This is a genomic window from Aequorivita todarodis (assembly GCF_028561335.1).
GTDB classification, from domain to species: Bacteria; Bacteroidota; Bacteroidia; order Flavobacteriales; family Flavobacteriaceae; genus Aequorivita; species Aequorivita todarodis.
Map to the genome: position 1 here is coordinate 57,672 of NZ_JAQQTG010000007.1, position 57,671 is coordinate 115,342.

Annotated in this window: 49 protein-coding genes (2 of these 49 cut by a window edge); 21 read left to right on the forward strand and 28 right to left on the reverse strand. The window is 38.7% G+C overall.

Going from position 1 to position 57,671, the window contains the following annotated elements; translation table 11 throughout:
- Positions 1 to 403, forward strand: partial view of a DUF3995 domain-containing protein gene (locus tag POV26_RS03360; protein WP_272855076.1) — the 3' portion only. It extends 17 nt beyond the left edge of the window; the window shows 403 of its 420 coding nt (coding positions 18-420); its start codon lies beyond the left edge, outside the window; it ends in the stop codon at positions 401 to 403.
- Positions 404 to 515: 112 nt separating this feature from the next.
- Here POV26_RS03360 and POV26_RS03365 read toward each other — a convergent pair whose 3' ends face one another.
- Together POV26_RS03365 and POV26_RS03370 are read right to left on the reverse strand one after the other, a co-directional pair.
- Positions 516 to 1,301, reverse strand: a complete 786-nt coding sequence (locus tag POV26_RS03365; protein WP_272855077.1) for a glycosyltransferase family 2 protein — start codon at positions 1,299 to 1,301, stop codon at positions 516 to 518.
- Positions 1,298 to 2,164, reverse strand: coding sequence for a hypothetical protein (locus POV26_RS03370; protein WP_272855078.1), 867 nt, complete (start codon positions 2,162 to 2,164; stop codon positions 1,298 to 1,300). Before POV26_RS03370 ends, POV26_RS03365 begins: the two co-directional genes overlap by 4 nt.
- Before the next feature lie 179 nt (positions 2,165 to 2,343).
- Between POV26_RS03370 and POV26_RS03375 the strand changes: the two genes are divergently transcribed.
- The 9 genes from POV26_RS03375 to POV26_RS03415 all read left to right on the forward strand — a co-directional run bounded on the left by POV26_RS03375 (position 2,344) and on the right by POV26_RS03415 (position 11,204).
- Positions 2,344 to 3,339 (forward strand): glycosyltransferase family 2 protein, encoded by a 996-nt coding sequence (locus POV26_RS03375; protein ID WP_272855079.1) that lies wholly within the window; start codon positions 2,344 to 2,346, stop codon positions 3,337 to 3,339.
- Between the two features lie 4 nt (positions 3,340 to 3,343).
- On the forward strand, positions 3,344 to 4,417 hold the full coding sequence (locus POV26_RS03380; protein ID WP_272855080.1) for a glycosyltransferase: 1,074 nt from the start codon (positions 3,344 to 3,346) through the stop codon (positions 4,415 to 4,417).
- 32 nt (positions 4,418 to 4,449) lie between these two features.
- The gene (locus POV26_RS03385; protein WP_272855081.1) at positions 4,450 to 5,436 is read left to right on the forward strand and encodes a glycosyltransferase; all 987 of its coding nucleotides are present in this window, start codon (positions 4,450 to 4,452) and stop codon (positions 5,434 to 5,436) included.
- Complete coding sequence (locus POV26_RS03390) at positions 5,436 to 5,996, forward strand: L-threonylcarbamoyladenylate synthase (RefSeq protein ID WP_272855135.1); 561 nt, start codon at positions 5,436 to 5,438, stop codon at positions 5,994 to 5,996. Before POV26_RS03385 ends, POV26_RS03390 begins: the two co-directional genes overlap by 1 nt.
- Before the next feature lie 142 nt (positions 5,997 to 6,138).
- Positions 6,139 to 6,513: a GxxExxY protein gene (locus POV26_RS03395; protein WP_272855082.1), complete on the forward strand. Its 375-nt coding sequence runs from the start codon at positions 6,139 to 6,141 to the stop codon at positions 6,511 to 6,513.
- 235 nt (positions 6,514 to 6,748) lie between these two features.
- Entirely contained in the window at positions 6,749 to 8,197 is a 1,449-nt protein-coding gene (locus POV26_RS03400) for a CCA tRNA nucleotidyltransferase (protein ID WP_272855083.1), read from the forward strand.
- 194 nt (positions 8,198 to 8,391) lie between these two features.
- Positions 8,392 to 9,411 (forward strand): COX15/CtaA family protein, encoded by a 1,020-nt coding sequence (locus POV26_RS03405; protein WP_272855084.1) that lies wholly within the window; start codon positions 8,392 to 8,394, stop codon positions 9,409 to 9,411.
- Positions 9,412 to 9,489: 78 nt separating this feature from the next.
- Positions 9,490 to 10,005, forward strand: a complete 516-nt coding sequence (locus POV26_RS03410) for an IS1096 element passenger TnpR family protein (RefSeq protein ID WP_272855085.1) — start codon at positions 9,490 to 9,492, stop codon at positions 10,003 to 10,005.
- Positions 10,006 to 10,145: 140 nt separating this feature from the next.
- Positions 10,146 to 11,204, forward strand: a complete 1,059-nt coding sequence (locus tag POV26_RS03415; RefSeq protein WP_272855086.1) for a nucleoid-associated protein — start codon at positions 10,146 to 10,148, stop codon at positions 11,202 to 11,204.
- A 141-nt stretch (positions 11,205 to 11,345) separates the two neighbouring features.
- Here the strand turns inward: POV26_RS03415 and POV26_RS03420 are convergent, their stop codons facing one another.
- On the reverse strand, positions 11,346 to 13,538 hold the full coding sequence (locus POV26_RS03420) for an ATP-dependent DNA helicase RecQ (protein ID WP_272855087.1): 2,193 nt from the start codon (positions 13,536 to 13,538) through the stop codon (positions 11,346 to 11,348).
- Positions 13,539 to 13,741: 203 nt separating this feature from the next.
- Between POV26_RS03420 and POV26_RS03425 the strand changes: the two genes are divergently transcribed.
- The 4 genes from POV26_RS03425 to lptB all read left to right on the forward strand — a co-directional run bounded on the left by POV26_RS03425 (position 13,742) and on the right by lptB (position 16,979).
- On the forward strand, positions 13,742 to 14,707 hold the full coding sequence (locus POV26_RS03425) for a KpsF/GutQ family sugar-phosphate isomerase (RefSeq protein WP_272855088.1): 966 nt from the start codon (positions 13,742 to 13,744) through the stop codon (positions 14,705 to 14,707).
- Entirely contained in the window at positions 14,707 to 15,546 is an 840-nt protein-coding gene (tatC, locus tag POV26_RS03430; RefSeq protein ID WP_272855136.1) for a twin-arginine translocase subunit TatC, read from the forward strand. The genes POV26_RS03425 and tatC overlap by 1 nt, the downstream gene beginning before the upstream one ends.
- A gap of 153 nt (positions 15,547 to 15,699) precedes the next feature.
- Entirely contained in the window at positions 15,700 to 16,053 is a 354-nt protein-coding gene (locus POV26_RS03435) for a carboxymuconolactone decarboxylase family protein (protein WP_272855089.1), read from the forward strand.
- 185 nt (positions 16,054 to 16,238) lie between these two features.
- Entirely contained in the window at positions 16,239 to 16,979 is a 741-nt protein-coding gene (lptB, locus tag POV26_RS03440; RefSeq protein WP_272855090.1) for an LPS export ABC transporter ATP-binding protein, read from the forward strand.
- Between the two features lie 333 nt (positions 16,980 to 17,312).
- On the opposite strand, the gene POV26_RS03445 is transcribed toward lptB, so the two are convergent.
- Positions 17,313 to 18,056, reverse strand: a complete 744-nt coding sequence (locus POV26_RS03445; RefSeq protein WP_272855137.1) for a CDP-alcohol phosphatidyltransferase family protein — start codon at positions 18,054 to 18,056, stop codon at positions 17,313 to 17,315.
- A 263-nt stretch (positions 18,057 to 18,319) separates the two neighbouring features.
- Between POV26_RS03445 and POV26_RS03450 the strand changes: the two genes are divergently transcribed.
- A complete protein-coding gene (locus POV26_RS03450; RefSeq protein ID WP_272855091.1) occupies positions 18,320 to 19,387 on the forward strand; it encodes a putative type IX sorting system protein PorV2 in 1,068 nt (355 codons plus the stop codon).
- A 211-nt stretch (positions 19,388 to 19,598) separates the two neighbouring features.
- Positions 19,599 to 20,780 carry a lipoprotein N-acyltransferase Lnb domain-containing protein gene (locus tag POV26_RS03455; RefSeq protein ID WP_272855092.1) on the forward strand — a complete coding sequence of 394 codons (1,182 nt, stop codon included), beginning with the start codon at positions 19,599 to 19,601 and terminating at the stop codon, positions 20,778 to 20,780.
- A 696-nt stretch (positions 20,781 to 21,476) separates the two neighbouring features.
- On the opposite strand, the gene POV26_RS03460 is transcribed toward POV26_RS03455, so the two are convergent.
- The 22 genes from POV26_RS03460 to POV26_RS03565 form a co-directional block, all read right to left on the reverse strand.
- Entirely contained in the window at positions 21,477 to 22,868 is a 1,392-nt protein-coding gene (locus tag POV26_RS03460; RefSeq protein ID WP_272855093.1) for a sugar transferase, read from the reverse strand.
- Between the two features lie 235 nt (positions 22,869 to 23,103).
- Positions 23,104 to 24,126, reverse strand: a complete 1,023-nt coding sequence (locus tag POV26_RS03465; protein ID WP_272855094.1) for a glycosyltransferase family 4 protein — start codon at positions 24,124 to 24,126, stop codon at positions 23,104 to 23,106.
- Positions 24,089 to 25,390, reverse strand: coding sequence for an O-antigen ligase family protein (locus tag POV26_RS03470; RefSeq protein ID WP_272855095.1), 1,302 nt, complete (start codon positions 25,388 to 25,390; stop codon positions 24,089 to 24,091). The genes POV26_RS03465 and POV26_RS03470 overlap by 38 nt, the downstream gene beginning before the upstream one ends.
- 71 nt (positions 25,391 to 25,461) lie before the next feature.
- Positions 25,462 to 26,580: a glycosyltransferase family 4 protein gene (locus POV26_RS03475; protein ID WP_272855096.1), complete on the reverse strand. Its 1,119-nt coding sequence runs from the start codon at positions 26,578 to 26,580 to the stop codon at positions 25,462 to 25,464.
- A gap of 338 nt (positions 26,581 to 26,918) precedes the next feature.
- The gene (locus POV26_RS03480; RefSeq protein ID WP_272855097.1) at positions 26,919 to 28,010 is read right to left on the reverse strand and encodes a glycosyltransferase family 4 protein; all 1,092 of its coding nucleotides are present in this window, start codon (positions 28,008 to 28,010) and stop codon (positions 26,919 to 26,921) included.
- Positions 28,011 to 28,282: 272 nt separating this feature from the next.
- On the reverse strand, positions 28,283 to 29,611 hold the full coding sequence (locus tag POV26_RS03485) for a glycosyltransferase family 2 protein (RefSeq protein ID WP_272855098.1): 1,329 nt from the start codon (positions 29,609 to 29,611) through the stop codon (positions 28,283 to 28,285).
- 3 nt (positions 29,612 to 29,614) lie between these two features.
- Positions 29,615 to 30,286: an FkbM family methyltransferase gene (locus POV26_RS03490; protein ID WP_272855099.1), complete on the reverse strand. Its 672-nt coding sequence runs from the start codon at positions 30,284 to 30,286 to the stop codon at positions 29,615 to 29,617.
- Between the two features lie 154 nt (positions 30,287 to 30,440).
- Positions 30,441 to 31,496, reverse strand: a complete 1,056-nt coding sequence (locus POV26_RS03495; protein WP_272855100.1) for an exostosin domain-containing protein — start codon at positions 31,494 to 31,496, stop codon at positions 30,441 to 30,443.
- A gap of 104 nt (positions 31,497 to 31,600) precedes the next feature.
- Entirely contained in the window at positions 31,601 to 32,776 is a 1,176-nt protein-coding gene (locus POV26_RS03500) for a glycosyltransferase family 4 protein (protein WP_272855101.1), read from the reverse strand.
- Positions 32,773 to 33,891 (reverse strand): glycosyltransferase, encoded by a 1,119-nt coding sequence (locus tag POV26_RS03505; protein ID WP_272855102.1) that lies wholly within the window; start codon positions 33,889 to 33,891, stop codon positions 32,773 to 32,775. The genes POV26_RS03500 and POV26_RS03505 overlap by 4 nt, the downstream gene beginning before the upstream one ends.
- Positions 33,888 to 35,723, reverse strand: a complete 1,836-nt coding sequence (asnB, locus tag POV26_RS03510) for an asparagine synthase (glutamine-hydrolyzing) (RefSeq protein ID WP_272855103.1) — start codon at positions 35,721 to 35,723, stop codon at positions 33,888 to 33,890. The genes POV26_RS03505 and asnB overlap by 4 nt, the downstream gene beginning before the upstream one ends.
- A gap of 80 nt (positions 35,724 to 35,803) precedes the next feature.
- Complete coding sequence (locus POV26_RS03515) at positions 35,804 to 37,189, reverse strand: asparagine synthase-related protein (protein ID WP_272855104.1); 1,386 nt, start codon at positions 37,187 to 37,189, stop codon at positions 35,804 to 35,806.
- Between the two features lie 368 nt (positions 37,190 to 37,557).
- Positions 37,558 to 38,754, reverse strand: coding sequence for a glycosyltransferase family 4 protein (locus tag POV26_RS03520; protein ID WP_272855105.1), 1,197 nt, complete (start codon positions 38,752 to 38,754; stop codon positions 37,558 to 37,560).
- Positions 38,745 to 39,860, reverse strand: a complete 1,116-nt coding sequence (locus tag POV26_RS03525) for a glycosyltransferase family 4 protein (protein ID WP_272855106.1) — start codon at positions 39,858 to 39,860, stop codon at positions 38,745 to 38,747. The genes POV26_RS03520 and POV26_RS03525 overlap by 10 nt, the downstream gene beginning before the upstream one ends.
- Positions 39,853 to 40,788, reverse strand: coding sequence for a hypothetical protein (locus tag POV26_RS03530; RefSeq protein ID WP_272855107.1), 936 nt, complete (start codon positions 40,786 to 40,788; stop codon positions 39,853 to 39,855). Before POV26_RS03530 ends, POV26_RS03525 begins: the two co-directional genes overlap by 8 nt.
- A gap of 1 nt (position 40,789) precedes the next feature.
- Complete coding sequence (locus POV26_RS03535) at positions 40,790 to 41,731, reverse strand: glycosyltransferase family 2 protein (RefSeq protein WP_272855108.1); 942 nt, start codon at positions 41,729 to 41,731, stop codon at positions 40,790 to 40,792.
- 58 nt (positions 41,732 to 41,789) lie between these two features.
- A complete protein-coding gene (locus POV26_RS03540; protein WP_272855109.1) occupies positions 41,790 to 42,581 on the reverse strand; it encodes a hypothetical protein in 792 nt (263 codons plus the stop codon).
- Between the two features lie 137 nt (positions 42,582 to 42,718).
- On the reverse strand, positions 42,719 to 44,170 hold the full coding sequence (locus POV26_RS03545) for an MBOAT family O-acyltransferase (RefSeq protein WP_272855110.1): 1,452 nt from the start codon (positions 44,168 to 44,170) through the stop codon (positions 42,719 to 42,721).
- Positions 44,171 to 44,368: 198 nt separating this feature from the next.
- Positions 44,369 to 45,304, reverse strand: coding sequence for a glycosyltransferase family 2 protein (locus POV26_RS03550; RefSeq protein ID WP_272855111.1), 936 nt, complete (start codon positions 45,302 to 45,304; stop codon positions 44,369 to 44,371).
- Between the two features lie 394 nt (positions 45,305 to 45,698).
- Positions 45,699 to 45,941 carry a hypothetical protein gene (locus tag POV26_RS03555; protein ID WP_272855112.1) on the reverse strand — a complete coding sequence of 81 codons (243 nt, stop codon included), beginning with the start codon at positions 45,939 to 45,941 and terminating at the stop codon, positions 45,699 to 45,701.
- A gap of 369 nt (positions 45,942 to 46,310) precedes the next feature.
- On the reverse strand, positions 46,311 to 46,928 hold the full coding sequence (locus tag POV26_RS03560) for a hypothetical protein (protein ID WP_272855113.1): 618 nt from the start codon (positions 46,926 to 46,928) through the stop codon (positions 46,311 to 46,313).
- Positions 46,929 to 47,172: 244 nt separating this feature from the next.
- Positions 47,173 to 49,590 (reverse strand): aminotransferase class I/II-fold pyridoxal phosphate-dependent enzyme, encoded by a 2,418-nt coding sequence (locus POV26_RS03565; protein ID WP_272855114.1) that lies wholly within the window; start codon positions 49,588 to 49,590, stop codon positions 47,173 to 47,175.
- A gap of 396 nt (positions 49,591 to 49,986) precedes the next feature.
- Here POV26_RS03565 and POV26_RS03570 point away from each other — a divergent pair, with 396 nt between their 5' ends.
- The 5 genes from POV26_RS03570 to POV26_RS03590 all read left to right on the forward strand — a co-directional run bounded on the left by POV26_RS03570 (position 49,987) and on the right by POV26_RS03590 (position 54,325).
- The gene (locus POV26_RS03570) at positions 49,987 to 50,367 is read left to right on the forward strand and encodes a DUF7793 family protein (protein ID WP_272855115.1); all 381 of its coding nucleotides are present in this window, start codon (positions 49,987 to 49,989) and stop codon (positions 50,365 to 50,367) included.
- Between the two features lie 23 nt (positions 50,368 to 50,390).
- On the forward strand, positions 50,391 to 51,320 hold the full coding sequence (locus POV26_RS03575; protein WP_272855116.1) for a helix-turn-helix domain-containing protein: 930 nt from the start codon (positions 50,391 to 50,393) through the stop codon (positions 51,318 to 51,320).
- 380 nt (positions 51,321 to 51,700) lie between these two features.
- Entirely contained in the window at positions 51,701 to 52,381 is a 681-nt protein-coding gene (locus POV26_RS03580) for a response regulator (protein ID WP_272855117.1), read from the forward strand.
- A gap of 103 nt (positions 52,382 to 52,484) precedes the next feature.
- Positions 52,485 to 54,014, forward strand: coding sequence for a MauE/DoxX family redox-associated membrane protein (locus POV26_RS03585; RefSeq protein ID WP_272855118.1), 1,530 nt, complete (start codon positions 52,485 to 52,487; stop codon positions 54,012 to 54,014).
- Positions 54,015 to 54,067: 53 nt separating this feature from the next.
- Positions 54,068 to 54,325 (forward strand): DUF6520 family protein, encoded by a 258-nt coding sequence (locus POV26_RS03590; protein WP_272855119.1) that lies wholly within the window; start codon positions 54,068 to 54,070, stop codon positions 54,323 to 54,325.
- Positions 54,326 to 54,373: 48 nt separating this feature from the next.
- Here the strand turns inward: POV26_RS03590 and POV26_RS03595 are convergent, their stop codons facing one another.
- A complete protein-coding gene (locus POV26_RS03595; protein WP_272855120.1) occupies positions 54,374 to 56,923 on the reverse strand; it encodes an alpha/beta hydrolase family protein in 2,550 nt (849 codons plus the stop codon).
- A gap of 18 nt (positions 56,924 to 56,941) precedes the next feature.
- Positions 56,942 to 57,671: the 3' portion of a RagB/SusD family nutrient uptake outer membrane protein gene (locus tag POV26_RS03600; RefSeq protein ID WP_272855121.1), read on the reverse strand. It continues 680 nt past the right edge of the window; only the last 730 of its 1,410 coding nucleotides appear in the window; its start codon lies off the right edge, out of view; it ends in the stop codon at positions 56,942 to 56,944.

The following is a 57,671-nucleotide window of genomic DNA, read 5'->3' on the forward strand; positions in this document are numbered from 1 at the left end:
ATTAAGCCTCATCCTAATTGCACTTGGAATAATTCATTTTAACTGGGCTATTGGAGGAAAATTCGGGTTTGCTGAATCGTTACCTACCAACGAAAATGGGGAAAGAGTATTAAACCCCAGGAAAATAGACAGTGCCATAGTTGGCATTGGACTAACAACTTTCGGGATTTTCTATAGTATGAAATCTGGCTTGATAGACTACCATCCACCAGAATGGATTATAAATTTTGGAGGTTGGTTAATTCCAGCAATTTTCATACTAAGAGCAATCGGTGAGTTTAACTACGTCGGGTTTTTTAAAACCGTAAAAAATACAGCTTTTGGAAAGCTCGACACCAGATTATTCTCGCCTTTATGTCTGTTAATTGGAATACTTGGGATAATAATTCAGCTTAAGTATTAAAGGACAGTATTTACGTCATTAATGCCAAATTATGCGACCCCCGACGGGGTCGTACCCACGTAATGAAAATCCTTTCTATAAATAACTTAGAACCCTTCGGGTTCTTTTTTTGCTACAAATATTTATCAATGCCCTTTTCGCACCATTTGCTTTTTTCGGCAAGTGCCTTTTCCTGCAATGTATCGTTAATTTCAAACCGACTTTGGTCTTTTACCTTGTGCCAAATGTGATAAACAATCCCGCGGTAACGAAGCCTTCTGCCCAAAACGCCATTGTGCATCATTCGAATAATCAATTCCGAATCCTCTCTGCCCCAGCCTTCAAATTCTTCATTATACCCGTTTACGGCAATCACATCTTTTTTCCAAAAGGAAACGTTGCACCCGCGCATTTTGTCCGAAACTTGGTCGGTGGTCTTGTAAAGACTGCTTAAAGCAGGAACGCGAAGGCTCCGGGTGCGCTTTTTGATGCCTTTATCAAAAAAGTTGAATTTTATTTTTTGTGAAGCGAATAACTTTGGAAGGAATTTTTCCTGAATATTCACCCGGCTCCCAAAAAGATACACATTGGGTTGCGCCAAGGCTTTATGGTCCCTTACAAAATCCTTGTGCATAATGCAATCGCCATCTACTTGAATAATGTAGTCGCTCTTTGCGGCAGCGATGGCTTTATTCAGAATAATTGCTTTTCGAAAACCTTTGTCCTCGTGCCAAAAATGGTGAATCGGCACTATTAATTTCTTTTTAAAATCTTCAATTAAGGTTTTTGTATCTTCGGAAGAACCGTCATCAGCAATGAGAACTTCGTCTGGTTTTTCAGTTTGGTTTTTCAAACTCAAAAGCACCAATTCCAATGCTTCGGGCCAATTATATGTTGAAATTAATAAGGAAGTCTTCATTTAAAAAGGTGTTTAAAATACTGCCCAATGTTCTTTTTAAAAAGAAAAAATGACGACGGATGCAACTCCGGTTTCGCGTTCAGTTGTCTCTTTATTTCATCCATGTCTTTTGAACCAATATAATCCAGGGTCTTCCAACCTTCGGGCTGCAAGTAGAAAAAGTCCTGCATTTCCTTGTAATTATCCTTGTTCACCGAACGCCATTTTTCAACGTACTTTTCAATATCAAAATCCTTGGAATGGCCCCAATTGGTAAGCTTGGTCATCAAATCCTTTTCACTGCGCGAGATGCATTCGTGCATCAAAAGATTGTCCGTATAAATAATGCGTTTTCTATTTTGGCGCGCAAAAGTGTATTTAGGATAATTGGTTGCCAGCAAAACCTTGGTCGGATTGTCAACATACAGCAGCCCATCATCGGTGTATTTATACATATTTATCAGAAAACCTGCAATCTGAACTGGCGTTTTCTGAGGGTTTTTCAAAAAGCGGTCGTACTTGCGCAGCGTTTTTACAAACCCTTTAAAATCTATAAAATATTCGTCGGCATCTACTTGCACTAACCAGTTGCCAAGACCCATTTTCTCCGAAAGCAGGGTACGTTCCCGGGTTTCGTTTTCACTGGGGGAAAGTTCCGGAACATAAAAATCCTCTTTATATATCTGTATTTTATTATCGGTATCAAATTCTTTCAACCATTCGTAAAAAGATGGTAAAACCTCAAACCGTTCGCCAGACCAAGTTCGGTATTCCTTATCCTCTGCGATAAAGATGGCATCGGCATCGTCATAAACCGGGGGAATGGCCTTTTTAAGGTTTTCATAGTCATAGGAAAGCAAAAACCCAACGTGTATTCTTTTCATCTGTTCAAAATATTTGAGGAGGCGGAATGCTTCAACTGCGCTCTGCACAGGAATGGAAGGCCCAGTTTGTTCATCATCGATTGGTTTTCAAAATTGTTCGTGCGCATTCCATAGATTAATTTTTACAAATATAGTTTAAGTCATATTAATACCTATTTTTGTACATACAATCCCGTAAAATGCCCGAATTAACCGTAATTATGCCCGTTTATAACGGAGAACTTTTTTTAGAGGAAGCTATAGAAAGTATCTTAGGCCAAACGTTCTCCAATTTCTCGTTAATTATTGTTAATGATAACTCTACTGATACTACCCAGAAGATTATTGATAAGTATATCAGTCTTGACAAGAGGGTTCAAAGTATAACCAATAACACCAATTTTGGACCCGCCAAATCCCGTAATCTTGCAATAGATGCTGCAGATACAGAGTTTATAGCCTTGATGGATGCTGATGACAGGGCAGTGGCCACGCGGTTGGAAAAACAATTGGACTATTTAAAAACCCATTTAGAGGTAGGGGTTTGTGGCTCTTGGTTCACATTTTTTGGAAAAGAAAATAAAGTGGTAAAGCACGATACGGACCACGATAGGATTAAAGTGGGTTTTTTAAGAAGCTGTACCATTGGCAATCCTACCGTAATGTTGCGGAAATCGAGCTTGGGCAATTTACGGTTTGACGAAAGCATGAAAATCGCAGAGGATTATTCCTTATGGAGCCAATTGATCGCAAATACAAAATTCCACAACATTCCAGAGTCCTTATTGTTTTATAGATGGCATTCGGATAATATGAGCCAGACCAAGATTGAGAATTTAGAAACCTCTGAATTTTCAATTAAGGCCAAACAATTGGAAAATCTCGGAATTCACCCCAATAATCCCGATTTGGAATATTATGTCCATGCGGTTTCATTAAAAAGAAATCAGCCAACAGAATCAATCATAAAAACCATAAAAGCTGCCAATAAACTCAAAGAAAGCAACAAAGAGATTCAATATTACAACCAAACCATTTTTGAGAACCATATAGATAAGACCATAGTTAGAACTATTAGGAATGCCAAAAACAATAACAGAGACTTTTACAAATACGTAAAAAAGGAATCTGGCTTTTTTTCTAAAATCCCAAAATTGGATGCCGCAATTTTCTTTTTAAAATCCTTTTTCAATTAAAGCTATGAAAACGCCACTTATAAGCATTATCGTGCCCTGTTATAATGTTGAAAAATATATTGACAAATCATTTGAAAGCATAAAAAACCAATCCTATGGAAATTGGGAATGTATCGCGGTCAATGACGGAAGTACGGATAATACTGAACGGAAAATAAAGCAATGGACACAGCGAGAGCCGAGATTTAGATTAATTTCCCAAGAAAACACCGGGCCGTCCGGGGCAAGAAACGCGGGTTTGAAGGATGCTTCGGGCGACTGCATATTTTTTTTCGATTCAGATGATTTATTGGATGCGGACTGCTTAAACAGTCTTGTAAGTCTATATCAGCCATCAATTGATATCGTTATTGGAAAAAATGCCGAAGTTCTAAATCAAACCACGGACATCATAAAAACCTTGGAGCACTACCCAATTACCGATAAAGTATTAAGCGATCAGGATTTTTTGGAACTGTCGTTAAGATCTCCAATTAGTGTTGTGGCCTGGAACAAATTATACAGCAGAGAATTTATTGATTCGAACAGCTTGACTTTTAAGGATGGAATAATCCACGAAGATGAACTATGGTTTTTTGAAATAATGCATTTAGCCAAAAAGATTATTTTCAATTCAAAAGTGACCTACTACTATAATATTGGCAATCAAAATTCAATAACCAAAACATACAATTTAAATAATCTGGATAATTATCTACAAGTTGTCGCGCATATTTTCACCGACCATTATGCCACCGAAAGGAATGATAAAAAGAAATTAATGGTAGGAACCTATATCCTTAACCAGCAGATTATGATAATATCCGGCTTTTTCAGGTTTTTGAAAAAAAACAAGGTCCCTTATAAAGCTGAAGGGGTTTCTCTGATAAAAAAGCACCTCCAGAGGTATCCGATCAATGATTTTTTCCATCTTAGCGATAAAAAATCAAAACTATACCAGATCTTTATAAAATATGGTAAGGTAAATCCCGAAACTGCTTTTAAACTAATGAGAAATACGGACAAAAGAAATATATTAAAGTTTTTTGAAAATATTTTTTTAAAATATCAATCAAGAAACGCGATAAAAAATCTTTAAAATTGAAGAGGACAACCCCTTAAATACGTAGTATGCACATTTTAATAGTAGATTGGTCGGGCCCAATTCCCGCGCTAAAATACGGCGGGACGGAACGCGTTATTTGGGGGCTAGGCAAATGTCTCCACGAACTTGGCCACAAAGTTACTTTTTTGGTGCCCGATGGCTTTACGGGCGATTTTGCCGAAAGTATCCCGCTGGACCAAACCAAGGATCTAAATGACCAAATTCCCGAAGATGTGGACGTGGTCCATCTCAACTATCCTCCCCATCAACCCATCCATAAGCCTTATATTATAACGATGCACGGCAATCCATGGCCAGACGAGCACATAGACCCTAACACCGTTTTTATTTCAAGAAACCAAGCGGAGCGCCATAATTCTGATGTGTTTGTACACAACGGTTTGTATTGGGACGACTATGGCACTCCCAATTTAGACAAGCCCCGCACCTATTTTCATTTCTTGGGAAAGGCTTCCCGAAGGGTGAAAAACGTATTCGGCGCCGCAAAAATCGTTTTAAAAGCCAAAGGAAAGCTGATGGTTATGGGCGGGGAACGATGGAACTCCAGAAATTTCACACGGGGGTTCAAGTATATTTTCAATCCAAATATTACCTTTTTGGGAATGCTGGACGATGCCGAAAAAATGAAGGTTATGGAAAAATCGAAAGCGTTGGTCTTTCCGGTGGAATGGCACGAGCCCTTTGGTTTGGTAATTATTGAAAGCCTTTATGCGGGTTGCGCCGTGTTTTGCACCACAAACGGTTCGCTGCCTGAACTTTTAAGTCCCGAAGTTGGCATGGCCTCCAATGATTCCGATGCATTGGCGGAAGCCCTGCGCAATTTCAAATATGACCCGCAACGCTGTAATAGCTATGCAAAGGAACATTTCAATGCAAAAAAAATGACTTTGGAATATTTAAAATTGTATAAAAAAGTAGCCAATGGCGAGAATTTGCACGCTGAAAATCCGCTTTACATACCAGAAAAGAACCAAGTAACCCCTTTGCTATGATGAAAGAAGAAATTGAAAATGCACTGCTCGTTCTAAAAAAAGGCGGCCTCATCCTCTACCCTACGGACACGGTTTGGGGAATAGGCTGTGATGCCACCAACCCAGATGCCGTTGATAAAGTTTTTCAACTGAAAAAAAGAAGCGACGAAAAATCGCTGATCTGCTTGGTGAGCGATTTTAAAATGCTGAACGAATACGTTGAAAATGTACCGGAAGTGGCGTATGATATTTTAAAATACGCAAGAAAACCCACGACCATCATTTACGATGACCCCATCCGGGTAGCAGAAAATATCATTGCCGCAGACAATTCACTGGCCATTCGCGTAACCAAGGACGAGTTCTGCAAAAAACTGATACAGCGGTTCCGCAGGCCATTGGTTTCCACATCCGCAAATATTTCGGGGGAAAAAACCCCGCAAAGCTATGCCGAAATAGACCCTTTAATTTTGGAGGGCGTGGACTATGTTGTAAATTTGCACCACGAAAAAAAATCAGGAAAACCTTCGGCGATTATTAAGTTGAAGAATGATGGAAGCGTGAAGGTGATCCGGAAGTAACTTTTGCCACGAATACACGAATGATTTTGTAGTATGTGAAATTTAGAATGTGCACTAATGTTCAAGGATTATTTTATAAACGGTGGGGATAAACGTGGAAATATTAATAGACACGAATTTTCTGTAGTAAAATTCAATAATTGTGGAAAACATAATTTATAAAGAAGAAAGTTATGCTATCGTAGGATGTTTGTTTGATGTGCATAATAATCTTGGAGGTGGATTTTCTGAAATAGTTTATAAAGATGCGCTAGAATATGAATTCAAATTAAAAAGCATTGATTACGAAAGAGAAAAAATGTATTCCGTGAAATATAAGGATATAATTTTACCTCATAAATTCTATGCTGATTTTGTGGTTATGGACAAAATTATTCTCGAAATAAAGTCTATTAAAACCTTCCACGAGAAACATTTTGCCCAATGCATAAATTATTTAAAAGTATCGGAATGTAAACTTGCATTTTTGATCAATTTTCATCGAGATTTTTTAAACTATAAAAGAATCGTACTCTAAATTTTAATAGTATTAAAAGCCACTTCAATAATTAATATTAATGCACTTTATTCAAAATAAACCTATCGAAAGTTAAAAGAGTCATACATCTATTCTGGCGTAAAAGAGATTCGTGAAAATTCTCCCTTAAGCGGAAAATTAAAAAATATTTGTGTATTTGTGGCGAAAATTATATTAGAGACAATTATTCTTTAACTACACAATTAAAGGTATTCGTGTATTTGTGGCGAAAATTATGACAAAACAAACCTACATATCCGCTTTAGAAAACCCAATCTTTAGAACCATTTCCAAAGCCGCTTCAAACTTAAATCTGGAAAGCTATGTAATTGGCGGCTACGTGCGTGATTTTCTTTTGAAACGTGGCGAAGCCAAAGACATTGATATAGTTGCAGTGGGAAGCGGAATCGAACTAGCTGAGGAGGTTTCAAAGCTCTTACCTGGAAACCCGAAAGTTTCCGTTTTTAAGACTTATGGCACTGCAATGCTAAAAAGTGGTGGCATTGAACTTGAATTTGTGGGAGCCCGAAAGGAATCCTATTCCGAGGAAAGCCGAAATCCCGCCGTTGAAAACGGTACTTTGGAAGACGACCAAAACCGAAGGGATTTTACAATAAATGCCTTGGCGCTTAGTCTGGGCGATGAAAATTTTGGCGAATTGCTCGATCCTTTCAACGGCATTGAAGATCTTCAGAAAAAAATAATCCGTACCCCCTTAGATCCAAATATTACCTATAGTGACGACCCGCTGCGGATGCTTCGCGCCATCCGGTTTGCAACGCAATTGGATTTCACTATTGAAAAAGATTCCTTGGAAGCTATTACACGAAATGCAGACCGCATAAAAATCATTTCCAAAGAACGGATTGTTGACGAATTAAACAAAATATTGCTTTCCGAAGTGCCTTCAAAGGGATTTGCCCTGTTGCACAAAACGGGCCTATTGCCCTATATTTTGCCAGAATTGGTTGCGCTGCAAGGCATTGACGAAAAAGAAGGGCAAACCCATAAAGACAATTTTTGGCATACCTTGGAAGTGGTCGATAATATTTCAAAAACCACGGACGATCTTTGGCTGCGGTGGGCGGCTTTGCTTCACGATATTGGGAAAGCGCCTACAAAAAAGTTCGATAAAAAACTGGGATGGACTTTTCACACCCACGAATTTGTGGGCGCGAAAATGGTTTACAAACTCTTCAAACGCCTCAAGATGCCTTTGAACGAAAAGATGAAGTTCGTCCAAAAAATGGTCTTGATGAGTTCCCGCCCTATCGCCCTGGCAAGCGATGTAACCGACAGTGCCGTACGCCGTTTGATTTTTGACGCCGGCGAAAACGTGGAAGATCTAATGACCCTTTGCGAAGCAGATATTACCACAAAAAACCCAAAGAAATTTAAAAAATACCACGCTAATTTTCAGTTGGTGCGCGATAAAATTGTGGAGGTTGAGGAACGCGACCATGTTCGGAATTTTCAACCGCCGGTCACCGGGGAAGAAATTATGGAAACCTTCAATTTAAAGCCCTCGCGTGAAATTGGCATTATAAAAGACGCAATTAAAGAGGCAATACTTGAGGGTGAAATTCCGAATGAATATGAAGCAGCACGGGAATTTATGTTGAAAAAGGGAAATGAATTGGGGTTAAGCCCCCAAACCCCCAAAGGGGGAAAATCGAAACTGTAGGCTCGCGATTTATCGCGTGCAAATTGATGTAAAAAATAATTCGTGAATTCGTAGTCAAAAATTCGCCACGAATACACGAATAAAAAATATTTAACCACAAAGAACACAAAGGTTTAATACAGAGATCACAAAGAAAACTCTGTGAACTTTGTGGTTAAAAAAACATAAGAATTAAATAAAAATTTAGAGAATTCGTGGCAAAGAAAGACAACAAAAAAGTAATCTACTGGCTCTTAACGGGATGTTTCCTGATTTTTGTAATGGTCGTTGTAGGCGGAATAACACGCCTTACGCATTCGGGGCTTTCAATATCGAGCTATAAACTTATTTCGGGCACGCTGCCGCCAATGAACGAAGCACAATGGATCGCGGAGTTTGACCATTACAAACAATTTCCCGAATACCAAAAACTGAACAACCACTTCAGTTTAGAGGATTTTAAGGATATTTATTTCTGGGAATGGCTCCATCGCCTGCTGGGAAGGCTTTTAGGGGTGGTTTTTATTATTCCTTTCTTATATTTTCTTCTGAAAAAACAACTTACCAAGCCAACTATCAAAAAAGCAATTGTCCTAATGTGCTTGGGAGCGTTCCAAGGATTTTTGGGCTGGTATATGGTGAAAAGTGGTTTGGTGGACATTCCCGATGTGAGCCACTATCGGCTTGCCATGCACTTAACAACCGCCTTTATAACTTTTGCATACACCTTTTGGGTCGCGTTGGATTTGTGGTATCCCGTTAAAAAGGAAGTTGACGGCCACATCCGGAATATCATCCGGTTTGGAATGGCAATCCTCTTAATCCAAATTATTTGGGGCGCATTCGTGGCGGGTCTCGACGCGGGCCTAATCCACAACCACTGGCCATTGATGAACGAAGGCAAATGGATGCACGAAACCGTATATACAGAACAGGTTCCATTGTGGAGAAATTTCGTTGAAGGCAGAAGCGGAGTGCAGTTTTTCCATCGCTCTATGGCCTATGTGGTTGTTGCGATCATCTTTTTCATTTGGTACAGAACCAGAAAATTGCAGCTCACCCTTCCGCAAAAAAACGGAATAAACCTGTTATTGGTTTTGGTTTTGGTGCAATTCATATTGGGAATTTTCACCCTTATCCTGCACGTGCCCGTGGTTTTGGGCGTTCTGCATCAAGTAACGGCATTTTTTCTATTGGCAACGATGACTTTTGTGCTGCATCGTTTTTCAAAATAAATTCCGAAGCAAAACTGAAAACTGCCACTAAAAACTGCATACTTTTCAATAACTTTGCAGTCCAAAAATTTTAGACCCATGATTTACCGTTTCAGAGTAATCCTCGATACCCACGAAGATGTTTTCCGCGACATAGAAATAGAAGCAACGGCCACTTTGGAGGACTTTCACAATGCCATTACCCAGTCCTTCGGGTTTGATGGACAGGAAATGGCTTCGTTTTATACCACCAACGAACTGTGGGAAGAAGACGAGGAAATTTCCCTTTTCGATGTAAGCGACGAACCTGGCGGCGTTCGCATTATGGGCGAAACCTATCTGGAAGACATCGTTGATGAAAAAAACACGCGACTGCTTTATGTGTACGATTTTCTGAATATGTGGACGTTTATGGTGGAACTTGCCGATATTGCCGAAGCTGAAGCCGGGCGTATTTACCCAAACTTGATGTATTCCCACGGCCAAATTCCCGAAGAAGCCCCTGAAAAGGAATTCATTTCGGAACCCATTGAAGGCGAAGAAGATTTCGACGAAGAATTTGATCTGGACCCGGAAGATTACGACAACCTTGATTTTGACGAAAACTGGAATTAGGTTCAGTGATCAGTCTCGGTCGCAGTCGCAGTCGCAGTTTTCAGTTTCGAAAAAGTAGAGGAAATTACCCAACGCTTAACCCTTAACCCTTAACGCTTAACGCTTAACCCCTAACCCTTAACGCTTAACTCCTAACCCCAATGATCAACCTCTTCAATACCCACATTGCATCGCTTTCCATACACAGAGTGGGCAATAAAAGCCGAAATGAAGCCATTTTTCTTTCCGCGGAACCGTATAGAATGGATGATGAGATTACGCCATTGCTAAAAGAATTTTTTCTGAAACCGTTTCGCGATAAGGAAGAAAACTATTTCCATTTTTCGCACGAGGCCGATCTGGAATTCCACGAGCTCTTCAACAGCGCTTCCAAGATTTTTGACAACCAACAGAACATACACGAAGAAAGCCGAAAAATAACGACTTATCTATATAACCAGTCTGAACATCCACATATTAAAAGTGGAGAGGTTTATGTGGCCTATCTCGAAAATGTGCAGTTGGACAATGTGAAGATGGACGCCATCGGAATTTTCAAAAGTGAATTGAAACAGGATTTCCTTCAGTTTGCCGAGGAAGGAAACCAATTGGAAGCCTTGCTACAACATGGGGTAAATCTCAACAAATTGGATAAGGGCTGTATCATTTTCAATTCCCAAAAGGAAGAAGGCTATAAAATTCTTTCGGTGGACAGCAACCGTTACGATGCGCGCTACTGGCTGGAAAGCTTTTTAGGGGTTGAAGCACTTGCGGACGATAATTTCTACACAAAAAAGTACTTAAAGTTCTGTCAGGATTTTGCCAAGGACGTGGTTTTGCCAGCCGAGGACAAAAAGCAGGAAGTGCTATTTATGAACCGCGCCGTGAACCATTTTGCCAAAAACGACAATTTTGAGGAAACCGCCTTTATGAACGAGGTGATAGACAATCCGGATTTATTGCCGGAATTCCGTCATTACAAAAGTGAAAAAGCACCCAAATACAGTATTGAGGATTTAACCACCTTTCCAATTGCGAATACTGCCGTAACTGCCGCCCGTAAAAAAATAAAAAACGTAATAAACCTGGATACCAACATCCAGATAAAACTGGATTTCATCAACCCTGAAAGTGCCGAAAAGTTTGTGGAAAAAGGCTGGGACGAGGAGAAGCAGATGTATTATTATTTGGTGTATTTTAACAAGGAACAGAAATCGTAGAGACGCACGGCCGTGCGTCTTTTTGGGTCAAATACGGCCGTAGATTGTTTCGGCGAGACGCACGGCTGTACATTGTTTCGGCGAGACGCACGACCATAAATTGTTTCGACGAGACGCACGGCCGTGCGTCTCTACGTATGGTTAATTCCCAACTTCGCTGATGAATTTGATTCGGTACAGCCGCAGTTCCTCTTCGTCATAATCGCCGTCAAATTCGTCTAAGGCCTCTTCGATCTTATCCGTTTTTGCCTCCAAGAAATATTCGTGGATTTCTTCCTGCTGGTCTTCATCCAACACCTCATCAATCCAATAATCTATATTCAGCTTGGTGCCGCTATAAACAATGGCTTCCATTTCCTTAATAAATTCTGGCATCTCAAGGCCTTTGGCGTTGGCAATATCGGGCAGGGCAAGTTTGCGATCCACGTTTTGAATAATGTATAATTTAAGGGAGCTATTGCTGCCGGTGGATTTCACAACAAAATCTTCCGGACGGATTATGTCGTTTTCCTCAACGTAGTCCTGGATGATCTTTAGGAAAGGTTTGCCATATTTTTTCGCCTTGCCCTCTCCCACTCCGTGGACGTTGGAGAGCTCATCCATTGTTATAGGATATTTAAGTGCCATATCTTCCAACGAGGGCTCCTGAAAAATCACAAATGGGGGAAGGTCTAAATTGTGTGCTACTTTTTTCAACTCTGCTTTCAAAAGTTTGAAAAGATTTTCGTCAACAACTTCGCCACCTTTATTGGAGGCTACAATCACGTCGTCATTGGCGTCCTTAAACGAATGGTCCTCGGTCATCATAAAGGAGGTGGGCGATTTTATAAATTTCTTTCCCGCATCTGTTAAATGAATAACGCCATAGGTTTCAATATCCTTTTTCAAGTAGCCTGCCACCAATAACTGGCGCAACAGAGCCATCCAATAGGCCGCATCGTGCTTGGCGCCAGAGCCGAAATACGCTTGGGCATCCGTTCGGTGCGATTTTATAAGGGCATTTACCTTGCCGACCAAAACATTTACAATTTCCTTACTTTTATATTGTTCATTGGTTTTAAAAACTACTTCCAAAAGCTGTTTTGCATCGTCTTTTGCCTCGTGTTTCTTTTTGGGGTGGCGCATATTGTCGTCCATCATGCCGCCTTCGCCGGTCTCGTTGTCAAATTCCTCCCCAAAATAATGGAGGATGAATTTTCTTCGGGATATTGAAGTTTCGGCAAAAGCGACCACTTCCTGCAAGAGGGCATGGCCTATTTCCTGTTCGGCAACAGGCTTGCCGCTCATAAATTTTTCGAGTTTCTCAATGTCTTTGTAACTATAAAAAGCAAGGCAGTGCCCTTCGCCCCCATCACGACCGGCGCGCCCGGTTTCTTGATAGTAGCTTTCAATACTTTTAGGGATATCGTTATGGATCACAAAACGAACGTCTGGTTTGTCAATTCCCATTCCGAAGGCTATGGTAGCCACGACCACATCTACGTCTTCCATCAAGAACATGTCTTGGTGCTTTACGCGGGTCTTGCCGTCGAGACCGGCGTGATAGGGAACGGCCTTTATACCGTTTACCTGCAGTGCCTGTGCAAGCTCTTCTACCCTTTTTCTGCTTAAGCAATAAATAATGCCGCTTTTGCCTTCATTCTGTTTTACAAAGCGAATGATGTCTGAATCCACATTTTTTGTTTTCGGCCTTATTTCATAATAAAGGTTTGGGCGATTGAAAGATGCCTTAAAGGTGGTTGCATTCTGCATATTGAGGTTTTTCAGAATATCCTCCTGCACTTTTGGGGTGGCGGTGGCGGTAAGCCCAATTATTGGAATATCGTTTCCAATTCGTTGAATAATACTTTTAAGGTTTCGGTATTCCGGCCTAAAATCGTGGCCCCACTCACTGATGCAGTGGGCCTCATCTATGGCCATGAAAGAGATTTTCTGGGTTTGCAGAAAATTTACGTATTCTTCCTTGGTGAGCGATTCGGGCGCTACGTAGAGCAATTTTGTTACGCCGCTCACAATGTCGCTCTTTACTTTTTTTACTTCGGTTTTGTTGAGGGAGGAGTTTAGTACGTGGGCAATCCCTTCTTCCGAAGAAAGGGCACGCAGGGCATCCACTTGGTTTTTCATAAGCGCAATGAGTGGCGAAACCACTATGGCCGTTCCTTCCTGCATGAGCACCGGAAGTTGGTAACAAAGCGACTTTCCTCCGCCCGTGGGCATAACCACAAAGGTATTGTTACCGTTAAGGATGCTTTTTACGACTTCCTCCTGCAGACCCTTAAAACGGGTAAATCCAAAAAATTTCTTTAGTGCTGCATAAATGTCAATCTCTGCCACGCTTCTTCGTTTTTAATGGGCAATTCAGTTTTAGCCAACAATACATTGTTTTACAGATTAACAATTGTAATTTTGCAACCGTATTGAGCTAACTGCATCTTAAAAGAAAGGTATCTATATTTAAGATTACTGAATTTAATTAAATAGCATTCTAAATATACTAATTTCTGATACAGTTACAAACATTCAAAAGCATTAAAATTTTGAACAAGCAAGAAAGAATTATTTCCGTAGCCAAAAATACCATAGAAACTGAGAGTAAAGCCATTGCAAATTTGGCCCATTTGGTGGACCGGGAGTTTGCAGGCGCAGTTGATTATATTTATCATTCCAAGGGGAGGGTTATTGTTACCGGCATTGGCAAAAGCGCAAATATTGCTACCAAAATTGTAGCTACGTTAAACTCAACGGGAACTCCCGCGATCTTTATGCATGCCGCAGATGCCATCCACGGTGATTTGGGGACCATTCAAGAAAACGATACGGTTATCTGTATTTCAAAAAGCGGGAACACCCCCGAAATAAAGGTGCTTGTGCCCCTCATAAAAGCCATTGACAACAAATTGATTGCCATTACCGGAAACCGTGAATCTTTTTTGGGCCAACAAGCAGATTTTGTGCTCAACGCTTATGTGGAAAAAGAAGCCTGTCCCAATAATCTGGCGCCAACCACCAGCACCACCGCCCAATTGGTAATTGGCGACGCCTTGGCCATGTGCCTTTTGGACCTTCGCGGGTTTTCCAGCAAGGATTTTGCAAAATTCCATCCCGGTGGTTCTTTGGGGAAAAAATTATATTTGCGGGTCAGCAATCTTACCTCGTTAAATGAAAAGCCACAGGTAAGCCCCGATACCGACGTAAAAAAAGTAATTGTTGAAATTTCCGAAAAAATGCTGGGCGTAACGGCTGTGGTTGAAAACGATGAAATTGTGGGTATAATAACAGACGGCGACTTGCGACGCATGTTGACGAGAACCGATAACTTTGCAGGACTCACCGCAAAGGATATTATGACCCAAAACCCAAAAAAAATAGCCAACAACGCCATGGCCGTTGAAGCAATGGAAATGATGGACAGCTACGGCATCACCCAGATTCTTGCTGAAGATAAAGGCAAGTACAGTGGGGTGGTCCATATTCATAACCTTACCAAAGAGGGCATTATTTGATGAAGAAAAAAGCTTCCCCAGAAAAAGAGATGTCCTTTTTGGACCATTTGGAAGAACTGCGCTGGCACTTGGTACGTTCCACCCTTGCGGTATTAATCGTAGCGGTTCTGGCTTTTATTTTTAAACGATTTATTTTTGACGTACTCATCTTTGGGCCTTCAAAACCCGATTTTGCTACCTATAGCATGTTTTGCGAAATCTCGCGCGCCCTGGGAATGGATACCTTTTGCTTTCAGGAAATGCCCTTTAAAATTCAAAGTAGAACAATGGCAGGGCAGTTTTCAGCACATATGTGGACGTCTATCTACGCTGGGATCATTGTGGCATTTCCTTATATTCTATTTGAGTTTTGGAGATTTATAAGCCCCGGTCTAAAGGAAAACGAACGCAAGTCCAGTCGCGGTTTTATTGTGATTGCCTCCGTACTTTTCTTTATAGGGGTTTTGTTCGGGTATTATCTCATCACTCCACTATCCATCAACTTTTTGGGGAATTATCAAGTAAGCGATGAAGTGATAAACCAGTTTGATCTGGAAAGCTATATTGGCTTGGTCAGAACTTCAGTATTGGCCTGCGGAATTGTTTTTGAATTACCGATCTTAATGTACATCCTCACAAAAATTGGGTTGGTAACGCCAGAAATTCTTCGGAAATACAGAAAATTCGCATTGATTATCGTTTTGGTGCTTTCGGCAGTAATTACGCCGCCGGATATCGTAAGCCAGATTATCGTAGCCATCCCGATACTTATCCTTTATGAGGTGAGCATTTATATTTCAAAAATTGTAATCAGGAACCAGAAGCGGGAGGAGCGAAGAAGGAAGATGGGCGCTGGGTGATGGTGCTGGGTGCGGGATGACGGTTGCTGGGTGTTTTGGAATAAAATTATGTATCAAGTAACAGGATTTAAGGGAAACGGGACGGTTTTTCAAATTTATCCAAAACCTGTCTTGAGTCTTGATTCCCTTTAATCTTGGTTCAAATAAATAAATATGAAAAAGAATATAGTTGAAGAATTCAATGCGTATCGCGAAAAGATGAACGAAAAAATGCTGGATGACAACAATAAAATCATCAAACGCATTTTCAATTTAGATACCAATGCCTATATGGAAGGGGTGCTTCCGAAGAAAACAAAGGAACTGCTCGGTTTGGGAAATTCGTTGGTGCTTCGTTGCGACGATTGCGTGCGCTACCATTTGGAGGAATGCCACAAACTTGGGTTGACCAAGGAAGAAGTGGTGGAAGGGATGAGCATTTCCCTTTTGATTGGTGGAACCATTGTAATTCCTCATTTAAGAAGAGCTTTTGAATATTGGGAAGCTTTGGAGGCGCAGCAAAATTAGTTTTTACTTAAAGACTAAGAATTGAGTATATTGCGCAAATTAGTTGTAGAGGTTAATCGATAAATGATAGTTGCACGACTAATGATTGAAATTATTAACCAAGAAAACGGATTTGTGGCAAACCATAAATTATTCGTGAACCTGCCTGACGATGGACGGATTCGTGGCTAAAAAAATACATTTAGATGAAGCTTAAAGCTGAAAATTTAATGAAATCCTATAAAGGCCGAAAGGTTGTTAAGGGCATCACCGTGGAAGTAAACCAAGGAGAAATTGTTGGTTTGCTTGGACCGAATGGAGCCGGAAAAACCACTTCTTTCTATATGATAGTGGGCTTAATCAAACCCAATGGCGGCAGGATTTTTTTGGAGGGCACCGAAATTACAAAGTACCCCATGTACAAACGCGCCCAGCACGGGATTGGCTATTTGGCACAGGAAGCCTCCGTTTTTAGGAAATTGAGCGTTGAGGACAATATTTTGAGCGTTTTGCAGCTTACGAAGCTTTCCAAAAAAGAGCAGCGCGCCAAAATGGAATCGCTTATCGAGGAATTTGGGTTGGGCCATATCCGCAAAAACCGCGGCGATCTTTTGAGCGGTGGGGAGCGAAGACGAACCGAGATTGCGCGTGCCCTTGCTACCGACCCGCATTTTATACTTTTGGACGAGCCCTTTGCGGGAGTGGACCCCGTTGCGGTTGAAGACATTCAGCGTATCGTGGCGCAGCTCAAAAACAAAAATATCGGGATTCTTATTACCGACCACAACGTACAGGAAACGCTGGCCATTACCGATAGAACCTATTTGATGTTTGAAGGAAGCATCCTAAAACACGGAGTGCCGGAAGAACTGGCCGCAGACGAAATGGTGCGAAAAGTATATCTGGGGCAGAATTTTGAGCTTCGGAAGAAGAAGTTGGAGTTTTAAGCCCCCTGGCCCCCAAAGGGGGAAATCAGTTAGTATCTTATCCTCGAAATTTACCAACAGAAAAGTTTACCAATATTTATTGACAACTTAAATTTCCCGAACTATGACGTAAGACCGCCTTGCTAAAGGACGTAAGACGTAGGACATGCTGTCCAAAAGCTAAGTGAAAGTATTCGTATAATGTCGATAAAAACTTAGACAGCAAGAAAAGCAAAACACAAATATTCGTGGCTACCAATTCGATTGAAGTAAAGGAAAAATTCGAGACATCATTGTCACTATGTTATCCGAGCGTAGCGAATGAAATTAATTCGTGAATTTGTGGTAAGTTTTTCACTTCTCTACCTTTCCAAACAACGATAACAATATATAAAGCAGTATAATAAATGGTATCGCCAAAAACTTCAGCAGTACCAATAACACTACACAAAGAACCAAAAACACATAACGGACGGCATTACTTTTAAAATCCCAGGTTTTGAATTTTAAGGCGAAAAGGGATATTTCGGCATTCAGCAAAATGCAGCTTAGTAGCGTCATTCCTATCAAAAACCACTTATTGAGAATGATGCTTTCCGCTAATTCGGAATATTGAAACTGTAAAATAAGCGGCAGACTCAAAATCAACAGCGTGTTTGCGGGCGTTGGCAACCCAATAAACCCAGAAGTCTGTCGTGTGTCAACATTAAATTTTGCCAAACGATAGGCCGAGGCAACTACAATCAGCAAGCCTAATAAAGGCATATAGCTCTTAAACCCAATATTCCATCCCTCCAAGGAAAATGTTTCGGTAAGCGTCTGCATTTGGTGGAAATAAGACAAATTCAACATTTGATACATTATGATACCCGGTGCAACGCCACTGGTGATTACGTCTGCCAAGGAATCAAGTTGGAGCCCGACTTCGCTTTGGGCTTTTAGCAAGCGCGCGGCAAGCCCATCAAAAAAGTCGAAGAAAATTCCGAGGAAAACAAAGAAGGAAGCCGTTATCAAATCTCCCGAGGTCGCAAAAAGTATAGCCACACAGCCACAGAGGATGTTTAGGGAGGTAATGATGTTTGGGATTTGTTTTATTATATTCATGGTCTTTATCGAGCAATTTGGATTCTATTTATTATTCAGGGACAACATCCCCTCCCAGCCTCCTCCCGAATCGAGTTCGGGACAAGCTCTTCAAAGGGGAGGAGCCTAATAGGAGTGGATTTTTTAATATCTATTAAGATTATGTGTAAAAATAACAAAGTATTTCCGTCCAAAGCTATCAAAACACAATATGTACATAAATTTAAAGTTTAGTATTCTGTAAAATAGTGCCATATTTGTCCAAAATTTTAAAAAACTTGAAAGAGAAATTACTGCTCCTTTTATTCCTTGTTTCGGCCACACTGGGCGCGCAGACCGTGCGTAAATATTCCAACGAATTTATGAATATAGGGGTGGATGCCGCGGCTTTCGGGATGAGCAATGCCGTGGTGGCTTCCTCAGCAGATGTAAACTCGGGGTATTGGAATCCGGCGGGCTTGGTAAATCTTGAGGACAAGCAGATTTCACTGATGCACGCCTCCTATTTTGCCAATATTGCGAACTATGATTACGCCGCTTTTGCGATGCCCTTGGACGATAGGAGCGCGGTAGGACTTTCCGTTATCCGTTTTGGGGTGGATGATATCTTAAATACCACACAGTTGATAGATGCCCAAGGAAATATAGACTACAACCGTATCACTAAGTTTTCAACGGCAGATTATGGGGTTACGTTTTCCTACGCCCGAAGACTGCCGTTGGATGGTTTGAACTATGGGGTAAACGCAAAGGTAATCCGTCGCATTATCGGCGATTTTGCCTCTTCTTGGGGCTTTGGGTTGGATGCCGCCGTTCAATTTAGAACCGACAAGTGGATGTTTGGAATTATGGCGCGCGACATTACCACCACCTTCAACGCTTGGAGTATTGACGAAGAAAAGTTTGCTGAAATACAGGGTGCGGTGGAAGGCCAAAACCAGGAACTACCTGAAACTACAGAAATTACCATCCCGAAACTTCAGTTGGGAATGGCCCGAAAATTTGTATATCGGTATGATTTTTCACTCTTGGCAGAAGTAGATCTCAATTTTAGATTTGCTGAAACCAACGATATTATTTCTTCTTCCTTTGCGAGCATTACCCCTTCCCTGGGGCTTGAATTTGCGTATATCGCTATGGTTTACGTTCGCGGCGGGGTGGGCAATTTTCAAAACATAAAACAATTGGACGGCGGCGACTCCGTTGGTTTTCAGCCTAATATTGGCGTAGGGTTTCGATACAAAGGCATTCAAGTGGATTACGCCCTGACCGATATTGGCGACCAAAGCGCGGCGCTGTATTCCAATGTGTTTTCGTTGAAATTGGATTGGGAGATTTTTAGATGATGGAGGGTGCTGGGTGCTGGGTGCTGGATGACAGGTGGTAAATTCCAAATATGAAAGTTGCTATAAGAAAGTGGAAAGATGAAAGTGGAAATACGAAATTACATCCCGAATCAACGAATCAACGAATCAAAATACAAAAACTCATACCCCATACCACAAACCTTGAATCTTGAATCTTGAATCTTGAATCTGAACCTGAAACCCAAAAAACGTGACAAAAAAATACCTCCTCTTCCTTCTTCTATTAGCGACTGTTTCCGCAAAAGCACAGTTTGGGTCTTTATCGCCGGCAGCAGAAATTAGTATATTGACCATTGGCCCTGGGGCAGAACTATACGACAAGTTTGGGCATAGCGCTTTTAGGATCAAGGATACCCTTAGCGGGGTGGATGTGGTTTTTAACTACGGGAAGTTTGATTTCAATACACCAAATTTCTATACCAAGTTCGCCCGCGGAAAACTACTCTATGAACTGGGCGTAAGTTATTATCAACCCTTCCTTGAAAGCTATATAGCCCAAAACCGTTGGGTAAAAGAGCAAACTTTAAATCTTAGCCACAGCGAAAAACAGGCGATTTCCGATTTTCTGTGGAACAATGCCTTACCCGAAAACAAAAAATACAAATACGATTTCTTTTTTGATAACTGCGCCACCAAAATTCGCGACGTAATCCAAAAAGTATTGGGCGATAAGCTCGAATTTAAGGAAGACCATATAAAAGAAGAACTTACCTTCCGACAACTTATACAGCAGAACCTACAGGCGAATACTTGGGGAAGTATGGGCATAGACATTGCCCTGGGAGCCGTAATAGATAGAAAAGCGAAGCCCATAGAATACCAATTTCTTCCGGAATATGTTTATGAAGGAGCTGCAAATGCAGTTATACATAGAAATGGAACTTCGGAAAGTTTGGTGAAACAAACAACCGTTCTTTTTGAGAACCGACCTACCCCACCCGATACCAATTTTTTACTGAGTCCGTTGTTTATATTGGGATTATTGGGGTTATTGATTGTTTTCGTAACCTTCCGCGATTATAAAAGAAATGTGCGAAGTCGCTATTTGGACGCGTTCCTTTTCTTTTTTACAGGCTTGATTGGAATATTTCTTTTGTTGCTTTGGTTTGCCACAGACCACACGGCTACTGCAAACAACTATAATTTGCTTTGGGCCTTTCCCATTTCAATTTTTCTCATTGTGGCGATCGCAAAAAAGCGTGTTATACCTAAACTAAAGCGATATGTTCTTCTGCTAATATTGCTTTTAGTACTTCTCGCCATCCATTGGTTAACGGGGGTGCAGGTTTTTGCAATCGCTTTGTTGCCGCTGTTGCTTGCATTGGCAGTGCGCTATGTTTATTTGATGTATTTTATTGGGAAAAAGGAATAACATCCCTCCCCGGCCCTCCCTTCGAAGGGAGGGGGCGCTTATTTTGTGCTTAAGGGAAAGGCTATATTATCATCCACCCCTTCCGGCCCCGGAATGGTTCCTTTGCGATCTTTAAGATTGATTTGATGCTATATTGAAGAAAGTGCGGCGGGGGCCACCTTCCCCTTGATTTGCATTCGTGCTTTTGATGTTGCTTTTTGCTGGGGGGAAGGAGCTGTTATGGTGAAACAAATAATAAGTGCCGTAAGTTTTGGCAGTTGGCGTTTTACCCCTTCCGGCCCCGGAATGGTTCCTTTGCGATCTTTAAGATTGATTTGATGCTATATTGAAGAAAGTGCGGCGGGGGCCACCTTCCCCTTGATTTGCATTCGTGCTTTTGATGTTGCTTTTTGCGGAGGGGAAGGAACTGTTATGGTGAAACAAATAATAAGTACCGTAAGTTTTGGCAGTTGGCGTTTTACCCCTTCCGGCCCCCGAAAGATTGATTTGATACTATATTGAAGAAAGTGCGGCGGGGGCCACCTTCCCCTTGATTTGCATTCGTGCTTTTGATGTTGCCTTTTGCGGAGGGAAGGAGCATATATGCGAAAATAGAATAGCAAAATCCCCAATATCATTTGCGCGCGATAAATCGCGCCCCTACTGCGCCCTGAACACCGAACACCGAACACTGATTACTGATTACTGAATACTGAATCACTGCCCCCTAAAAAACACAATGGTACTCAGCGTTTTGATGATGATGGTTATATCCAGAAAAAGGCTACGGTGCTTTATGTAGTATAAATCGTATTGCAGCTTTTCAAGGGAATCCTCTTCACTGGAGCCGTATTTGGCGTTTACCTGCGCCCAGCCAGTTACGCCGGGTTTTACGAGGTGGCGTACTTCGTAAAAAGGTATTTTTTCCTTTAAGCCCTCAACAAATTCCGGACGTTCGGGGCGGGGGCCAATGACGCTCATCTCGCCTTTTATTACATTCAAGAATTGGGGGATTTCATCAAAACGGGATTTTCGCAGGAAACGTCCAAATTTGGTGACACGGACATCCTTGGCCTCCGCAAACTGCGCCCCATCCTTCTCTGCATTTATTACCATGCTCCGCAGTTTGTATATCCTGAAATATTTGCCATTTTTTCCTACCCTTGTTTGGCTGTAAAACAATGGGCCCCGATTGGCCAATAAATTTCCTATTAATAAAATAGGCAATAGGATCAATCCAAATGCAAGGCCCAACACCGAAAAGAACAAATCCAAAATTCTATTGAAAAAAAGATAGAGTTTGTTTTGGTTGCTTCGGCTAAATGGAAAATAGCGATAAAAATCCTTCTCCACATGCTGCACGGGAATGCGATGGGTAAGTTCCTCATAAACCTGGGTGTATTCGCGGATGGGGATTCCGTTCTCCAGCAGTTTTATCAACTGATTGTTCAGTTCTACGGTCATGCCTTCTGAAAGCGGGGAGCCCACAACAATTTCGGAAATGGTCATTTCTTCGGTCAACATCCCGATGTCTGCTATGGTTATGGCATCAATTTCAAGATTATTGATTATTGTACCATTCTGGGGGCCTGTGTTGAAATATCCAATAACGCGATAATTGGGGTCAGATTTTTGTAGCGAGGCCACAATGGCCTCCACATCACCGGAGTGGGCAATCAGGAGTACCCGTTTGTAAAACCGCGGTGCCGAAACGAGAACGATATAGGCATAGCGCCAAGCCAGCATTGCCACGTTGATGGCCAAGAAGAAATAGACTATCTGCAAACGATTGGAAGGCAGCATAGGGGTGTAAAAGGGCGTCAACAAATAGAACAGCACTGTTACCGAAGAGGTAATGATCACGTTTTTTACGACCACATCAAACTTACTTGCCTTTTGAAGGTTATAAAGCTCGAAAATGGTCGCAAATACGGTAAGGTAGGTAGCCAGAACAATGGACCATACCCAGTGCTCGGAATTTATCTTGAAGTAATCGAAATTGAAAACGATACCCACTACATAGAGCAAAGCAAGCACACAGACAATATCCAGGATTCTGAGGAGAATCTTTCTTTCGGAAATATCAAAGTGGATGTTGTTTTTGGGCATTCGGGGGGTTGTTTTGTTTGTTATTTGGGGTTTGGGGTTTGTTGTTTATTGTTTCTGGTTTCTGGTTTCTTGTTTGGGGTTTGGGTTACTGGGTTATTGAGTTATGGGTTAAGGGTTTGGGGTTAAGTGGGGGGGAGTGTTTATTTAACATACTCACATACTCTACTCACTACCCACTACCACCTACCACCTACCACCTACAAACTACCAACTACCCTCCAAATTTACTGAAATTTCATTCCCCTAAAAGTTTTATCCATTTATGTTTTATAATTTCCCAATCGAACCCTTCCATTTTGAGACGGGCATTTTTTGTGATTTCATGTGCCTTTATTGGATTTGCGCACAGATTTTCAATAGCATCCACAAAAGCTTCCGCGTTGTTTGAGGGAACCAAAATACCGTCCACTCCATCATTAATCAAATGAGGTAAGCCCCCCACATTTGTAGAGATAACAAGAAGCCCAAGAGCCATTGCTTCCATTACGCTTATAGGCATATTGTCAAAATTGGTGGTATTAATAAAAATGTCATACTCTTTGGAAAGGGCAATCCATTCTTCTTTTTGCAACATTCCCGTAAAGGTAACAGGTAGATTTAGTGCTGTAGCCCTTCTCTTGCAGATTCCCAAAGCACCATCCTTGTCTGGGCCTACCATACAAAGCGAAGCATTTATTCCTTTTCCCTTAAGCATTTCCAATACTTTCAAGGCCAACAATGGGTTGTATATTTCTGAAAAGGAACGTACCCACAACAATTTTGCAGTTATTGACTCCCGATGCCTAAAAGAATAATTATCTATTTCAATGGTATTGGGTACATAGGTTATATTATTAATACCTGCTTCCTGAAATTGCTGCATCATATATTTTGAAGGGGCCACATTGGTATGTGCTTCTCCAAAAAGTATGTTGCTCAAACTTTTACTGTTCCTCAATCGGTTTGGCAAATTGCCGCCGTGCAAGATTGGAATATAGGGCAATTTGAAAAGCCTGCAGAACATTGCAATAATTACCGCATAGTAAAAATTTTGGGTGCTGTAGGTATCGATCAAAACAAGTTTTACACGGTTCTTGTTTTGAATAGTGGTAAGCACCATATCGAGCATACGAAAGATTTTATTCTGTTTTGAAGATGCTGTTATAACGGAATATCCTTCCTCTATCAGTTTAAGGGATAAGGAGTCTATGGCAGCAGGAGGCTTTCCGTGGACGGCCAGTTTATTTCCTATGTAGAGCAGGCTTTTTCTTGGGCGCATAATCTAAGTTCAACAAACATAAGGCATATATAAAGGCTGGGGCGGCAATCCGCATGGAAGTATGGACTATAGTAAGGCCCCAAAAAAGAAGAAATGGATAAAAATAGATATTTTTCCGACCACTCATTTTTGTAATAATAGGCGCAAAAATAAGAACCAACAACGCAAATATCCCAAACAAACCGTGTTCCGATAGCATACGGGAAATTTCATTATGGGAAGCGGATGTAATACCCATTTCTTCCCTGAATTGAAATTTACCTTGACCAACGCCAATACCAAATACCGGATTTTCTTTAAAAGCATCTATCTCAACAGCCAATAAATCAACACGACCTGTGGTTACATCATCTTTTTCCCTGCCCAAAGCGTCTTCATTGGCGTAGCGATTAGCTATTAATCCTCCCGTTTGGACAAGTGTATAAGACCAAACAAGCAAAACAACTCCGACAATGGCCAATACTTTTACAGAGACTTTAGCCTTAGTCTTTAAACCTGTGCTAAAATATATAATGAAAATAAAAACCAAGCACATGAAAACTGCGACCAAAACTCCACCTCTAGAGAAAGTAAGCAGTGCCCTATAGGTCATAACTATCATTAAGAACATCATTGTCCAATGAACAAGCATATTTTTATAGGGAATCAATAAACGGGAAAAAAGGATAAAAATACCGAGCCCCAATATTGTTGCCACTTGATTAGGTCCATATCCTCCAGACAAGGCCGAATTTGAAGCTGTTCCTGTTACTACATCCTGCACATTGGGAGTATAAAGCGATATGTAAACAACCATGCTTATTAAAGGATAAATAATATAATCAAGAAGCTTGAGAAAATCCTGAAACTGAATGCTTCTACCATAACAAAATATGGCCGCGAAACTTAAACATAAAGGGCCACTCAAATTGAAAAGCACTGTATTTCTAAAATTGGCGTCAAAAGCGATAGCATCCAAGGATATCAAAACAGCTGGCAACAAAAGTAATAAGTATATTATATAGGGAAAGGCATTCTTTTTAAATCCTAAAAAAAACACTCCCAATAGCATGAAGAAAATTACCGCATATTTGCCAGTTTCATAAAAAATAAAGGCCTTGGTCATTCTAAGAAAAACCTCGGCTCCAGTTATATATGCAGTAGCAAGGAGTACATATTTTACTTTATCTTTTGACGAAATAATCTTATAAATAAAATACCCAAATATCCCCAACATATACCAAAACATTAAGGATCGATTGGTAAAGGCCAAAAAACCAATCATAACATGAAAGATTATGGCTCTAAAGGGTTTAATATTTTGGAAAATTGAAGGTGTAATCGTTATTAGTATTTTTAAGATTTTATAATTTCCTCTTGTATTTTATAGCTGTAAATAGCAAACGTAAACTTTGAAGCCACAAGATAGCAATCGGATGCCATTTTTGTCAGTTCCTCCGTATTTTTTGATAAAGCTTCGTGCAGCACTTCTCGCAAGCGTTGCCCATTAATAGGATTTAAAAGAAATCCGTTGTCATCGGTAACGTACTGCCCAATGCTGGAAACATCAGATACAATAGGAATACAGCCATAATTCATAGCCTCTGCGATTACTTTTGGAAAGCCTTCGGAATCACTTGGCAACAAAATGAAATGAGAATTTTTATAAATCCCAAAAACCTCCTGTCTTTCCAAAAAGCCATGAAACACAACCGGTAGTTTTAAATTTTCACATTGCTGTTTGTAAAACTCCTTCTTTTCCCCATCCCCAATAAAATGAATCGTTTTTATTTTCGCTAAATTATCTAAAGCACCAAAGGCCTCAATGATTCGCTGCACCCCCTTGGCATCTTCCAATCTGCCCACAAAGCAGAAGGTAAAAGGAGGAACAAATGTTTTTGAATTTACAATTTGCAAACCTTCTTCTCTTTCTTCCGAAGTAAGGCAGGGATTTTCAAAAGTGAGGCAATGCCTGGGCTGTGTCGGCCAATTACCGTTGATGGTTACTTTTCGCTTTTGATTTTTTAGCATCCAACGCTGCAAGGCATAGCCCAAGGGTGGATTTTCTTGGTTCCAGTTGCCGGCATATTTGTACCAGCCTTTTTTATTGCTGAAAAGAGTGAGATAGGGAATCAAAAAAACGCCTATTCCAGTGGGTGTCCGCAATTGAAAAACATCGACTTGTTTTAATGTTTTTTTTACCGCAGTTATTATTTTGGGAATATTCAGTACAACTTCCAACTTGGCGCCTATCCCCTTTCCGCCGACTGGTTTTAAAGGAACAAATTTTATATTTGAAGAAGTGTAGGGCAAAGAACTCGGCGGCGGCGGGCCGGGATGCAAAAAGGCGATGTGCTGTATTTCCTCAAAATCCTGTGCCAGATGGTTGATTTCGCTAATCGTCGGTCCCCAACCTACGATTGTGCCGTCGGGCCTTTTGTAGTGTTCGGTATGGGAGATTATGGCGAGTTTCATTGTTATTAAAAATTTTAAATTTGAATCATGAACATCCCCCTAGCCCCCTTCAAAGGGGGGATGAATTCAAATTCAAAGATTGTTATTTGCCTTGTTGTATTTTGTATTCCCTTCAAGAAATCTTCTTTGTTATGTGTCTATAAAATTACAACTTTATCTTAACCACAAAGGACACGGTCCCGATAGCTATCGGGATACACAAAGACCACAAAGTATCTCTTTGTGCACTTTGTGCCTTCTTAGTGTTCTTTGTGGTTTTCTTGAGTATTTTTTTGTGTCCTGTGTCTTACGTCATGTTTCCTGTTTCTTTATTCTTTTTTTTCTTTTTTCTTTATTCTTTATTCTTTTAAAATCTTCAAATAAGTCTCGATTACCTTGTCCCACGTGAAGTTTTTTGACCATTGTTCTGCACTTTGCGAATAGCTTTCATAATTATTCAAAATTTCTTCCAAGGCAGCTATAAACTGTTTTGGGTCTTTGTTGTTTATTAATTTTCCGGAAACTCCATCCTTTATTGCATCTTCTATTCCGCAGCCCAAGGAACCGATTGCCGGAATTCCCAAAGCATTTGCTTCCAAAATAGCAATCCCAAAACCTTCGGCATCGCCTGTTTGTGTGGTTTCGCTGAGCATTACGAAGACATCGGCTTGTTGTAGCCGTTCTATTTTCTCTTCTTCGGAAACCTTTCCGAAAAAATATACGGCATCGTCAACCCCCAAATCCAAGGTCAACCTTTCCAGTTTTGCTATATCGGTAGGAATACCAACCATATGATATTTAAGGTCTGGATATTTTCTTAAAAGCAGCGGCAACGCATTAATTACATTGTGTTGCCCCTTGCGTTGGGTTAGGTTGCCCACGGTTATTAAGACTGGTACTGGTTCGTTTTTATTTCGGGAGTCTGAAGGAACCTCCATTTTAAAACCATTGGGGACCACTTCAATATTTTTCAAGGCGAGATGGGAAACCAAGGATTTGGTATAATTGCTTACCGCTATCACTTTATCAAAGCGTTTTAACGATAGGTCCGTGAGCTTTCGAAGCATTTTATTGGGCAGCCGCACTTCACTTCCATGAATGATGGCTATAAATTTCTTGTTAAAGAAAAAGGTGAGCAGCGCACCTAACCACAGTGAAAATTTGCCAGAACATACTACGGTTTCAGTTTTTCGGCTTAAGGAAAAAGCAGTGCTGATGCGTTTTAAATAACTGAAAAGGATTATCTTTTTCCTTGGAATCCGAACCACTTCAAAAGGAAGATCTTTGTCAAATACATTTTCTACTTCTCCATTTGTTGAACGGATATCACATAGCAATCTCACTTCAAAACCATTGCCCTGCAACCCCTTTGCTAAATTATAGGCATGGTTACCTATACCGCCCGGTTGGGGAGGGAATTCAGAGGTTAGAATAAGAGTATTGGTTTTCAAGTTTTGGGATTAATTGATAGCGTATGTTAGTTTTACCGCAAAGGCGCAGAGGGCGCAAAGAAAAATAATGAGTAAGTATCTCTGCGTACTTCGCGCCTTTGCGGTTATATTTTATTGCACATAGGTTTTATATTAAATATACTTTCGTTTGACCCCCGACCTACTTCGGCATGCTCAGCACATCGCCTAAAGGGGAGAAGTAAAGTTCATTTTCACAACAAACGGACAACTGACACCCGATAACCGAAAACAGATAACCGAAAACAAAAAATTCACAAGCTCTCAATCATCGCTCCTTCCCTCAACTTCCGCGTCGCTAATCGCCATGAAATTACTACTTGCAAAATCACGAACGGAAACAAAAATAGCGAGATAAAAAGACCCAAGACCAACATTTTTTTGTTTTTCTTATAACGGTACGGGATTATGGATTGGGGAACGGTTCTGAGAATGGCGAGCAGGGTTCTTTTTTTGCCGAAATATTTTCGGTATAAATATAGCACGCTTGGTATGGGCCGCGGAGCGAATAGTTTTTTAGGTCGGAAGGCATCCCAACTGCCCATTTCGCGTAAGCCGCCAGAGCCTACCTTTAGATGGATTCTTCCTGCATAAGGGTTTGAAATATTTGTATAGCCATTCAAATAAGCCCGAAGCCCATATTCCCCATCGCCCATGCGTTGCTTTTCAAATTGTCTGTCGAAAAGGCCCATTTCTCTAAAAACCCGTTTTTTCAGAAGTACGTTGCCGGTGTCAATTTGATCCGAAATTCTGAAAAAGGAGTAGTTCTGGGGAACTTCAGCCCCCACTGCCGAGATAGAAACCCCTGAAGAAATATCGGCTTTAAAAAAATCGAGACATTTTAAATGATTGCTAATCCAGTTAGGTTCTACCCTACTGTCATCATCAAAAAGTAGCACATACTCCCCTTTTGAAATTTCAATGGCATGGTTTCTCGCAAGCCACAGGGCACGTTCCGTTTGTTGGACAAGCTTAATATCCAATTTAAACTTTTTGTAAAAATCCTTTTGAAAAGGATTGGATTGGTCAACGATGATAACCTCAAAGTTTTTGCACTCCTGTTTTTCCAAATCCTCCAGCACATCTTTAAGGTATTCATAGCGGTTCAGCGTAGGAATCACAACGCTTACAAAGGGGTTTTTCTCAACAAGTGAGGATTTATAACTATTCCAATCATCATAAAGTATAGGGTTTTTTAAATAATCGCCTCTCTGTACGTCGCCACTATTCTTCCAAGCACTTATTTCCCGAAACGGATTTTTAAAAGAGAGGATCCGCAAGATCAGAACATAAATAACCCAAACTAAATGGAAGTACTTTCGAAGAAAGCGGTATTCGTCAATTACGGGGAGTTTTTCAAAAGAAGTATAAACTTCTGAGCTTCCAATATAGCCTTTATTGACAGCTTGCCACGACAGATCGTATTCTCGGGCCTTTTCACTTTTGAATTTTGGATCAGGTTCCAATTGTTCAACAACTTCCTTTGGTAGGTTTTCAATTATTGGAAAAATAGAAGTTCCATCTTTCCGATATAGTTGAAAATAATGTGTGGGTTGGAGGTATTTTAGGAAATGGAAGAGCATTACTTAATTTTTTGGGATGCAAAAGATATTTGGGGGAAGTTGATTTTCAGATTGGAATGGATTTAACTCCATATCCAAAATCTGATAATTGTGCTGATTGAAAAAATTGATAATCTTTTCATCGCCATTGGTCTCTACGATAAAAATCGGGTTAAACTTTTCAATCAAATGGGTTGCGCCCATCAAAATATCCAATTCTATTCCGTCAACATCAATTTTAACAAGATCGCAACGGTCCATAACATTTCTTCTGGAGAAGGAATCGAGAGAAACCATTTCGATAGGTGTACTTTTATTGTTGAGCCTATCTGCGTGCAAGGTATTTGATGTGGTGGAGCTTAAAAAGAGTTCTATGTTGCCATCTTTTTTCCCAACGGCGAGGTTATTCAATTCAACGTTTGATTCCAAACTATTGGATTGAATGGAGTTTCTAAAACTGTTATATACGTTCAAATTTGGTTCAAAAGCTATGACCTTTCCATTTAGGGAAATTGAGTTGGCCCATACCAAGCTTAAATATCCAAAATTTGCCCCAACATCCAAAACTACGGCATCATTTTCCTTTGTCCTCAAGTTGATAAGTTGGATGGAGTTTCTCAAAATTGTATTTTCAATTCCACTTTTTGTCGCTTTTGAAGCTATCTTCATAGATGCAAAAAAATAGAAATGGACCATATAACCCAAATAATTTCTTTTTACCAAAACCTTGGTTTCCCTATAACTTCCTTGAGAGCGGAGAAGGATGTCCCTTAAGGGCTTTAAAAACCGGGACTGACCAATTCCATTTCGAACTTTAGACGGCAATATTCTGTATAATCCCAAAATGATTTTATTGAGCATTGAGCATAGTTTTAAAGAATCCCGATAGTGTTAAGCGTTCTTCAAATAGTTTTCTATTTGCCAGTTGTAAATCTATAAAATCCTCCTTAGATAGGGCCTCGTGAAACTCCTTTACTTTTTGCGCTACTTGATTCCGATCTTTATACTCCACCCAAACCACATGATTTTTCCAATCGATTTCGTTGTCAAAGGGCAATGCGCAATCCGTATTTATAAAAACAGGAATTCGTCCCATAGCCAAGGTTTCATAAAAACGGACGGAGAAATTACCTGCCCCGCGAACACAGACCACATAATCGGAATCCTTTAGGTTGTTGTAAAATTCCAAGGTGGTTTTATGGGAATCCTTATCGCTTGTAACACCCGCTCGATATTTTTTTCGGAATATGAAATTTGTTTTAACATCCTTTGATTTCTGGAGTGTTTTTAAGACAGTTGCCCTCAAAAAGGAAGTGGAAAGCAGTTGCTGGGGTTCCTCTTTGGAAAACCCCAGAAAGCATTTTGTATTTCGGAGCAATGTTTTGAATACTTCCTTAATGGCATTCAGGCGGGAAAGGTTGGCCTGGCCACAGAAACCAATAATAGCTTTGGGTTGATAGGGCCTTTGGAGTACCATATCTATGTCAAAATATTTCTTTAGTGGATCTGCAATAATAGCCGGAAACGCATATTCATTCTCAGTAAATTTTGATTTATATCCACTGGGGCGAAGGACAAGTAGATTGCCATAATACGGAATCCGCACCCCAAAGTCGCCCGCGTTAAAGGCAATTACCTTTTTGTTTAGGGCTCCACATTCATTTACAAAAGCAATTGCAAGGCTTTCTTGCTTTGTTCTTACGTAATAGTTCCAAGCCATGGTTAGAATAACTACATCTGCCTCTTCCAGATATTCCGTAAACTCGAAATCCTTTTCTGAAACCCCATAGGTAGCCACGCGCTCTGCATCGGTGTATCCCTCAGCTTTAAGGAAGGGCTTCAATAATGGAAAGAGCAGGCCGCGATGGGCTTTGTTGTAATGGGATTTTGGGTAGTAGAGTTTCAAACTTGGTTAATTGGTTAATTGGGGTCCCGATAGCTATCGGAACGGGATTCGTTAATTTGGGATTTGGGAAAACATCCCCCTAAATCCCCCTTCGAAGGGGGACTTCACATTTCGTAAAAATTTATGAATTCAGATTGCTGCTTTTCGATATTAAATTCCTCCATTACCCTTTTCTGGGCATTTTGGGAGATTGTTTTTTTATCAGTTTCACTTAAAGCCAAGACCCTTTCTACTTGTTGTGCCAAGGATTCCGGTGAAAGATTTTCAAACAGCCATCCGGTTTTACCATCCACAATGTTTTCCGGCAAGCCTCCCACATTTGAGGCTATGGTAAGTTTTCCCATGGCCTGTGCTTCCAACACGGCATTGCAGAAACCTTCGTTAAGGCTTGGTTGCACATATAGATCAGCAGTAGTTAAATGTTCCAAGACTTCCTTATGGGATAGTTTTCCGCAGAAAACGACTTCTTCTTTTAGACCCAACTCATAAGCCATAAATTTATAGCGTTCCGTGTAATTTTGATCCCCATCGCCAATAATATAATAGGTGAAGTTTATGTCTTTCTCCTTTAGTATGCCCATTGCCGCAATGGCCACGTCCAATCCTTTTATCCAAGTGAGCCGGGCAATTGTAACTATTTTAATGCTTTCTGAGGCTGATGTGATTGTTTTGGGCATAGGCAAAGCATCCAATTGCACCGCTGGGGTGATAATAGCAAAGGGAGTTTCTACTGAAAGACCCAAGGATATTGCTTTGTGCAAAAGATATTGGGAGATACTGTGCACCTTATCAACCTGTTTCCAAAGGTTTTTATAACATTCTGGGTGTTTTATGGGATACACATTTATATCGAAGCCCCGAAAGCTCACCGCCATTTTTGCGCCAATGGCCTTTGCCACCGTCTCGCTGCCCAAGGCCATGGTGGCGAAACCAAAGTGCAGCCAGTCCAAGTTGGCTTTTAATAAATGCGCGTTGAGATATGTTTTTTTAAAAAGTTGAAGAATACCAGTGCCCTCTTTGCGTTCCAGGTTTATATAGCGGATAACGGCAGATAGATGTGGTAACAGTAAAAAGAATTCTTTTAAAAAAAACCAAGGTTGCAAGAGCGGATTGCTGCTTACCCTTGGGCTTAGTATTACGGGGCAAAGGTTAAAGTCGTCCTTTTTGCTTTGACTATACAAACGGATGTCCACGCCACTGCGCTGTAACCCTCTAATTTTAGAATTAAAAAAGGTTTCGGAATAACCGGGGGTTTGGGAGAGGACGAGGCCTATTTTCATTTTCTTACTATTGATTTATATAGATTCCCATGTCTTTCAATCTCTTTTTCAATAGGGTATTCTGAATTTACATGCTGGTAAAAAGAATTCCCCAACATTTTTAATTCTTCCTGTGATTTACCCATATAATATTCAAGTTTTAAGCTCAATTCATCAATATTGGACGCGTCAAATAATGAGTTAGGAAATTTTTCCAGTTGGTCTCTAATACCAGGTATATTAGACCCTAAAACAATCTTTCCATTTGCCATTGCCTCCAAAAGGGCCACAGGAGATCCCTCACCCTTTTCTTTAGTTGGCAACACAAAGATTTCAGCACGATTTAAAAAGGAGCGAACATCCTGTTGTTTTCCAGTAAAATTGACTCTTTGGCTTAATCTTAGTTCTTTTACAAGTTTCTTAAGCTCATTTCCATAACTATTAGTATCATCACCTACTAATAAAAGATTCCAAAACGGAAATTTATCATGCAATTTATAAAAAGCCTGAACCAGAGTTTCTATTCCCTTAATTGGAACGATATTGGCAACACAAATCAAAAATCGCCTGTCATGTTCAAGCTCAGATTTATTATAAAAATTTCCGTGCAATGCTAATGATTGAAAATACATAACATCTACACCTCTGGGAATCAATATGGCTTTATTAGATTCCTTATAGAATTTACTCAACATATCGCTGTTTTGAACAGCAATCTTTTTCGCCAAAAAAGATCTGAGTTTCCAGGCGTTTTTGGATTTTCCACCCCAATTCATGTTTTTCTTAGTAAACACCCACGGAATCCCCGCCATTCGTGCAGCTATAGCTTCTGTATAATCTGGACCGTAATGATAACTGTGAATAACATTGGGAGCTATTTCCTTAAATTTTCTTGATATCCGCCAACATTCTTTAATCATTCTCATTAATGGCCTGGCAGGGGATGTAAAATTATAAATATGTATGTGTAAACCAGAATTTTCAACTACTTTATAGAAAGTGCCCTTATTGTGTAAACACATAATATGGGCTTCAAAAGCTTCAGGATTCAATCCATTGGCAATATTTAGAAGTGCTTTTCCACTACCAGCCGTATCAAAATTGGGAATTGTAAATAAAATTTTTATCTTTTTCATCTAAATCGCGTTAGTGCATAAAGAGTAAATATGGGCCATTTCAAATCTTCTTTCTTTTCGGAATGACTTTGCAACATTTTCTCAATAGCTCTTTTTTCAAAACCAAAATCGGAAATAGCGGAACTTAATAATTGGTCACTTATTATTTCTTTAAGGTCTTGGCGTAGCCAGCTCGTCAAAGGAATTGAAAACCCCTTTTTTACCGATTCTTCTTTAACAGTTGGAATCCGTTTGGATAGTAAATATTTTAAAAGTTGTTTTTGCCGTCCACCGCCATAACTCAAAAGAGGATCTATCTTTAAAGCAGTCTCAATCATGTTTTTATCTAAAAATGGCACTCTAACTTCAAGACTGTTCTCCATACTAGCTAGATCAACCTTCCGCAATGTTTTTTGCATCATTCCATAAAATTCCGCATATCGCACATTATAAAGCAATTGGCGAATATCCTTTGTGTTTGAGTAATTATATATGGAGAAATTTTCTGGCAAGGTGGTTTCAGATAAACTAGGTGCAATTTCATCCAACAAATTCTTTCTAAATCTTGAATGAAGACCTTGTTGCGCACTTCCCTGACTGGGTGATAACAATACACTATTCACTCGTTTGTTGCTTGATGTGTATTTATCAATACCATAAATAGCCTTTTTTAAAATACTCGGATAGTGTTGAAAAGAAATATTTTTGCCAATGCTCCAAAATCTTTCATATCCAAAAAACAGTTCATCTCCCCCATCTCCACTTAGAGCAACCCCAACTTTTTTCTTGGCAAGTTTTGACACCAAATAGGTCGGTAAAATACTGAAATCGGCAAAAGGCTCATGTAAAGCATTCATGGCTTCATCCCAAAAACCCAGTACCTCCTTCGCCGATAATTTCCATATTTCCTGCTGTACATCCAATGCCTCTGCAAACTGTCTTGCACGCTCTGATTCGTCATGATTCTTACTATCGGAACCAATGGTAAAAACCTGAGGATTGGCTTTATATTCCTTCATAAAGGAGGTTGTCAAACTGGAATCAACCCCTCCAGATAAAAAAGCTCCAAGAGGAATGTCAGAAAGCATTTGACGTTGCACCGAATTGCCAAGTGCTTTTTCCACAAATCTTATCGCTTCCATTTTGTTTGAAACAGAATAATCAACGTCAGTTGGAAGTTCCCAGTATTTACTTTTTCTAATACTGCCGTTCTTTTTTAAAATAACTATTTCTCCCGGTGCCACCTGATAAGTATCCATATATAGACCAAATGGGGCAGGCATGTAATGCTGCTCTATATACAGTTTCAGTACCTGGGGATCTATTGATTTTGTTTTGTATTCTGGATGTGAAAGGATTTGGTCATATTGGCTAGCGGCAACCATTGTTTTGCCATTCCAACCGTAGAAAAGGGGTTTAATTCCAGCAAAATCTCTAATTAAATAGATACTTTCTTCCAACTTATCGTAAACGACCAGCGAAAACATACCATTTAGCTCATTAACAGTTTTTTCAACACCCCATTCTGCCATACAGGCAGTAACGGTTTCCGAATCACTTAATCCCCTATAATTTGAAAATTCCAGTCTTTTCCTTAATTCAAGGTGATTGTATATTTCGCCGTTAAACACCAAGATATACCTGTCATTATGACTTTTCATGGGTTGTGCTCCCGCTTCGGAGAGTTCTAATATGGCAAGCCTATTAAACCCTACTTGTAAGTTGACATCATTGGAAAAGTAGCCCTGAGAATCAGGTCCTCTCATTGTAGATTTATTAAGCAACCTGATAAAGTCGTACTTAGCCAATCCTTTTTTATTATCGAGTGAATATTCTACTAAGAATCCACACATTATTTTATTTCAGGTTTGAGAGTTATGTTATTTATATTCAATTGAAGAAGAGCTTATTCATAGAATGCCTCCTCTTGGATCTATTTCTTATGTTTACTATACCAAACTGCCAAAGTAAGCAACATACTCAAAGGATGCGAATATTTAACGGCATCCCCGGTTTTAAAGCTATTGTAAAACTTAGCCAGCAAGGATTTTGAAATAAAAGGATGCAGATTTTTAGCAAATAGTTGTTCCTGCAGCTTTTCGTCGTTTTCCATTCCCAAAAACTGAAGTTCCCAATTGCGCTGAATGTAAGGTTTCCCCATTTTATTCATCACTTCCCTTTTTAGCTTGTTTCCTATTCTGTATGGTAGGTTGTATGGTGTTTTGTTGTTTTCAAAAGTATATAGATTGAATGGTTTATGGTCCTGCCAAGTTATTTTGGCCAAGGCCGGGTTCTGCAGTTTTATATAAGCTATTTGTAGCTTCCTGTCTGCAAGATACTCCTCTGGAATAGTACAGATAAATTCACACATCCTATCGTCATAATAGGGTACCGTTATTGGGTATGCGGCCTCAAAGACGGAAAGATTGACTGAGGTCCAGCGCGGCGCCCAATACAAACTCTTAAAGGCCCGCAGTTTTGCACTTGGGTTTTCAATGTCAATTTTTTTGAGCAATCCAGCAATTCTTTCGCGCAAATAGCTTTCAAAGTCGTCTTCCAACTCCCACTCCTGCCACAGGGCGGTGGCGAGTTCCATCCCGCCTTTTTTGACAATTTTCTTGATAATAATATCCAACAGATCTTCTTCCCTTGTCCCTTCGGGAGCTCCCCGGTCGAACAAGACATCGCCCCAATGCCCCAGGGAAAACAAGCCTTCCATTTTTTTGAATTCTTCCAAAACCGCCATTTGCCGGGGATGCGTAAAATCGGAATAACATTGGTTTATGGAAGCCAGTTCTTCCAGTTTTGGCCAAAGATATCCTGATTCTATTGTAAACTCCTTAAAGTCAAAGCCACACGCCTTCGCAATTCTCTTACCGATCCCACTTTCTGAAAAACCACCTTTAAAGGAATAGCTATACGCTGTAACGGGTTTCTTGAGCTTTGCCAGCGCAACTGCTTGGGTGCGGCTGTCCAATCCCCCAGAAAGAGGGAGGATTACTTTGTGGGTCTTAGTCTGTTCTGAGATAATCTGTTCAAAGAGTGTAGTGAATTCTTCCAATGCCGTTTCAAAACTGATTTTCCGCAGTTTGTAATGCCATTGGAACCAGGGTTTGCTTTCAATTAAGAAACCGTTATCATCCAATATATTATCGGAAGCGGCAGGCAATACTTTTTTGTTTTTCCAATAGGTATCAGAATCCAAAAAGAACCCGGTGGCGGCAAAGATGCATATCGCTTTTTTGTCCAGTTCGCGCGGCGCATTTACCTTAACGAATTGTTGGTGGGTTGGGATTATTGGGGTTTTGATTGTGGGCATTTGAGTTTATGTGTAAATCGTAAAAGTAATTAAATATTACATCCCTCCCAACCTCCCTTCAAAGGGAGGGGTTTGCTTTGGAGAAAAAATAAAATTCTGAGTTTAATCAATAGTTTTCGTTTAAAATAATCAATGGGGGCTATTGGCAATAACTGCTATACCCCCCCCTATTATATCTTACTTTGAGATGTTCAGTACATCGCCATAAAAGAGAGGAGTTAAAATTTTAACTAAAATTAAAAATTGGGAGTTCTATCAAAAAATCTTCATTTCAATGGCTAGTATATGCTAATAACCACAAATCAAAGATAAAAACGAAAATTTGCTCCCTCCCTTTGAAGGGAGGGCTGGGAGGGATTTTTTCAAGCTTATTTCATTTCAACCACCTCATAAAACAACTCTTCCATCCCCCGAACCATCTGCGCCTCATTATGTTGCTGCTCCACTTTTCTCCGAGCCTCGATTCTTACTTTTTCAATCATATCTAAAGGTAATTCCATAAAATGAATAATTGCCGCTGCAATAGCTTCCGGCTTTCTAGTAGGCACCATCCACCCATTCACACCCTCCTCAATCAATTCTGGCACACCCCCACAATCCGTACTGATTACCGGTAGCCCGATAGCCATAGCCTCCACCACCACATTTGGAATCCCCTCTTCCAGACTTGGCATCAATAGCAGCGAAGCTTCCTGTATTAACCTGAATACTTCTTTTTGAGGGATTCGTTTTTCCAAGTTCACATAATCCTGCAATCCGAGATCGTCCACTAAAAACTGTAACTCCTCATCTCCCGCCCCGCCTATGATTGTATATTGAAATGAAATGTTTTTTTCTTTTAATAATTTACAGGCCCGCAAGGCGTAATCATAGCCCTTTTTCCAATGTGTTCGGCCTACCGAAACTATTCTCAATGGCCTTGACAAAAAGTAGGCTTCAGAAAAGGGCATTTCTTCCAAAGGCAAGCCTGTATAAACTACTTTATCAATCTTCTCTGATGAAGTCCAAATTTTATCGCCATTGGCTGCAATAGCTTTGGAAACGGAATGGAAGCCTGCCATTTTGGGATACCACTTTTTTAGATATTCAAAATTTTCTCCATCAACAAAAGGGCGGACATTGTTATGAAACCCTCTTTGACTCAATATTACTGGAATTTCCTGTTTTAAAAGCACTACTTCAAACCAAGGGATTACAGAGGGCCATTGTAAATGTATTAGGTCTGGGGCAATATTTTTAAGGGCCAATTCCAGGTTTAGCTTTTGTAATGCTTGGCGCTTTCCCTGTATTAATTTTTTTAGTGTAGGGAGCAATAAATTAAATTTTTTTGACTGAAAAAGCTTGCCCAATGTAGCAACGGTGAATTTCAACTTGCTTTGGTTGCTACCTAGCGACACATAATTTACTCCGCTTATAGGGTTGGTCAACTTTTCATTGAAACCTAGGATATATATCTGATGGTTTAAAGCCAGCCCTTTTACCAAACGATTAATAAAGGGCGTGGTTTTAAAACTGCCGTCGAAAATGATTATTTTTACATTATGAAGCTTTGATTCTACCGACATAGTTGTTCATAAAAATTATCCCATTTCTGTAATTCTCCTTGTCTAGAAAATAAATTTTGGACTATTTTATATCCTGACTGCCCCATCTGATAACGTAAATCTTTATTTTCCATTAATCTTATAAAATTTAGGGCATAACCCTCAGGATTACAAGGAGCACTCAAAAAGCCCGAAACATTATTTTTAACTACTTCAGGAATGCCTCCTATTTCTGAGGAAATGATTGGAAGGCCATAATAAGATGCTTCAATTAATGATAATGACAAAGCTTCAGAAAGTGAAGGTTGAAAATATATCTGTGCTGCCTGAAGCTTCTTTTTTACATCGACCCGAGACAACTCTCCTAATAAACTTACTTCATTTTCTATACGCAATCTTTTTATATGATAATTAATCATCTCCCGATCAATTCCTGAACCAGCAATTTGATATTGAAAATCAAAACCTTTATTTTTTAAAATTGACATTGTTTCCAGAGCATATAAAAACCCTTTTTCCCATACTAACCTACCAACTGATAAAATTAATAAACGATGATCTTCCGGTAAGTCATTTATCTGTAAACCATTTGCTTTATCGATTTGTATCGACCTATATATAACCATACATTTATCCGGATTTGCCCCTAATTTTATGGCGCTATCCCGTAGTGCATAACTAATAAAATGTAGCTTATCAGCTCTTTCAAAAATTTTTCTCGTCAATTTTAAATTTTCTTCAGATTGATATGGAAAAACGTTAATATCAAAACCCCTAAAACTCACTATTAGTTGGATTTTTTTATTTTCCAATATAGGTTCAATAGCTTGAAAGGCATTTGAGGTAATAAGATGTATTATTTCAGGCTTATAGTTTATTAAAGGTTGAATTCTATTTTGCTTTTCGGAAAACCTTCTACTTTGGAAGAGATTATAGAATTGATATTTATAAAATTCCCTCTTATTATTTATTTTATAGTTTTTAGCTATAGGTATTTTGTTAGATTTAGAACCCAAGAATAAGCTTACGGTTTTTCTATTTGACGAGAAATCTATGTACCAATCAATCAAATGCTTTTGCCTAATTGGATGAAGATAAGATGCAATAATAGCAATTTTTTTATCCATTTAATAGGGATTTTAATTGACGAATGGTTGTTCTCAGTTTGTTTTTAATTTGATATAGAGAACCTTCCCAAATCCAAGAAAAGGGCCTTTTTACCGAGAGTTTTTTTAAGATTACATCTAATTCAATAACAAAAACCAGTTTTTGTATTTCTTTGAACAAAGGGTCATTTGAGTATTCTACTAAATAAGCTCGTATTTCATCTATAGATAAGCTTGAATTCTGAATTATGATTTTCTCATCAATTCCCTTATTCCCCCTTGTTATGCCCAGATGCAAACCATGCCATGGTCTTTGAGCGTGTGAAAGTACTTCATCATCAAAATTAAATGCTTCCTTATTTAGTTTATACAAAAAATTTTCATCTCTTTCCAGTCCTTTTAAATATTGATTTCTGTATAACTTATCATTTTTAAGACGGATTAAAATTGGGTCAATTTTTTCAAAATATTCTTTTGTTTTAAAGAAATGTAGGCCTGTAAGTCGATTTGTATAATTTCCTTTTTCATCTATCCGTACTTTATTAGAGAAAGGAACATTGAGAGATTTTAACTGTTCTGTATGAAATTTAAGAAGTGCTTGTTTTTCTTTTAAAAATAAAATGTCTATATCTCCAATATACACATAATTAAACTCTTTAAAATAACTAGAATCTACCAGCCATCGAATAAGCTTGCCACCACCACCCTTAATTTTATATGAAGTAAATTCTAAAATATTCTTTTCTAATGGAATAATTTCGAAATTCGTGATTTTATGGTCACTCATAATTTTAATTGCCTCTTTTACTTTTGAGTCTATATGCTGATAAACGAATATCTTAATGAAGGCATCAGGATAGTTTTTATTTATTGAAAAAATATAATAAGGAATATACTTTGTGTAACTACCAAAAACAAATGATGAAAAACATAAGGATTTTAATTTCATACTAATTTAAAATTGATTTAAACTGAGAAGAACCTTTGCCTATAAAAATTTGGGTAGTAACACAGAATAGCAGATAAACTTTTTGCTCAAAGTTTAAATATTTAAAATTTAGAAGATTTATAACAACCAATCTGTAATTTTTATTTTCTAACATTCTTTTTAAGTCGAGTAGGCATTGCGCTTTATATTTGAGCATTGCTTTCTGAGATTGTTGCTTTGAAAAGTATTCTAGGATTCGTTTATTAACAATAAATCTTGAATTCAATTTAATGCCGGATTTGTCCTTGTCTGAACTAATTGCGTTTTCGTGTTTTCTCACTTTAAATAAAACCTCAGAAGTATGCCGAATTTGGATATTTTTTAATGTTGTGAATATTCTAAAAAAGAAATCCAAATCCTGTGCCCTACGTAATGTTTCATCAAATTTCAGATTATCTAGAATTTCTTTTTTTAAAATATATGATAAAGGACTAAATGATATGTTTTTTTCTATTAAATCGTCAATAATATTTCCATTAAAAGATTTGTTTGTTATCCTATCTTGTACTCCATTTTCATCGAAATAAGTAAAGGCACAAAAAACAACATCGGTATCTGGATAATTACTAAATATTTCAAAACGCTTTTTCAAAAAATCTGGAAACATTATATCATCACTATCAAACCATTGAATGTAATGCCCCTTGCTCATTTCAAATCCATAATTACGGGCGGCATTTCCGCCTTTTAATCTATTCTTCGGACATTCATAATATTTAAAACGAGAATCTTCTTTTACATATGAATTTATAACTTCTTTTGTTTTATCTATACTGCCATCATCAATTACTATACATTCCCAATTTTGGTAGGATTGAGCTTTAACACTATTTAATGTTTCGCCAATTATATGACCACGGTTGAATGTAGGTATAATGATAGAAACTAAGGAATTTTGAGACATTTAATCTAGTTTTTAACGCAAAAGAATTGTATCTTATAGAAAAACCATAACAGTTTATTTACTTTTCAACTGTATTTAGTATATTGATTAATTCATTATTAAATATTTCTACTCCGTTTTGATTTAAATGATGAGAATCATAAAAATGCAAAGTATCGTTTAAGGTTAATATCTCATTGAAGTCGTATAAGGTTCCAAGCTTTTTTATTCTTTCTTTGATTTCATCTATATTAAGAAATGAATTATATAATTTACTGTCAATGGGCGCCATGACATATAATGGTAAAATTCCTCTTTCTTTAATTAACTTATCAATCTCCTGTAAAGATTTAAATTGTTTATCTACAAAACTAAGGTTTGCAGGTTTATATTTTCTATCTTTATTAAAAGCTAATTTTCTTTCAACATATCCTCCATCTACATAAACATCATTTGAAGATAGAATAAGATTATTTTGATTATCATTTAATAGAAAGTATTCAAAAAATCTTGAATATATAAAAGTATTTAAAACTTTAAAATTTGTATGCTCCAGAGTTAAGAAAAGTCCATTAATATCAAAGTTATTGGATAAAATATCGAGAGTGGATTCAATACCATCTATTGTAAAAACTTTTGGATAGACCTCTATAACTACAATTTTCGGATTGAGTTTTTCAAGATATTGTTCAAGGAGACATTCTGTTTGTAGTGGTGTTTGGGCTGTTGACCCTAAATTAAAAGACGAGTATCCAGCATTATCAAATAAGCGTGTATCAAAACCTCGATATGCGTGAGAAGAGCCAGCAAAAAGGATGTCTATATTCTCATATTTCTTAACCTCCTGAAATCTAATAAAACTACTTCCCATTTTAAAATTTAGATTTTTGGAATATTTTACTGGAAGGAAATAGCCCCAAATACAAACTAATTGAGTGTAAATTAAGGCGCATATAAATACAAACGCGGTAAATCTCTTAAAGAATTTAATAAATTGAACATCCATGCTTAAAACTGAAAATAAATAAATGGACTTTCATCTGTTTCCATATACATTCCTATTAAAAAAATCACAAAGGCATAGAAGCCCCATCTTGCCACCAAAGATGTTTTTTCCTTTATTCCTTCGATTGCGTATTTATGATTCCTTCCCAACCATTCAACAATAAAGAAAAAAACAAGTAACAATACAGTAGGATATACTTTTTTACGAATTATATACTCTGGAAGAGTAAATAAATCAAAGCTCGTCAAGCCTTCTATGTAATTAAAAGCATGCGACAAATTTTCAGATCTAAAGAAGATCCAAGCAAATACTGTCAACAAAAATGTAAAAATAATTGATGACATTTCCTTAATTGAAGGTAATAATTTATTTCTTGCCACAATATTTAGATGACTTCTATTTTTATTAAAAATTAATAATGGTAGAAAATAAAGTGCATTTAATGCCCCCCAAGCAAGAAAGGTCCAATTAGCTCCATGCCAAAAACCACTTACAATAAAAACAATAAAAACATTCCTAATCTGAATCCATTTAGTTCCTTTACTACCACCTAGGGGGATATATACATAATCCCTAAACCAAGTAGATAAAGATATATGCCATCTTCTCCAAAATTCAGCCATATCTCTTGAAAAATAAGGATAAGCAAAGTTTTGCCTTAAGTCAAAACCAAACAAACGGGAAGTACCTATAGCAATGTCACTATATCCAGAAAAATCTCCATAAATCTGAAATGCAAAAAACACCGCCCCCATAAATAACGTACTTGCGGAATATTCGCCATAATTATTAAAAATTTCATTGGCAAATCGAGCACAGTTATCGGCAATTACCATTTTTTTAAATAAGCCCCATAAAATTTGTCTTAACCCATCAATAGCAGAATCATAGCTGAATTTTCTCGCTTTATGAAATTGTGGTAATAAATGGGTTGCTCTTTCAATAGGACCAGCTACTAGCTGAGGGAAAAAACACACAAATGCTGAAAATCCAATTAAATCTGAAGTAGGCTCCAATTTCCTACGATATACATCAATAGTATAACTGAGTGTTTGAAAAGTATAAAAGCTAATCCCCACCGGCAAAATTATATTTAGTGTATTGGCATTTACAGTATGACCAAATAGACTAAACGCATCAATAAAACTATCTATAAAGAAGTTGTAGTATTTAAAAAAGCCCAAAAAACCAATGTTCACAATTATGCTTATCCATAGCAACGCCTTTCTTGTACTAGGTTTTTTTTTGTTTTTTAAAGATAGGCCAATGGTATAATCCACCAATGTGCTAAACAGTATAAGACTTAAAAATCGATAATCCCACCATCCATAAAAAACATAACTCGCTATAACAATAAATGCATTTTGCCATTTTATATTCTTATGGCCAATTGTCCAATAAAGGGCAAAAACAATTGGCAAGAAAATCGCAAAGTCTAAAGAGTTAAAAAGCATTTAATGAAAACATTTTATAAATATTCTATTAAGGAAAGTGTATAGTTTTACCATTTTTACAATATTTAATATATAGTATTGATATCAGCTGCTCCTTAAATTAAATTTTTTTTGGTATTCACTGGATAATAAAAAAAACTGATTTTATTTGATTTCATTTTATAATGTTGGCAACTAATGAAGAAAGTTTGAAAAATATCATGAAGTCAGTTTTTTATAAAAAAAATAACCTTTCCCAAATAATCTAAGATTGAGCAACATCAATAAAAAGTAAATTCCGCGGCCTCCATATTCTTTAAAAATCGCCATGGTAAAAGATCTATTATTCGAATTCCAAATTCTTTTATTTTGATAAATTAAAGAGATACATTTATTCAACAATACAAGTCTGGTTTCTTGATCGGCAATTTCCATTAAATCACAATATGTAAACCACTTAGCTCTAAAAGAACTTTCCAATAATTTTTGAGAAGTGTTTAGATTGCCGCGAATCGTGTCTTTATGGTATCTTCTTAATGTGACAGTCTTATCTATAAATTTAGCATTTATAGATTTATGAACTAATTTAGAGAAATAGTTATACTCTTGTCCAGAATGTAAATCTTCGTTAAATTGGATTGATTGTGCAACATTTTTTTTTATACAAACATCATATGTCAGCCAGTTTATAGCTTGGGAAACATAATTATAAGAGGTGAGAGGATACAAATGAAACCTATAATTATTTTTACCAACTTTCTTTTCGCTACCAATAAATTCTGTTTTCGTTATAACGTAATCACAATCATGTAATAAAATTTCTGATATTTTAACCTTTAAATGATCTGATATCATTATATCATCACTATCAAAAAAAACAATAAATTCACCCATTACAAGGTTTAGACCTATATTACGGCAAGAATTGGCGCCTTTTACTTTATGGGCTGGCCTACTATAGTATCTAAACCGAGAATCCCTTGCCATATATCCTGCCATTACCTCCTCGGTATTATCTGTACTGCCATCATCTATTACAATACACTCCCAATTTTGATACGTCTGAGCCAATATAGAAGCCAGTGTCTCCCCTATTAAATGGGCACGGTTAAAGGTGGGGATAATGATGGAGACTAAGGGGGTATCGGTAGGCACGGGACTGTTTGTTTGGCTCCAAAAATAGGGAAAAGACTGAAGAAAATTCTATTGGAATTGTTCTTATTTTGGAATTGTTGCTGGGTGGGGGATTTGGGATTTGTGATTTGTTAATCGGGGATTTGTTAATCTGGGATTTGGAAACAGGACTAAAGGGAATCAAGAAACAAGACTGAAAGAAAACTCTCTTCCCTTTGGGGCCAGGGGTTATTGGAGTTTAGGTATTTGCTAATTGTTAATTCGTAACCTAGTGAGAAAGCAAGAACCAAAACTGACCCACATTTTCATTTCCCCTTTAGGGGTCAGGGAGTTATTGGGATTTGGGATTTTAACTTGAAGGGCGCCCAAGCGCTTGCTTCGACTGCATATGGCGGAGCAATAACGAATGGGTTTTTTATTTGATATGGTTGCGGATAATATCTGGGCTGATGCCTGTATAGTCGGCGAATTCGTATATAGTGAGGAGTTGGTGTTTTTTCTTCTTGAAATAATCCCGAATTTCTTTATTTAGATAGAGTGCATGGCGGTATGATTTCCCTGTAAGTAGCTGTATATCCTTTGGATAAATAACTACCCGGCAGCTTTTAAAATTTTTCCTTTGGGGTTGACCGACGTTATTTTCTTCTTCACTCTGCATACGAAATCGATTTCGTTTATTTTGTCCTTTATTAACATAAGAGGATTATTTGTTAATTGTCGAAGTTTGCTATAAATTATGCAAAAGAACCTTTTACATCCTCAGGAATACATATTGTTTTATGTATCACGAAATAAGGAGATTTAGTTTAATACTAGCATGATAGTAGGGGTTTAGTAGGGAAACACTAGCATGAATGTAGCATTAGAGTGGCATGGAACCTATATGAACCATATATAGAAACGGGGTGAACGGTACATTAAGACACCTTGAACCATACATAGACAATTTTGAACGGTACATTAAAAGGGGTTTGGTTGTCGGTTTGGTGTATTTGTTAATTTATGGGAAGCTTTAGGTTTTATTTTTTTAGTTAAAAGATTTAAAATGAATTAAGTGTTTTAATTCATCTAGGGGCATGAACCGAATACTGGAGAATTTGCGGCGCACTATTCTGTATTTGCCGATATGTTTTTGGTAATATGCATCGCCTAAAAACCAAAGCAAGATTGTGCCCATGGCGTCGTGGAGGTCAGATTTTGAATGTTTTTTATCCATTTCTATATATATGAGCAGGTGTAGTTTGTTTGAGGTTTTGTAAAGCTTGTGAACGGCAAAATAAATTTGATGGATGACAGTGTGCTGGTCTATAAAATTATTGTTTTTGCATAGGGAAGTTATTGAACGCTTATATTGCTTGATGCCGATTTGATATTGCCACATTGCCAATTGTGGTTTTGACACCAGCATTTGTTTAACAATTGCATTTAATTTATACTTCCCCTTCGTAATGAAAATTAATTTTGCAAAATCACCCCCACTAAATTGAAAGACCAAGGTCAATTCAGAGTGAATATTTTTTGCCTTGCACTGCAGCCTATTAATAAGATCCGTACTTAATTCTAAATTACCAGTGTTATTTGCATAAACTAGATCCATTTGTATGGATAGAAAGTAATTCCAAAATTTTGTTATTTCTGTTTTCATGGTTTTGATATTTAAATTATTATTTTGGGATTCGTTGTTGAGTTGTTGAGTTATTGGAAATTTGGTTTTGCCCACGAATGCAAAAAAATTTTTTGGGGATAGGTTTTATTCGTGATTAGAACAGACCTCATGGGGTTGCTTCGCCCACCTATGGCAGACCCGCAATGACGATACTATTTTAACGAGCACTTGCTTTTACCGCCTGTCATGAGATTGAAATGACGTGTTTGCTATGCTATGACTGTTAGCGCATTGTTTCCAGCCTCTCCAACGCATAGTTGTCATCAGCCTGAATATAGGCATGCATGGGAATTATACTGGCTCCAAGTTTTTTCTTTTCAAAGCTTGCCGAGATTCCAAAATCAATTGTTCTAAAATTTTGCGAGCACGCCGCTAAAATACTTTGGTAGAGCAACTGCCGGTAGGTTTGATAGGTTTCCAGATATTGGTAATCCATACCCACCAAGGAGGGAACGTATATTTCCTTCCGGTTTTTATAACAAAACATCACGCCCAAAAGTGTTCTTGAAATAGTTCCGCTAATTTCCTCTTTGGGATAGAGCAGGATAAATTCCCAATTGTCGCTTTGGTTCATTTCCCTGAACAGCTTCAACGGATAGGTAAAAGTATTGATGGCCAAATTGTTGTTCTTCACATTCTTATAAAGCTGCCAACATTCCTGTAAGGTAGTCTCCGAAAGATTGGATTCTATCTCTACCACCACTTTATCAATAAAGGGGGCTATGTCTTTTCGAAAATGTCTTGCCGATCTTTTGGAGAGCTGTTTTATATACTCCTCATTGCTGTTCCAACTGCTATCACGGATTATACACACGTCTGGCATTTGAATTTTTACAAAGCCTTGCTCCCCAAAAAAATTGTTCAAAAATGTATCCTCTCGCAAAAAGTCCCTAAGAACCGTAAGCTGGCTCTTGAATTTCTGGGATACATCCTCAAGGTGCAATAATATCTTACGCCACGCTTGCTTCCAGGCCTTATGGCCAATATTGGTATAATGATGGTTCCCGGCTGAAAACAGCGAACCCATTGCAGTTACGGTCTGGGTAGCATAATAAGTGTCGGTTTTCCGCACTTCCTCCATCTTCCGGGATATGGGGATTGGCGACAACATATCGTCCTTCCAAATCCCGGTAGTAAAAAATGTAATAACCACGGGCACATTTTTTTCATCGAAAACGATATAGAAATGAAATTTCCAATTGTGCTCCTTTTCCTTATTCCCGGAAAATGCTTTTTGGAGAAATTTTATTCCCTTCCAATTACAACAGCCACTGTCGCCCATATAGGTATTCCAAAACTTTTTGTCAATCGTTTCAATGTCGTTTTGATAGGACAGATATAACTGTGAGACATCTTGGATTGGCATATTGGGAGAGGCAGCCTTTATATTAAAAAGCTTAAAGACCCGTTCCGGTACGGTATGCGTTTCCCTTAGTGCCTCTGGATAATGATGTTCCATGGCTGCCACCAATTGTTCCATATCCTCATTTTGGTTATGTCTGGCAATCGTAATCCGAACCCCCGTATTTTTAACGGGAACCGCAGGGAAAAGCCCGAGATTTACAAAAAATCCGTCATTCATCAAGCGTTTTACAAAATTATAGCCTGTGGCCGGCATCCCGGTACCGATATAAAATACAGGAGAATTGTTTCTATCCACTAATGGCAACTGCGTTTTACCCAACAAATCGTTGAAGTATTCTATCCTTTGGCTCAACTGGTCCTGAAGCATGTATATCTCCCCGGAAAGATGTATGTCTGCCGAGGCTATGGCAGCTGCTACTGATGCAGGTTCCAACTGGGCAGAAAAAGTGAGCGGACCCCCAAAGTTCTTGATGGTTTGATGGAATTTTTTATTTGGGCATACCAAAACGGCCCCACTGGCCCCAAAGGTTTTGCTGAGGGTAGTAAATAAGAGAATATTTTCTGGTAGGGTTTCAAAATTACTTGCTACGAATCCCGTACCGTACTTCCCCCTCCAGCTCATCCCGTGCACATCGTCTATATAGAGGTGAAGTTGTGGATATTTATGGGACAGGACCATTAACTCGGCAATGGGGGCAAAATCGCCAAACATGGAATAGACCCCATCCGCCATGTACCAAATTTTCTTGGCCTTATTGGTGAGCTCCTTAATTTTCGATTCGAGCATTTCCAAATTGTTATGACGGATCATTTCTACGGGAATGCCCCTTACTTTTAATAGCTGGGCGGCACTTTGAACAGACCAATGCACTTGGTGGTCCAAAATAACCGCATCCTCATCCCTTACCACTGTAGGAATAACGGCCAAATGGCCAAGCGTACTGTTTTTGGTTACAATAATGGGCTGCCTGTACATTGCCCCCAATTTTTCTTCCAAGGAAGCATAAAGTGGATGCGATATGTAGGTCTTTGACAAGGGAAATTGGGTGCCATAATCGAAGATAGCCTTTGCCGCGGCCTCCTTTAAACGCATATCCTGCTCAAGTCCGAGGTAACCCGTCGTGCCAAAATGGAACATTAGCTTGCCATCAATACTTATTTTCCGGCCACTTAGGGTCTTCCCATCTGCATATAGATGTATTACTCCTTCTTTTTTAGCATTGCTTATTACTTCATCTATCGAATCCATAAAGTTGTTGTGTTTGATTTTTGCCATGACTTTGGGGTTTTGGGGTTCTTATTTTAGGTTTCAGGTTGTAGGTTCAAGGTTTGAGGTATGAGGTCATATTTCGTATTTCAGTTTTGGAATTTGGGACCTGCCTGCCAGAGGCACGACAGGCAGGTTTGGAATCTTGAATCTTGAATTTACAACAGCGCTAAACGATTGTAAACAAGCCCCTCCCGCCGAATTCCTATTTAAAGTTTGGGAAAATAAACAGCATATACAAATTTGAGTTATGTATATCTTGGCAATAATCCCTGATATTCTTTTTTTAATCCCTCTAAGTAAATTTTTACGATTTTCATCTCATTTTTGTAAGACAAACTGGGATATACCGTAAGAATTTTTCAAAATATTTCTTAATTTAGACTTGGGAGAAATACGAATTATATGGAACGGTCTAGCGAAACTGCCTTCTGCAGGTTATGGATAGAAAATGGGTTATTATATGTGATCTACAAGCCCATATCCTATCTCGATGAGAAAATGGCAAAATCAATAGTATCCAGTAGGATACTCTTTCAGGAAAATGAACCTTATCCAATATTCTGCGATACCCGCGGTATAATGGATAGTAGTAAGGCTGCGCGTGATTATCTCGCACAGGAAGGTTCTACCCTGGCCAAAGCAATAGCTATTTACGACGACCGGGATGTGGGAGGACTCATGCTTAACTACTATCTATTGAGGAACAAGCCACTGGTACCATCAGCTATATTCAACGATAGGGATCTGGCCATAAACTTTCTTAGGGGGCAAGAAGGATTATAGCTATTTGATTATATACATTAATTATGCAAGCGAAGGATGTAGAGAGATTGAAGGCCGTAAAAAATATGCTGTATGCAATGGCCCAAGGCAACTTTAATTCCCGGATTCCACGCACCGGGGAAGACGATCTTATTGAATCCATTACCGTCCTGCTTAATATGATGGCGGAGGAAATGAAGGAAACATTAAAGTTATATACCGACCTCCATATCCAATCCACCCCATCAGCACATATAAACATGGCATTCATTCTCAATCAAGAGTTTAGGATACAATATATTAGTGCCGATGTTTTGGCAGAATTGGGCTATAAAGATGAGGACTTAATAAATGAGTCCTTTTCAAAATTGCTGTCCAACAGCCACAAACGTCTATGGCGCTCAATTGGCAATAAAATGCTCGATACCGTTGGATATAATGAACAACATCGCCTAATCTTAAACTGCAAGAACAAAATGGAACGCCCGTGCTTTTGCTCCATTTCTTCCCTTTATAACGTTAGCTCCCCAAAGCAGTACATAATGGTAAACATTTACGAACCCCTTGTGAAAAGTAGAATGTTGGAGGACAAACCCTTGAACGTACAAACCGCAAAAGACCCGAAAAACAAACTTCCTAAAGTATTGATGCGGGCAAAGGACAGAAAGATATTACAGGAAATCCACCACCATATTTCCCAGAATTTGGATAAACCGTTGCCCCATTTGGAAACCCTGGCCCATAACTTCGGCACCAACGAGTTTAAGTTAAAATATGGCTTCAAACAACTGTACAACACTACCGTCTTTCGTTTTTTGAAAAGTGAACGCCTAAAAAAAGGCAGACTTCTTTTGGAAAATACCAGTCTTCCAGTTAAAACTATCGCTCCTATGTGCGGGTACACTAGTTCCTCCCACTTTACAAAGGATTTCAAAATAGAATATGGGGTCTCCCCAAAAAAAGTAAGGGAATAAGGATTTTTATAGGTGTGGAATTTTGAATCTATCCCCCTTTAGGGGGCAGGGGGTCCGCTCGAATTTTCAATGGTATCAAGTTTTCATAGTTCCGATTTGGTATTTCTACTTTCGTATTTCGTATTTGTTTTTTGGAATTTGAAACCTGCCTGCCAGAGGCACGACAGGCAGGTTTGGAATTTCAGGTTTCAGGTTTCAGGTTTCTTAAATCTTGAACCTTGAATCTTGAATCTTGAATCTTGAATCTTAGAAAAAAGCCAAAATTTTAAAAATCCTTTACGGGAAATTAGAAATCCTTTGGGGTAAACTTTTTTTTACCCAGTTTTTATAGTTTTAGTAACGCAATATAATTGTTGTTATAAAAAGGAATAGAAAACGATATGGAAAAGAGAACATTCAATATTTTGATTGTTGAGGACCATCCTATTCTTATGGAGAGTTATAAGTCTATTTTTGATGAATTAGAAGAAGAAAATTCAAGTTGGAAATTCAATATAAAGAATGGAGATACCTGCGATATCGCAATTTTTATCTTGGAGAACCAGGCACCCATGGAAGGTTTTGATTTGGTTTTTTTGGATTTTAGGATACCGCCTTCCACTGATGGGAAATATATTTCTGGGGAGGATATTGGATTGTATATTCGAAAAAAGTTTCCACAAACCAAAATAATGTTTGCTACTTCAGAAAGCCATCAACTTAAAATACAGAGTATCTTTAGAAGTTTAGATCCAGAAGGATTTATCTATAAAGGCGATAGCAGTCGAGAGATTTTTATGACTGCCATCAAAGAAATTCTAAATGAGGGTTTTTACTACAGTAAATCTGTGCTTCAAACCATGCGAACAAATATCGCGATGGATCTTTTTTTGGACGAGTGGGATAGAAAGATTTTATTCGAACTGGAGCGAGGTACGAAAACAACACATTTACCACAAATTCTACCGCTATCCTTGTCTTCAGTGGGGAGACGAAAGCGAAAACTTAAGGAGCTTTTTGAGGTGGAAGGTGATGATGATAGGGAACTCATTGAAAAGGCGAGGGAACTTGGGTTTATTTAACTACAACAAAAAATGAATCGGTTCTTGTCAAAACTGACATTTAAAAGGTCATAGCTTACTATTTATGTCTTTTAGTTTTGTTAGGTAACCCATACCTAATAAAATGGTAACCGCAATAAATAGAAAAAGCCTATCTACTTTTATAATAAATGGCATACGCTATTTATTTATCCTTCTCTTTATTTATGCTGCGGTAAGTAAAGTTATGGATTTTGAGACTTTTAGACTTCAACTTGCCCAATCTCCACTATTAAGTGCGTTTGCTGGAATAATTGCTCGCTTGATCCCTAGTGTTGAAATAGGTATCACTGCACTCTTAATGTTTCCCCGTTATAATATTAAAGCGCTTTACTACTCCTTTCTACTGATGGTGATGTTTACGACCTATATTTTTATCATCCTTAATTTCTCGGACTTTATTCCCTGCTCTTGTGGGGGCGTACTTGAAAAACTAAGTTGGACACAGCACCTCATCTTTAATGTGGTATTTATATTTTTGGCTGGGTTAGCAATCTTTATATCCAAGCCCTGGAAATTTCAAGGGAAACTATTAGTACTTGCAGCATTGGCAATAATTGGGATAAGTATTGTGGGTTTGCTGTTTGCATTTTCGGAGAAAAAGATGCACCGAAACAATGCGTTTCAAAGAAGGTATATGCCCCACCCACTTACAAAGATAGGGGAATACGATCTTAAAAACAATGCACACTATATTGCCGGAATAGCAAATGACACCATCTATTTGGGGAATTACGGAGCACCGCTATATTTAAAGGAAGTTGATACCGCTTTAAAGCATATTCGGGATTTTAAGGTTTCCATTTCAAATGCCTATTTACCCTATAGACGGGCAATAATCACAGTAAACCCACCCTATTTTTACTTGGGGGATGGGACGGTGCCCATACTTTTTAGAGGCAAAATAAAAGATTGGAGAGCCACTCCCCTGTCCTATAAAGAAGCCTATTTTACACAATATACCGTAGCCGATTCCCTATTAATTGGGTTTGTTACAACCAGTAGCAAAACCGGCTCTAATGCCATTGGAAAATTCGACAAAAGAAATAACAATGAGAGTCTCCAATTAAACACTGAGCTACTGGGACAAGAAAAATTCGGTAGGATAGCTACAGATGGCGCGCTGCTTTATAATTCAAAATTTCAAAAATTCATCTACCTATATTATTATAAGAACGAATACAAGATTATAAGTAAACAGCTGACTCAAGAAGCTGTGGGAAAAACTATTGATACCATATCAACCCCTGTTTTGGATGTAGCGCATCATAGCACAAAAGGAGAAACTAAGGTTGGCGGGAAATCTGTTCTTGTCAATCTGCAAAGTTCCACAAGTGGGAACTATTTGTTTATCCACAGCAACAGATTGGGAAAATTTGAGGATGATAGGATATTAAATACTGCCTCCATTATTGATGTATATGATTTAAGAAATTATACATATGTCTTTAGTTTTTATCTCTTCCATCAACGGGATGAAAACCTAACGGAATTTAAGGTAAAAAACGATTTATTGATAGCTATCGTGGGTGATAAACTATGGTTATATAGGTTGAAGCCAGCGTATTTTCACGCTGGCCCCAACCCAACACATACTGCGCAGTATCAGGAATAAGACCGAACACCTGTAGAAAAAAGTAGGTCGCTAATTACATTAAAATTTATAGTATGAAAACAAAAATTTTAAAATTCGGTATGCCATTGATGGCATTTTTACTGGCAATCGTGTTTGCTTTTGCCACGAACTCCAAACCAGCATCGGAAGATGTGGCTTTGGTGGATGGATACATTTTTCAAAATGGAAAATGTGAATTTGTAACAAAATGTAGTACAATCCCTGGACCTAGTTGTATGGTTGGTGCCACTCTACGCACCAAGATCAATGAAACCCAATGTGGCTCGGAATTGTACCACTGGAGTAATTAATTTTAATTTCCTCTCCAAAACATAGAGCCTGTGTATTGGAGAGGTTTATTATTTTAAATAAGAGTCGAACCACTCCTTTATTTTTTCTGATAAATCTTTTCTATTTTCCTTTTTGTGAAGCACATGGCCTTCACCTTGATAATAATATAGTGTTGCAGGTTTTCTAAGTCGTCTTAATGCTAAATAGCCTTGAAGGCTTTGATCGGGATTCACATTATTATCCTCCTTTCCAGCCCATAGCAAGATTGGGGTATTTATGTTAGACGCCTGATGCAATGGAGAATTTGCTATATAAACTTGAGGATTTTGGAAATAGGAATTCTGCATTTTAAAAATATTTTGTTCTACTCTGGTCATTTCTGACTGTCCCGTTGTTTTAAAAATATCAAAATAAAAACTTACAAGGTTAAGTATCCCACAGCCTGATACCGCTGTGGTAAACCTATCGGTTTGCGTAATTATAAATGCAGTTTCATACCCACCAAGCGAATGTCCAATCAGCCCTATTCTTTTTTCGTCTATAGCCGCTGTTTTTAATGCTGTATCAACGGCTTTTTCAACGCAAATAACAGCGGAAATACCGGGGGCATTATGTTCGGATTGAATGTCTGGCAAGAGAACAAAATAACCATTTAGGGCATAGTTCATAAAATTGAAACCAACATCGTCATAGGGCGAAGGGGGAGTGAACTGATGATACAAAAAGGATTGTTCTTGATAAATATGAACGACCATAGGATATTTTTTATTAGTATCATAATTAAGGGGATAAATCAAGACCCCTTTTAAGGAATCGGCTATTTCAGTATTGTATGTAATAAGTTCCCTTTTTGGCCATTTGAATTGATCCCATTCGGGATTGCTTTTATAAATAGTCTTTACAGAGTCTGTTTTTAAATCAACATATTCAATAGAGATAGGGTCTGTAAAGCTTTGCTGCGCGAAAAGAAAACTGTTTTTGTCCAGTTGAAGCAATTTGGAAAGACGTTTGTCTTTCCAAGCGATTTTACGGATATTATTGTCTTGCCAGTGATAGTAGCCTGTTTTGAGGGTTTGATAATTTTTAGCACTCAAAATTAGGCCTTCTTGATTATCTATTTTATAGGTATTGAACCCAAAATCGCCATAATTCATTCTTTGATCCTTAGTTCCATAGACAATGCGAAATACAGTTTTTGAATCTCTGCCGTTTGTGAGCTTTTCCCTATGCCTCCCATCGCAACTTATTTTCCATACATCAAATTCATCGTAAAGAAAAAGTTCGGTCTCATCTTTGGTCCAGCCAGCCAGTCCATATGGATGAGGGGTGTTAAGGCTAGGGGATTTTTTATTGAATACGGAATGGGGCAGATTTATGGTAATATTACTATGTTTTCTTTCCTTGATATCATAAATCCACCAATGGCGATCTTTAAAATAGGTCACATATCTACCTCCTGGAGAGAAATGGACAAAATTTATAGCTGTGAATTGGTTGGGTACAACCAGTTCCTTTTTGCCGCTTTTTAAATTTATGGCATAGATATCCACAAAGGTATTGGAACCGAATTGGGGCTCCCTTGCATAAGCATCAAAGTTGAGGGCATAGTTAGAATTGGGATTGAACAGCACTTGGGGCATTTCCCTGTTTCCCAATGGCACCACCCTACTCTCATTTGTAAACCAAACTTGCTGCCAGGGCCCTTTCTTTCCTGAAGTTATAAAATTGTTTTGCGTATATAAGGCAGTGTCAAAGGTGTCCCAAATTTCAGGACCTGAATTAGCTTGCGCAAGGGTTTCTGGCAGATTAACATTGAAGAATACTTTATCGCCTGTATCTGAAACGGAAATTTTAGTATTTGCAATGGATACTTCTTCATTAGAATACGTATCGACATCCAAAAATTTGGAAGTCCTGGATTTAAGGTCGAATAGGGCTACATTATACGTTTTTCCATTATCGCGGCTATAGAGAAAAGTCAATTTTTCTCCATTGGCACTCCATGTAAATCTTTGGAAGCTCACATTTTTACCTTCCATAATCTCGAAGCTGTTTAACGATTCCAAATTCAAAATTTGCAGGGATTCTCCATAGTTGTTTACAATGGCCATAGCCACAAGGTTTTTTAGTGGGTTTATTTCAAATCCATTGCTTTTTCCCAGATTATAAATTTTCTTGGTATCAAGAGCGGTAACGGTTAATGAATCTTCCATTGACTGGGTTAACCAATAATCTCCCGAAGGGGCGAAATGATTGATTTTTACATTGGGAATGGTGTCAGATAAATTTTTTTCGATATTGACAAGAATCAAGGAATCTGACGCTAAGGGCAAGGCGAACCATTTATTGTTACTACTGAACTTACCCCAATTTCCATTCGGAAAATTGAACATATTATCCGTTTTTAAATTTATAATAGAGGCCGTATATGTGCCATCCAAATAATAATTCATGTAGTGGGCCCACTCTCCGTTTTCGGAGGCACTAACTAAATAGGTGTGGGACCAATCTTTTTCTTCCGCGGAATCCGGAAAGGCTGTTTGGGCGTAAGCTATATGGATCAATATAAGAAAGAAAAGACTCATCCCTGATTTCGCATTATTTTTGAAAAAATGCATTTCCATCTATTGTTTAAATTAATATCCTGGATTTTGTGGTGCTAAATTTGGATTCAGCAAAAGGTCTGATTCTGGAATTGGCAGCAGCACGTCTGTTGGTTTCCAAGCCGTTTTTATCGGACTGAGAATCTCGTTTGCCATTCCAAAACGGCGAATATCAAACCATCTATGGCCATGTTCGGCAAAGAGCTCGAAACGCCTTTCCTGTAGAATGGCAAGCCTTAATTGTTCTGGGGTATTGGCCTGGGTATTATCCAACCCAGCACGAAGGCGGATGGCATTAATATCTTGCTGTGCGCCGGCAATATTATTTTGGTTGGCTCTTGCCTCTGCCCTTATAAGATATTGCTCTGCCAAACGGAGCACAATGGAATATTCCATACTGCTGCCCGTATTAAATTGTTGTTTGTATTTATAAGCATAATACCAAGACTGGGAGCCATCACTCACTTCCCCGATCCATTGGGTTTTCCGCAGATCGTTTGGTTGCATGCTTGCTACCAGTGCACTGGAAAGGGCGACAAAAGGGGGTGGTGGGGAATCGAAGATATAGGTTGATGCCTCTTGAGAGTTTGAGCCAGGATTTTGTGGTTTCAGCTGTAGTATTGCAGAGCGGCTTTCCTTTAAAAAAACATTGTTTAGCTCCGTCTCCAAAGTGAAGAGGGAGGCATTGTTTATTATCCTGCCACTTTCGGCCTCAGCCTCTTGCCATCGCCCAAGGTATAGGTAAACCCGAGCAATTAGCGCA

Excerpts from the sequence above, each read along its gene's own strand:
- POV26_RS03365 (WP_272855077.1), bottom strand. The coding sequence starts at position 1,301 with ATGAAGACTTCCTTATTAATTTCAACATATAATTGGCCCGAAGCATTG.
- POV26_RS03370 (WP_272855078.1), bottom strand. The coding sequence starts at position 2,164 with ATGAAAAGAATACACGTTGGGTTTTTGCTTTCCTATGACTATGAAAAC.
- POV26_RS03375 (WP_272855079.1), top strand. The coding sequence starts at position 2,344 with ATGCCCGAATTAACCGTAATTATGCCCGTTTATAACGGAGAACTTTTT.
- POV26_RS03380 (WP_272855080.1), top strand. The coding sequence starts at position 3,344 with ATGAAAACGCCACTTATAAGCATTATCGTGCCCTGTTATAATGTTGAA.
- POV26_RS03385 (WP_272855081.1), top strand. The coding sequence starts at position 4,450 with ATGCACATTTTAATAGTAGATTGGTCGGGCCCAATTCCCGCGCTAAAA.
- POV26_RS03390 (WP_272855135.1), top strand. The coding sequence starts at position 5,436 with ATGAAAGAAGAAATTGAAAATGCACTGCTCGTTCTAAAAAAAGGCGGC.
- POV26_RS03400 (WP_272855083.1), top strand. The coding sequence starts at position 6,749 with ATGACAAAACAAACCTACATATCCGCTTTAGAAAACCCAATCTTTAGA.
- POV26_RS03410 (WP_272855085.1), top strand. The coding sequence starts at position 9,490 with ATGATTTACCGTTTCAGAGTAATCCTCGATACCCACGAAGATGTTTTC.
- POV26_RS03415 (WP_272855086.1), top strand. The coding sequence starts at position 10,146 with ATGATCAACCTCTTCAATACCCACATTGCATCGCTTTCCATACACAGA.
- tatC (WP_272855136.1), top strand. The coding sequence starts at position 14,707 with ATGAAGAAAAAAGCTTCCCCAGAAAAAGAGATGTCCTTTTTGGACCAT.
- POV26_RS03435 (WP_272855089.1), top strand. The coding sequence starts at position 15,700 with ATGAAAAAGAATATAGTTGAAGAATTCAATGCGTATCGCGAAAAGATG.
- lptB (WP_272855090.1), top strand. The coding sequence starts at position 16,239 with ATGAAGCTTAAAGCTGAAAATTTAATGAAATCCTATAAAGGCCGAAAG.
- POV26_RS03460 (WP_272855093.1), bottom strand. The coding sequence starts at position 22,868 with ATGCCCAAAAACAACATCCACTTTGATATTTCCGAAAGAAAGATTCTC.
- POV26_RS03465 (WP_272855094.1), bottom strand. The coding sequence starts at position 24,126 with ATGCGCCCAAGAAAAAGCCTGCTCTACATAGGAAATAAACTGGCCGTC.
- POV26_RS03470 (WP_272855095.1), bottom strand. The coding sequence starts at position 25,390 with ATGATTGGTTTTTTGGCCTTTACCAATCGATCCTTAATGTTTTGGTAT.
- POV26_RS03475 (WP_272855096.1), bottom strand. The coding sequence starts at position 26,580 with ATGAAACTCGCCATAATCTCCCATACCGAACACTACAAAAGGCCCGAC.
- POV26_RS03485 (WP_272855098.1), bottom strand. The coding sequence starts at position 29,611 with ATGCTCTTCCATTTCCTAAAATACCTCCAACCCACACATTATTTTCAA.
- POV26_RS03490 (WP_272855099.1), bottom strand. The coding sequence starts at position 30,286 with ATGGTCCATTTCTATTTTTTTGCATCTATGAAGATAGCTTCAAAAGCG.
- POV26_RS03500 (WP_272855101.1), bottom strand. The coding sequence starts at position 32,776 with ATGAAAATAGGCCTCGTCCTCTCCCAAACCCCCGGTTATTCCGAAACC.
- POV26_RS03505 (WP_272855102.1), bottom strand. The coding sequence starts at position 33,891 with ATGAAAAAGATAAAAATTTTATTTACAATTCCCAATTTTGATACGGCT.
- asnB (WP_272855103.1), bottom strand. The coding sequence starts at position 35,723 with ATGTGTGGATTCTTAGTAGAATATTCACTCGATAATAAAAAAGGATTG.
- POV26_RS03515 (WP_272855104.1), bottom strand. The coding sequence starts at position 37,189 with ATGCCCACAATCAAAACCCCAATAATCCCAACCCACCAACAATTCGTT.
- POV26_RS03520 (WP_272855105.1), bottom strand. The coding sequence starts at position 38,754 with ATGTCGGTAGAATCAAAGCTTCATAATGTAAAAATAATCATTTTCGAC.
- POV26_RS03525 (WP_272855106.1), bottom strand. The coding sequence starts at position 39,860 with ATGGATAAAAAAATTGCTATTATTGCATCTTATCTTCATCCAATTAGG.
- POV26_RS03530 (WP_272855107.1), bottom strand. The coding sequence starts at position 40,788 with ATGAAATTAAAATCCTTATGTTTTTCATCATTTGTTTTTGGTAGTTAC.
- POV26_RS03535 (WP_272855108.1), bottom strand. The coding sequence starts at position 41,731 with ATGTCTCAAAATTCCTTAGTTTCTATCATTATACCTACATTCAACCGT.
- POV26_RS03540 (WP_272855109.1), bottom strand. The coding sequence starts at position 42,581 with ATGGGAAGTAGTTTTATTAGATTTCAGGAGGTTAAGAAATATGAGAAT.
- POV26_RS03545 (WP_272855110.1), bottom strand. The coding sequence starts at position 44,170 with ATGCTTTTTAACTCTTTAGACTTTGCGATTTTCTTGCCAATTGTTTTT.
- POV26_RS03555 (WP_272855112.1), bottom strand. The coding sequence starts at position 45,941 with ATGCAGAGTGAAGAAGAAAATAACGTCGGTCAACCCCAAAGGAAAAAT.
- POV26_RS03560 (WP_272855113.1), bottom strand. The coding sequence starts at position 46,928 with ATGAAAACAGAAATAACAAAATTTTGGAATTACTTTCTATCCATACAA.
- POV26_RS03565 (WP_272855114.1), bottom strand. The coding sequence starts at position 49,590 with ATGGCAAAAATCAAACACAACAACTTTATGGATTCGATAGATGAAGTA.
- POV26_RS03570 (WP_272855115.1), top strand. The coding sequence starts at position 49,987 with ATGGAACGGTCTAGCGAAACTGCCTTCTGCAGGTTATGGATAGAAAAT.
- POV26_RS03575 (WP_272855116.1), top strand. The coding sequence starts at position 50,391 with ATGCAAGCGAAGGATGTAGAGAGATTGAAGGCCGTAAAAAATATGCTG.
- POV26_RS03580 (WP_272855117.1), top strand. The coding sequence starts at position 51,701 with ATGGAAAAGAGAACATTCAATATTTTGATTGTTGAGGACCATCCTATT.
- POV26_RS03585 (WP_272855118.1), top strand. The coding sequence starts at position 52,485 with ATGGTAACCGCAATAAATAGAAAAAGCCTATCTACTTTTATAATAAAT.
- POV26_RS03590 (WP_272855119.1), top strand. The coding sequence starts at position 54,068 with ATGAAAACAAAAATTTTAAAATTCGGTATGCCATTGATGGCATTTTTA.
- POV26_RS03595 (WP_272855120.1), bottom strand. The coding sequence starts at position 56,923 with ATGCATTTTTTCAAAAATAATGCGAAATCAGGGATGAGTCTTTTCTTT.